This window comes from Pseudomonas sp. GGS8 (assembly GCF_024168645.1).
GTDB lineage: Bacteria > Pseudomonadota > Gammaproteobacteria > Pseudomonadales > Pseudomonadaceae > Aquipseudomonas.
The window spans coordinates 1944360-2001869 of record NZ_JALJWF010000001.1; the positions used below are offsets into that span (position 1 = coordinate 1944360).

At 58.9% G+C, this 57510-nt stretch carries 50 protein-coding genes (2 of these 50 running past the window's edge); 24 read left to right on the top strand and 26 right to left on the bottom strand.

Features of this window, described 5'->3' with window-relative positions; genetic code table 11:
- From J3D54_RS30325 to J3D54_RS08525, 4 genes are all read right to left on the bottom strand, one after another.
- A protein-coding gene (locus J3D54_RS30325; RefSeq protein WP_301293332.1) for a hypothetical protein crosses the window boundary here: on the bottom strand, positions 1–35 show its start. Its footprint begins 91 nt before the window's first position; the window shows 35 of its 126 coding nt (coding positions 1–35); the start codon lies at positions 33–35; the stop codon falls past the left edge of the window.
- Positions 36–403: 368 nt separating this feature from the next.
- Positions 404–847: a hypothetical protein gene (locus J3D54_RS08515; RefSeq protein WP_253417507.1), complete on the bottom strand. Its 444-nt coding sequence runs from the start codon at positions 845–847 to the stop codon at positions 404–406.
- On the bottom strand, positions 844–3666 hold the full coding sequence (locus J3D54_RS08520) for an RHS repeat domain-containing protein (RefSeq protein ID WP_253417508.1): 2823 nt from the start codon (positions 3664–3666) through the stop codon (positions 844–846). Before J3D54_RS08520 ends, J3D54_RS08515 begins: the two co-directional genes overlap by 4 nt.
- A 17-nt stretch (positions 3667–3683) precedes the next feature.
- Positions 3684–5204 carry a DUF6531 domain-containing protein gene (locus tag J3D54_RS08525; RefSeq protein WP_253417509.1) on the bottom strand — a complete coding sequence of 507 codons (1521 nt, stop codon included), beginning with the start codon at positions 5202–5204 and terminating at the stop codon, positions 3684–3686.
- Positions 5205–5580: 376 nt separating this feature from the next.
- Here J3D54_RS08525 and hexR point away from each other — a divergent pair, with 376 nt between their 5' ends.
- Together hexR and J3D54_RS08535 are read left to right on the top strand one after the other, a co-directional pair.
- On the top strand, positions 5581–6447 hold the full coding sequence (gene hexR / locus J3D54_RS08530) for a transcriptional regulator HexR (protein ID WP_017850032.1): 867 nt from the start codon (positions 5581–5583) through the stop codon (positions 6445–6447).
- A 240-nt stretch (positions 6448–6687) separates the two neighbouring features.
- Positions 6688–6900, top strand: coding sequence for a PA3496 family putative envelope integrity protein (locus J3D54_RS08535; RefSeq protein ID WP_026346042.1), 213 nt, complete (start codon positions 6688–6690; stop codon positions 6898–6900).
- Here J3D54_RS08535 and J3D54_RS08540 read toward each other — a convergent pair.
- The gene (locus J3D54_RS08540) at positions 6842–7804 is read right to left on the bottom strand and encodes a LysR family transcriptional regulator (protein WP_253417510.1); all 963 of its coding nucleotides are present in this window, start codon (positions 7802–7804) and stop codon (positions 6842–6844) included. The two genes, J3D54_RS08535 and J3D54_RS08540, sit on opposite strands and share 59 nt — an antisense overlap.
- Positions 7805–7994: 190 nt before the next feature.
- Here J3D54_RS08540 and J3D54_RS08545 point away from each other — a divergent pair, with 190 nt between their 5' ends.
- Complete coding sequence (locus J3D54_RS08545) at positions 7995–9410, top strand: acetyl-CoA carboxylase biotin carboxylase subunit (protein ID WP_007896523.1); 1416 nt, start codon at positions 7995–7997, stop codon at positions 9408–9410.
- Between the two features lie 11 nt (positions 9411–9421).
- Entirely contained in the window at positions 9422–11230 is a 1809-nt protein-coding gene (gene oadA / locus J3D54_RS08550; RefSeq protein WP_253417511.1) for a sodium-extruding oxaloacetate decarboxylase subunit alpha, read from the top strand.
- 78 nt (positions 11231–11308) lie between these two features.
- Here the strand turns inward: oadA and J3D54_RS08555 are convergent, their stop codons facing one another.
- The 3 genes from J3D54_RS08555 to J3D54_RS08565 form a co-directional block, all read right to left on the bottom strand.
- Positions 11309–13393 carry an autotransporter domain-containing protein gene (locus J3D54_RS08555; RefSeq protein ID WP_253426541.1) on the bottom strand — a complete coding sequence of 695 codons (2085 nt, stop codon included), beginning with the start codon at positions 13391–13393 and terminating at the stop codon, positions 11309–11311.
- A gap of 249 nt (positions 13394–13642) precedes the next feature.
- On the bottom strand, positions 13643–14476 hold the full coding sequence (locus J3D54_RS08560) for an amino acid ABC transporter permease (protein WP_253417512.1): 834 nt from the start codon (positions 14474–14476) through the stop codon (positions 13643–13645).
- Positions 14473–15294, bottom strand: a complete 822-nt coding sequence (locus J3D54_RS08565) for an ABC transporter substrate-binding protein (protein WP_253417513.1) — start codon at positions 15292–15294, stop codon at positions 14473–14475. The genes J3D54_RS08560 and J3D54_RS08565 overlap by 4 nt, the downstream gene beginning before the upstream one ends.
- Positions 15295–15406: 112 nt before the next feature.
- Between J3D54_RS08565 and J3D54_RS08570 the strand changes: the two genes are divergently transcribed.
- Positions 15407–16306: a homocysteine S-methyltransferase family protein gene (locus tag J3D54_RS08570; protein WP_253417514.1), complete on the top strand. Its 900-nt coding sequence runs from the start codon at positions 15407–15409 to the stop codon at positions 16304–16306.
- Positions 16307–16423: 117 nt separating this feature from the next.
- Here J3D54_RS08570 and J3D54_RS08575 read toward each other — a convergent pair whose 3' ends face one another.
- Both J3D54_RS08575 and J3D54_RS08580 read right to left on the bottom strand, forming a co-directional pair.
- Positions 16424–17095, bottom strand: a complete 672-nt coding sequence (locus J3D54_RS08575) for a GNAT family N-acetyltransferase (protein ID WP_253417515.1) — start codon at positions 17093–17095, stop codon at positions 16424–16426.
- Between the two features lie 21 nt (positions 17096–17116).
- Positions 17117–17563 carry a GNAT family N-acetyltransferase gene (locus tag J3D54_RS08580; protein ID WP_253417516.1) on the bottom strand — a complete coding sequence of 149 codons (447 nt, stop codon included), beginning with the start codon at positions 17561–17563 and terminating at the stop codon, positions 17117–17119.
- Between the two features lie 124 nt (positions 17564–17687).
- Here J3D54_RS08580 and J3D54_RS08585 point away from each other — a divergent pair, with 124 nt between their 5' ends.
- Entirely contained in the window at positions 17688–19238 is a 1551-nt protein-coding gene (locus J3D54_RS08585; protein ID WP_253417517.1) for a PLP-dependent aminotransferase family protein, read from the top strand.
- Between the two features lie 18 nt (positions 19239–19256).
- Here J3D54_RS08585 and J3D54_RS08590 read toward each other — a convergent pair whose 3' ends face one another.
- The 5 genes from J3D54_RS08590 to J3D54_RS08610 all read right to left on the bottom strand — a co-directional run bounded on the left by J3D54_RS08590 (position 19257) and on the right by J3D54_RS08610 (position 25441).
- Positions 19257–20357 carry a polyamine ABC transporter substrate-binding protein gene (locus J3D54_RS08590; protein ID WP_253417518.1) on the bottom strand — a complete coding sequence of 367 codons (1101 nt, stop codon included), beginning with the start codon at positions 20355–20357 and terminating at the stop codon, positions 19257–19259.
- 12 nt (positions 20358–20369) lie between these two features.
- Positions 20370–21401: a histone deacetylase family protein gene (locus J3D54_RS08595; RefSeq protein WP_253417519.1), complete on the bottom strand. Its 1032-nt coding sequence runs from the start codon at positions 21399–21401 to the stop codon at positions 20370–20372.
- A 278-nt stretch (positions 21402–21679) separates the two neighbouring features.
- On the bottom strand, positions 21680–22672 hold the full coding sequence (locus J3D54_RS08600; RefSeq protein ID WP_253417520.1) for an AraC family transcriptional regulator: 993 nt from the start codon (positions 22670–22672) through the stop codon (positions 21680–21682).
- Positions 22673–22836: 164 nt separating this feature from the next.
- Positions 22837–23841, bottom strand: a complete 1005-nt coding sequence (locus tag J3D54_RS08605) for an asparaginase (RefSeq protein WP_253417521.1) — start codon at positions 23839–23841, stop codon at positions 22837–22839.
- 148 nt (positions 23842–23989) lie between these two features.
- Positions 23990–25441 carry a sodium:alanine symporter family protein gene (locus J3D54_RS08610; RefSeq protein WP_253417522.1) on the bottom strand — a complete coding sequence of 484 codons (1452 nt, stop codon included), beginning with the start codon at positions 25439–25441 and terminating at the stop codon, positions 23990–23992.
- Positions 25442–25647: 206 nt separating this feature from the next.
- Here J3D54_RS08610 and J3D54_RS08615 point away from each other — a divergent pair, with 206 nt between their 5' ends.
- The gene (locus J3D54_RS08615; RefSeq protein WP_253417523.1) at positions 25648–25872 is read left to right on the top strand and encodes a hypothetical protein; all 225 of its coding nucleotides are present in this window, start codon (positions 25648–25650) and stop codon (positions 25870–25872) included.
- A 56-nt stretch (positions 25873–25928) separates the two neighbouring features.
- Here the strand turns inward: J3D54_RS08615 and aspA are convergent, their stop codons facing one another.
- Positions 25929–27353, bottom strand: coding sequence for an aspartate ammonia-lyase (aspA, locus tag J3D54_RS08620; protein ID WP_253417524.1), 1425 nt, complete (start codon positions 27351–27353; stop codon positions 25929–25931).
- A gap of 180 nt (positions 27354–27533) precedes the next feature.
- Between aspA and J3D54_RS08625 the strand changes: the two genes are divergently transcribed.
- The 5 genes from J3D54_RS08625 to J3D54_RS08645 all read left to right on the top strand — a co-directional run bounded on the left by J3D54_RS08625 (position 27534) and on the right by J3D54_RS08645 (position 31343).
- On the top strand, positions 27534–28451 hold the full coding sequence (locus J3D54_RS08625) for a LysR substrate-binding domain-containing protein (protein WP_253417525.1): 918 nt from the start codon (positions 27534–27536) through the stop codon (positions 28449–28451).
- A 329-nt stretch (positions 28452–28780) separates the two neighbouring features.
- Positions 28781–29272: a 5-(carboxyamino)imidazole ribonucleotide mutase gene (gene purE / locus J3D54_RS08630; RefSeq protein WP_003196369.1), complete on the top strand. Its 492-nt coding sequence runs from the start codon at positions 28781–28783 to the stop codon at positions 29270–29272.
- 11 nt (positions 29273–29283) lie between these two features.
- Positions 29284–30366 carry a 5-(carboxyamino)imidazole ribonucleotide synthase gene (locus J3D54_RS08635; protein ID WP_253417526.1) on the top strand — a complete coding sequence of 361 codons (1083 nt, stop codon included), beginning with the start codon at positions 29284–29286 and terminating at the stop codon, positions 30364–30366.
- A gap of 106 nt (positions 30367–30472) precedes the next feature.
- Positions 30473–30718, top strand: coding sequence for a GlsB/YeaQ/YmgE family stress response membrane protein (locus J3D54_RS08640; RefSeq protein WP_253417527.1), 246 nt, complete (start codon positions 30473–30475; stop codon positions 30716–30718).
- 88 nt (positions 30719–30806) lie between these two features.
- Entirely contained in the window at positions 30807–31343 is a 537-nt protein-coding gene (locus J3D54_RS08645) for a DUF3299 domain-containing protein (protein WP_253417528.1), read from the top strand.
- Positions 31344–31460: 117 nt separating this feature from the next.
- On the opposite strand, the gene J3D54_RS08650 is transcribed toward J3D54_RS08645, so the two are convergent.
- Positions 31461–32360 carry a D-hexose-6-phosphate mutarotase gene (locus J3D54_RS08650; RefSeq protein ID WP_253417529.1) on the bottom strand — a complete coding sequence of 300 codons (900 nt, stop codon included), beginning with the start codon at positions 32358–32360 and terminating at the stop codon, positions 31461–31463.
- Positions 32361–32416: 56 nt separating this feature from the next.
- The gene (locus tag J3D54_RS08655) at positions 32417–32821 is read right to left on the bottom strand and encodes an acyl-CoA thioesterase (RefSeq protein WP_007896491.1); all 405 of its coding nucleotides are present in this window, start codon (positions 32819–32821) and stop codon (positions 32417–32419) included.
- 365 nt (positions 32822–33186) lie between these two features.
- On the opposite strand from J3D54_RS08655, the gene J3D54_RS08660 reads away from it, so the two are divergent.
- From J3D54_RS08660 to J3D54_RS08695, 8 genes are all read left to right on the top strand, one after another.
- Positions 33187–34485 carry an MFS transporter gene (locus tag J3D54_RS08660; RefSeq protein ID WP_253417530.1) on the top strand — a complete coding sequence of 433 codons (1299 nt, stop codon included), beginning with the start codon at positions 33187–33189 and terminating at the stop codon, positions 34483–34485.
- A 240-nt stretch (positions 34486–34725) separates the two neighbouring features.
- Positions 34726–35727 (top strand): phosphate ABC transporter substrate-binding protein PstS, encoded by a 1002-nt coding sequence (locus J3D54_RS08665; RefSeq protein WP_253417531.1) that lies wholly within the window; start codon positions 34726–34728, stop codon positions 35725–35727.
- Between the two features lie 489 nt (positions 35728–36216).
- Positions 36217–38250, top strand: coding sequence for an ABC transporter permease subunit (locus J3D54_RS08670; RefSeq protein WP_253426544.1), 2034 nt, complete (start codon positions 36217–36219; stop codon positions 38248–38250).
- 15 nt (positions 38251–38265) lie between these two features.
- Positions 38266–39936: a phosphate ABC transporter permease PstA gene (gene pstA, locus J3D54_RS08675; RefSeq protein ID WP_253417532.1), complete on the top strand. Its 1671-nt coding sequence runs from the start codon at positions 38266–38268 to the stop codon at positions 39934–39936.
- A gap of 221 nt (positions 39937–40157) precedes the next feature.
- Positions 40158–40991 carry a phosphate ABC transporter ATP-binding protein PstB gene (pstB, locus tag J3D54_RS08680; RefSeq protein WP_007934504.1) on the top strand — a complete coding sequence of 278 codons (834 nt, stop codon included), beginning with the start codon at positions 40158–40160 and terminating at the stop codon, positions 40989–40991.
- A gap of 71 nt (positions 40992–41062) precedes the next feature.
- Positions 41063–41824: a phosphate signaling complex protein PhoU gene (phoU, locus tag J3D54_RS08685; RefSeq protein ID WP_007934507.1), complete on the top strand. Its 762-nt coding sequence runs from the start codon at positions 41063–41065 to the stop codon at positions 41822–41824.
- 181 nt (positions 41825–42005) lie between these two features.
- Entirely contained in the window at positions 42006–42956 is a 951-nt protein-coding gene (locus J3D54_RS08690) for a response regulator (protein WP_253417533.1), read from the top strand.
- Between the two features lie 129 nt (positions 42957–43085).
- Positions 43086–43982: a peptidoglycan DD-metalloendopeptidase family protein gene (locus J3D54_RS08695; protein ID WP_253417534.1), complete on the top strand. Its 897-nt coding sequence runs from the start codon at positions 43086–43088 to the stop codon at positions 43980–43982.
- A gap of 176 nt (positions 43983–44158) precedes the next feature.
- Here J3D54_RS08695 and J3D54_RS08700 read toward each other — a convergent pair whose 3' ends face one another.
- The 3 genes from J3D54_RS08700 to phoB form a co-directional block, all read right to left on the bottom strand.
- Complete coding sequence (locus J3D54_RS08700; RefSeq protein WP_253417535.1) at positions 44159–45499, bottom strand: hemolysin family protein; 1341 nt, start codon at positions 45497–45499, stop codon at positions 44159–44161.
- A 123-nt stretch (positions 45500–45622) separates the two neighbouring features.
- Positions 45623–46909, bottom strand: a complete 1287-nt coding sequence (phoR, locus tag J3D54_RS08705; RefSeq protein ID WP_253426547.1) for a phosphate regulon sensor histidine kinase PhoR — start codon at positions 46907–46909, stop codon at positions 45623–45625.
- Between the two features lie 75 nt (positions 46910–46984).
- Positions 46985–47674, bottom strand: a complete 690-nt coding sequence (gene phoB, locus J3D54_RS08710; RefSeq protein WP_007896474.1) for a phosphate regulon transcriptional regulator PhoB — start codon at positions 47672–47674, stop codon at positions 46985–46987.
- A 152-nt stretch (positions 47675–47826) separates the two neighbouring features.
- Between phoB and J3D54_RS08715 the strand changes: the two genes are divergently transcribed.
- Positions 47827–48204, top strand: coding sequence for a hypothetical protein (locus tag J3D54_RS08715; protein WP_253417536.1), 378 nt, complete (start codon positions 47827–47829; stop codon positions 48202–48204).
- A gap of 58 nt (positions 48205–48262) precedes the next feature.
- Here the strand turns inward: J3D54_RS08715 and ubiA are convergent, their stop codons facing one another.
- Together ubiA and J3D54_RS08725 are read right to left on the bottom strand one after the other, a co-directional pair.
- A complete protein-coding gene (gene ubiA / locus J3D54_RS08720; protein ID WP_253417537.1) occupies positions 48263–49153 on the bottom strand; it encodes a 4-hydroxybenzoate octaprenyltransferase in 891 nt (296 codons plus the stop codon).
- Positions 49153–49716, bottom strand: a complete 564-nt coding sequence (locus J3D54_RS08725; RefSeq protein WP_253417538.1) for a chorismate lyase — start codon at positions 49714–49716, stop codon at positions 49153–49155. The genes ubiA and J3D54_RS08725 overlap by 1 nt, the downstream gene beginning before the upstream one ends.
- A 200-nt stretch (positions 49717–49916) precedes the next feature.
- On the opposite strand from J3D54_RS08725, the gene J3D54_RS08730 reads away from it, so the two are divergent.
- The 3 genes from J3D54_RS08730 to J3D54_RS08740 all read left to right on the top strand — a co-directional run bounded on the left by J3D54_RS08730 (position 49917) and on the right by J3D54_RS08740 (position 51719).
- Positions 49917–50084, top strand: a complete 168-nt coding sequence (locus J3D54_RS08730) for a rubredoxin (RefSeq protein ID WP_237885215.1) — start codon at positions 49917–49919, stop codon at positions 50082–50084.
- Positions 50085–50102: 18 nt separating this feature from the next.
- The gene (locus J3D54_RS08735; RefSeq protein ID WP_253417539.1) at positions 50103–51251 is read left to right on the top strand and encodes an NAD(P)/FAD-dependent oxidoreductase; all 1149 of its coding nucleotides are present in this window, start codon (positions 50103–50105) and stop codon (positions 51249–51251) included.
- A gap of 192 nt (positions 51252–51443) precedes the next feature.
- On the top strand, positions 51444–51719 hold the full coding sequence (locus J3D54_RS08740; RefSeq protein ID WP_003213368.1) for an HU family DNA-binding protein: 276 nt from the start codon (positions 51444–51446) through the stop codon (positions 51717–51719).
- A gap of 203 nt (positions 51720–51922) precedes the next feature.
- Here J3D54_RS08740 and J3D54_RS08745 read toward each other — a convergent pair whose 3' ends face one another.
- The 3 genes from J3D54_RS08745 to J3D54_RS08755 all read right to left on the bottom strand — a co-directional run.
- Positions 51923–52456, bottom strand: coding sequence for an SMI1/KNR4 family protein (locus J3D54_RS08745; RefSeq protein ID WP_253417540.1), 534 nt, complete (start codon positions 52454–52456; stop codon positions 51923–51925).
- An 84-nt stretch (positions 52457–52540) separates the two neighbouring features.
- Complete coding sequence (locus J3D54_RS08750) at positions 52541–53152, bottom strand: DUF1629 domain-containing protein (protein WP_253417541.1); 612 nt, start codon at positions 53150–53152, stop codon at positions 52541–52543.
- A 12-nt stretch (positions 53153–53164) separates the two neighbouring features.
- Positions 53165–57510, bottom strand: partial view of an RHS repeat-associated core domain-containing protein gene (locus J3D54_RS08755; protein WP_253417542.1) — the 3' portion only. The gene runs 73 nt beyond the window's last position; 4346 of the gene's 4419 nt are visible here — the last part of the coding sequence; the start codon falls outside the window, past its right edge; it ends in the stop codon at positions 53165–53167.

Genomic DNA, 57510 nt, shown 5'->3' on the forward strand with positions numbered 1-57510 from the left:
GTTCCATGAATTCCTTGAGCTTGCGACTTTCGCACGGGGCGACTCCATATTTTGCTAAATATTTGATTGAGCTCGACTTCATTCTCTCTTAAATGAATTTCGTCAATAAAAGCAATGTCAGTATCGCTAGGAAATAATGTCCTGAACTCTTTTCGGTAGTAGAAAATATGTCGTAGACGCAATTTGTCGCGCTATCTATCACTTGAATGTTTTTCATTGCCATTACCTTTCACTGTCTACGAGGTCGAACATTTCTATTTTCACCTGTCTGCGTGCCATTGTTGGGACTTAATGGCATACGCCAATCGGATTGAAAAGCAGAAGCGGAAAATACCAAGATCCGGTCGATCCCCGAGGTGTTAGAGGGAAATTTCACCTTGCCTGAATTAACATTGATTAAAATTCAAGATTCACACTCGGTTGTGACGCGCAGCCGCCAAATAATTGAGAAAGTATAAAATTGCATGCTGGGGTTAAACTCAATTTCTGCCCTAAGCGCGCCTTTGCAATATTCATCTATAAGGCTGTTGCTGCTTTTTGTGTGGCGCCATCCAGCCTGCGCGAGATTTGACCTGTAGTGTTCGAAGACCTGCCCCGAACTTAGAGATGTCTTATATCTGCTAGAGACCAGCGCTGCACTAGTCTTATGGTTGTCTGCTTTTTCGATGAGGGCGGCATTGGGGGGCGGAGGGATTTTTTCCGCTTCCTGAATAATAGTTGGCATGCTGACGTAGTTTTTTGTCGGCGAAGACAACCCAGTCACCCAATAAATTGCAGCAGATAGAACTGCCAAGGCGACAAGCGCCTTGGCCCCTATGATTGCTTTGCTGGTCGTCTCTTTATTCATTGTCTATTTACTTGATTGTTGACTGAACCCGGTGTTGCGGCTCCTCCACCGACACCGATCCCAACGTTTATAGCTGCGCCAGCAGTATTCCCTGCAACACCGCCTCCGATTCCAGAGTAGTAGCCAGCGGATGCGCCATAACCGTCGAGATAGTTATTCAGCTGGGATCTTGATGGCATAAGAGGAGACACAACAAATCCTGCAGATGCATTGACGCCAAAACCGCTTGAAGGATAACCACGTGTGAAACCGCACCCGCAAAAGGTGTCGCCATACTTAGTGTAAGTCACACTACATGACATAACGTATGCGCTCGCTTCGGCAGAGAAATAATCTGGTGCATGAGGATTCTGCCACGTTGCGCCTGCTCTTGCCTGAGCAGCTTGCGTTTGCGGTGAGTTTATTGCGGACTGGGCTTGCCCATAGCTAGCGAGTTGGCCTGCACTCATACCGCCAGCGCCAGGGAACGCAGAAGCCAGTCCCCAGAAGTCGACTCTAGATGTGGGGTTACCTTCTACATATCCATACGTATTCAGTCCACCGTTGAGCCCAATTGGGTCACTCTCGACATAGCGCCCGGTCTGCGGGTCGTAATCGCGGAAGTAGTTGTAGTGCAACCCAGTTTCAGCATCGTAGTACTGACCTGGGAAACGGAGGTTTAGAGTCAAGGAACCGTTGGCTTCCCCTACACCAAAGGCGTCGGGTTTCCATTCCCACACCTTGTCCTGTAAGGCGTTCGTTGCGATACGAGGTGTGTTGAGATGGTCGCTATGGAGATAGAACAGCGCGCTGTTGGCAAGTGCGCCTGTCGTATCGTAATTCACGCTCACACCGCCCAACGGCATACCTTCAAGCCAGACATAAAACTGACTCGTAAGCTTCATACCGTGGCTGTCGAACAGGGTTTCGCCCAGCAATTCTCCACCAAGCCCATAGAGAAATGTGGTAACGCCTTGTGGAGTAATTTTCTGGGTGCGTTGACCTAGAGCGTTGTAGCGAAACTGAGCCCGGATCACTCCGTCAATTTTCACGCTGCTCAGGCGATTCTGTTCGTCGTATGAGAGTTGGCGATTGTCGCGGTCTTTGATCAGATTGCCTGTCGCATCGGAACTCACCAAATGGTCGTCTATTTGGATCAAACGATTGTTACTGGCGCCATACTGGTAGGTCGTGACTGCACTGTCTTGCACTTTGCCTTCGACCAGAGGCGTGAGAGTTTTGTTGGTGCGATTACCCACAGCGTCATAGGTAAAGGTTTGCTGTCGGGTGGCATTTGCTTCTTCTGTCAGGCGATCGAGCGCGTCATAGCGGTAATTCAGATCGCCGATCGAGCTGCTTTGTACTTTGGTGATGTTTCCGATGGCATCGTAGGCATAGGTATTGCTCCAGCCTGCGACGGTTTGTGCAGTTAGCCGATAGTCCAGATCGTAGGTGCGTTGAAGCGTAGTGCCATTATTCCAGGTCAGGTTTTTGAGTGGACCGAAAGGTAGATACGCAATGTCGCTCACGAAGGTGGTCGGTTCATCTGCGCCACGCCGCACTTGCACTTGACTGACCTGCCCGGCGGAGTTGCGTAGGTAGTGGATGCTGAACCCGGTCGGATAGTCGATCCGACTCAGTCGATTTGCCCCATCGTATCCAAAACCCAGTTTTTCCAGTTGGGTTGCTTCATTCGTTCGCGGTGTATGCAGTTGGGCTGTGAGGTTGCCTTGCGCGTCGTAGGTGTAACTCAGGACGCCATTTATGTCTTCCACTGCTGTCAGTCGGCCGATACCCTTGTTGCCGTTGGCAATCGAGTCGTAGTGGAAGCGAATATCCAGCCCTGAGTTTGCGGGATAACGGCGTGTGGTCAATCGATTGAGGGCATCGTAGGTGAAAGTTGTGACTACGCCGCGCGCATCGGTTTTTTGTGTGATGTTGCCAGCGGCGTCATATTTGTAGCTACTGATACCAGTGTCGGGGCTGTCCAGTTGTGTCAGGTTTCCTAGGCCATCGTATTGATATCGAGTGATCATACCGCGTGAGTCGCTGACTTGTGTGAGGTTGTCTTGAGCGTCGTATTCGAAATTAGTCGTGCCGTTTAGTGGGTCAGTGTTCTTTATTAAGCGGTCGAGTGAGTCATAGGCTCCAGTGTGGTTGTAATTACGAGGATTGGTAATAGTGGTCGGATTGTTGTTCAGGTCATATTGCGTGCGACTGATCTGGCCACTAGCTCCCACTGAGTGAAGTAAGCGTCCGAGCTCGTCATATACCCATCGATGCTGTTTTGTCAGATCACCTGTACTATTTTTGAGTCGTAATGTGGTGCGATTACCCATCGGGTCGAGATTAAATTCGATCTTTTCCTCAAGGCTATTAGTGATACGAATGAGCCGCCTGGCGTCATCCCAGGTGTATGTTAACCAGCTACCATCGGTACGAATCAGCTTGGTAATGTCACCGACAGCATTGTGTTCGAGGCGCGTAGTGTTATTGGCGTTACTTACTGACGTTAACCAGCCTTGCGGCGCGTAGGTCAGGTTTGTGATGACTCCATTGGGATCGACAATAGTTTGTGGGTTACCCATAGCGTCGAAATTCGAAAGCTCAGTAATGTGTCCGAGCGCGTTGATGACGCGTGTCAAATGACCTTTCGTATTGTATTCGTAGCGGGTGATGTCGTTTACATCGTCCCGGGGGCCATTCGATAACTCAAGCAGGCCTTCAGTGTTGTAGGTGAATGACCTGCTGCGCTCCGCTGTTTGCCCAAACTGGGATGTAATGGTGGCTCCGCCTAGTGCAAGCGCAAAAAGACCTGCGGTCAATATCAGTGTGTTCATGATCAGATCCTTCTGAGTCAGCGTGCGGTAACGGTTTGAGTGAGTTGTCGTCCTTCAGTGTCGTAGGTGTATTGAATTAACCGGTTCGGTTGGGTGATGCGTACGGGAAGGAGTAGAGTTGGGTGCCATTCGGTGATGATGGTTCTGGAGTCGGTTGTTCCGCTGGCTTCGGTGCGGGAGGTTTCTAAACCACGATCATTGTGGATATACGTTGTGATGTTTCCATTGTTGTCAGTCTTCGACTTAAGCAGGCCGCGTTCGTCATAAATAAAGGTAGAGTTGCTATTTGGGCAATTAGCAGTGGGTTCGCCATCAACCGAAGTGATGCGTTTGACGCCTTGAAAGAAGCCGAATTTGTAGTTTGTATGTTTGCCGAGAGCATTCGTAACCGTAGCTGAATCGTCGAGGTTGTATTTGATCTTTGTTTTTTCTGCTCCGTTAGCGTGCTCGCTAGAGATGGCGCGGCCATGATCGTCATAACTCCACGATGCATAGGTGACGCCACGCTCGTCAGTTATCGACGTCAGTAGCCTACCGTCCCGAGGATCCTGGTAGAAGTACCTCTTTTGATCTGATTTGGTAGTAAATACTCTCGATACGGCCTTGAGTTGTCGATAATCATCATAGCTGTATTCGATCTGCATATCTTCGGATGAGAAGCTTAGGGGCTGTTTATTAGTGTCTTCTGTAAATTTTATCGTGGTGCCGTAGTTGTCAGTGACAGTAATATGGTTTTCTTCATATTTGATACTTTGCACTGTGCCCAATTTGCGGATTTCAGTAAGCCTGCCGTTCTCGTTAAAGATGTAATAATAATTTTCTGGTGAATGGTACGTCCATTGGAGTTTCCCTTTTGTCAAGGATTCTGCGGTTGGATTTTTTGGTTGATAGGTATCTCCTATTTTATTAAATGTCGATGTTTTACCATTGGCATGAGCAATAGATACGGAGTTCGTATCGAAGAGCATGCGAGACGCATAATTGTGTATCCATGTACCACTTTTGCTGCTGTAATTTCGTGAAAATTCAATTTCGTTGGGTTTGCGTATTTTTCTTGGTGCAGGGAAGTCTGTCTCTAGTTCGATTTTGTGGCCCGTCAAAAAATTAATCGGGTTCCCGACAATATTGGATGGGCAGCTATTATCTATGCTCTCAACTTCACATATTCCCGTCAGTTTGTTAAGTGATTTATTCTTTTCGCAGGAGTCTCCGGTGAGGAGTATTTCCGCTGTGAAAGTGCCGGGATCAGGCCCGCCGTCTTCCTCGTCTATTTCGATAGGTTCATAGTCTATCTTGCATAGCCATTTCCAATCGTAAGTTTCATGTGGTATGGCGGGGTTGTAACCCAATATATAATCGTCGTGCTCAATTTTTAATTTTTTATGGAGCGCTTGGCACGCAATTTCTGGAGAGTTATGCTGCGTGGGTTGATTGAGAAGCCCCCCCGCTTTCCAGTTGTATATTTCAGCTGTTGAGTATTGATGGAATGTTGATGTTAGAAGCAAGATGGGGATGCCGAAACTTTGTTTGATGTTCATTTGATCTTCCATGATCATTCTTAATATTTTGTTGGTTAATTTCAGTGAGTGCCCCTCCAGTTTATTAGCCGCAGTTGACTGCTTTGCGGTACATATATATTGCATTTGTAAAATTGTGCGGCGCGTTGCTTGGCCAGCGTTGGGTCTAGGCTCTAGGCTCTAGGGTCTAGGGAGGGGCTGGGGTGAGAGGTGCTGGCTCGTCAGCAGCTTCTACGACACGGGTCGCGCAAACCTTGGCCGTAGGGCTACATGCAGCGCGTGTGCCTGAAATGGCGGGATCTTGTTACGCATTGAGCAGGCAAAAAGCCGATTCATGTAGTATAACTACAAGCGTGCTACATCCCCGGCACCTGCCAATTACAAAGAGTCCAGCCCCTTGAATCTGCTGCAACACATCGCCCAGTCACGTCACCTGTTACGCAAGTCGGAGCTCAAGGTCGCCGACCACGTGCTGCTTGATCCTGCGGCGGTGATGCACAGTTCCATGGCCGACCTGGCCCACAGCGTGGGCATCAGCGAGCCGACTATCGTGCGGTTTTGCCGCGCCATCGGTTGCTCTGGGTTCCAGGATTTGAAGCTGAAACTGGCGCAGAGCCTGGCGGCCGGCGCGAGCTTCGGGCAATTCGCGATTCATGAAGACGATTCGGTTGCCGATTACAGCCTGAAAATCTTCGACACCACCCTGCACACCCTGATGGAAGTTCGCGAGAAACTCGATCCGGTGGCGTTGCAAAAAGCCGTGACCGCGATGTCCCAGGCCCAGCGTGTCGAGTTCTACGGCTTCGGCGCGTCCGGTGCGGTGGCGGCGGATGCCCAACACAAGTTCTTCCGTTTGCTGCTGACCGCGGCGGCGTATTCCGACCCGCACATGCAGGCGATGTCGGCGGTGACATTGAAGCCGACCGACGTGGCGATCTGCATTTCCCAGTCAGGTCGCTCAAAGGACCTGTTGATCACCGCCAACCTGGTGCGTGAAAGCGGCGCCACGCTGATCACCCTGTGCCCGAGCCAGACGCCGTTGGCCGAGCTGTCGACGGTCAACCTGGCGATCGACGTGCACGAAGACACTGAAATCTACACGCCGCTGACTTCGCGTATTGCGCACTTGGTGGTGATTGATGTGCTGGCAATGGGCGTGGCCATGGCCCGTGGGCCGAGCCTGGTCAATCACCTGAAAAGCGTCAAGCGCAGCCTTCGCAGCTTGCGGCTGTCGCCCAAGTCGGTGAAAGCCCTCGACGATTGATTCTGATCTCAGATGGCTGGAAGGTCGTTCCGACCTTCATTCGCGGGCAAGCCCGCTCCCACAGGATTCCCTGTTGTTCACGCATTTTGTGCAACATAGTCGATCTCTGTGGGAGCGGGCTTGCCCGCGAAGGCGTCCTCAAAAGCGCCGAAGATTCACATCCCTGTAACCCCTCCGCCGCCAAACCGTCATCCCCGGCGCCTATCTTGAAACTCCCGTACTCGCCTTGGGAGACCCGAAATGGCCCAGCCCTACGAAGAACGCAACAGCGCCGTCAAAACCCGTCGCCAGCAAGAAGACCAGCGCCGCATGGAGTTTCGCCGCGCCATCGAAGATCGCTGCGAACGCCGCCAGCTTCTGGCCGAAATCGGCGAATTTCCCGACGACCTCGAACTCAACTATTGGCAGGCAGCACCGGTAACTTCCCGTCGAAACGCTCAACCAGCGCGCTGATCTGCGCTCGTTCGCTGCGGATAAACGCAAGGAATGCGTGGGCCACCGGCGATAGTCGTTTGGCCTTGGCCTGCACCAGGCACCAACTACGCAGCAGCGGCAGCTCTTCGACCGGCAGTTCAATCAGGGCGCCGGTCGCCAACTCAAGGTTCAGGGCATGGCGCGTCAACAGCGCCAGGCCCAGACCCGCCAGCACGCATTCACGCTGAGCTTCGGCCGAGGCGACCTCCTGGGTCTGGGTGAAGTGCACGCGTTTCTCTTTGAAATACTCCTCGCAGGCCAGTCGCGTGCCGGAACCGGGTTCGCGCAACAGCAGTGTGTAGGGCTCCAGATCCTGCAAGCGCAACGGACCCATATGGCACAGCGGATGATCCGGCGGTGCCACGGCTACAATCGGGTTGTTGAGGAACGGCAGAAACTCCAGCCCCATGTCCTGTGGAACCATCGACATGATCACCAGATCATCACGGTTATCCGACAGGCGCCGGATAACCTGGCCGCGGTTGACCACCGTCAGGTGCAGGTTCACTTCCGGGTGCTGGCGCTTGAACGCGGCAAACAGGTGCGGCACGAAATACTTGGCGCTGGATTCCACCGCCAGTTTCAGCTGACCCTGCAATGAACCTTGCATGTCCGACAGCTGCATATCGAGGTTTTCCAGGCGGCCGAAAATATCCCGGCTGGCGCGCTGCAGCGCTTCGGCCGCCTCGGTCATGTAGAGTTTTTTGCCGACGTAATCGAACAAGGGCTGACCGATCAGCTCTTCGAGTTGACGAATCTGTAGGCTCACGGCAGGTTGTGTGAGAGACATTTCGTCGGCAGCGCGGCTGTAGGACCTTAAATCGCACACCTCATTGAAGATCTGCAATTGACGCAATGTCATACGCATCAATGACTTACGCATTTTCTATAAATCCTGAGCGAAGGCCGATGACTCAACTATAAGTCTTTTCTTATGCCTGACCCAATTATTATTCATTTTTGTTAATCCCTTGCGAGAGCTAGTGTGGAGCTGCGACTGAATTGAAACATTTGGTCACGCGTCGACCTGTCTAATCGGGTCGTGGGTGCCACCGGCTCAAGGGAACCTCCAAGTGATAAAAAAGATCCTGATTGCCAACCGTGGTGAGATTGCCGTACGAATCGTGCGCGCCTGCGCCGAAATGGGCATTCGCTCGGTCGCGATCTATTCCGACGCCGACCGTCATGCCTTGCATGTGAAGCGTGCGGACGAGGCCCACAGCATCGGTGCCGAGCCACTGGCCGGTTACCTGAACCCGCGCAAGCTGGTGAACCTGGCGGTGGAAACCGGTTGCGATGCGTTGCACCCCGGCTACGGCTTCCTTTCGGAAAATGCCGAGCTGGCAGACATCTGCGCTGAACGCGGGATCAAATTCATTGGTCCATCGGCTGAAGTGATTCGCCGCATGGGCGACAAGACCGAAGCGCGCCGCAGCATGATCAAGGCCGGCGTGCCGGTCACGCCAGGCACCGAAGGCAACGTGTCGGGCATTGAAGAAGCCCTGACCGAAGGTGACCGTATCGGTTACCCGGTGATGCTCAAGGCCACCTCCGGTGGTGGCGGCCGTGGCATTCGTCGTTGCAACAGTCGCGAAGAACTTGAACAAGCCTTTCCGCGAGTGATTTCCGAAGCCACCAAGGCATTCGGTTCGGCGGAAGTGTTCCTGGAAAAATGCATCGTAAACCCGAAACACATCGAAGCGCAGATCCTCGGCGACAGCTTCGGCAACGTGGTGCACCTGTTCGAGCGTGACTGCTCGATCCAGCGCCGCAACCAGAAGCTGATCGAGATCGCTCCGAGCCCGCAACTGACCCCGGAACAGCGCGCCTACATCGGCGACCTGTCGGTGCGTGCAGCCAAGGCCGTGGGTTACGAGAACGCCGGCACCGTGGAGTTCCTGCTCGCCGAGGGCGAGGTGTACTTCATGGAGATGAACACCCGAGTGCAGGTGGAGCACACCATCACCGAAGAAATCACCGGCATCGACATCGTTCGCGAGCAGATCCGTATCGCGTCCGGTTTGCCGCTCTCGGTGAAACAGGAAGACATCCAGCATCGCGGTTTCGCGCTGCAGTTCCGGATCAACGCCGAAGACCCGAAAAACAACTTCCTGCCGAGCTTCGGCAAGATCACCCGTTACTACGCGCCCGGCGGTCCCGGCGTGCGCACCGACACAGCGATCTATACCGGCTACACCATTCCGCCGTTCTACGATTCGATGTGCCTGAAACTGGTGGTCTGGGCGCTGACCTGGGAAGAGGCGATGGACCGTGGCTTGCGTGCCCTCGACGACATGCGTCTGCAAGGGGTCAAGACCACCGCCGCGTACTACCAGGAAATCCTGCGTAACCCGGAATTCCGTAGCGGCCAGTTCAACACCAGCTTCGTTGAAAGCCACCCTGAACTGACCAACTACTCGATCAAGCGCAAACCCGAAGAGCTGGCCCTGGCCATCGCCGCCGCCATCGCCGCCCACGCAGGCCTGTGAGGAATATTCCAATGACAAAGAAAATCCACGTTACCGACACAATCCTGCGCGACGCCCACCAATCGCTGCTCGCCACCCGCATGCGCACCGAAGACATGCTGCCGATCTGCGACAAGCTCGACAAAGTCGGCTACTGGTCGCTGGAAGTCTGGGGCGGCGCGACCTTCGATGCCTGCGTACGCTTCCTGAAAGAAGACCCGTGGGAGCGTCTGCGCCAACTGCGCGCCGCGTTGCCCAACACCCGTCTGCAAATGCTCCTGCGTGGTCAGAACCTGCTGGGCTACCGCCATTACAGCGACGATGTGGTCAAAGCCTTCGTCGCCAAGGCCGCGGTCAACGGCATCGATGTGTTCCGCATCTTCGACGCCATGAACGACGTGCGTAACCTGCGAGTCGCCATCGAAGCGGTGAAAGCGGCCGGCAAACACGCCCAGGGCACCATCGCCTACACCACCAGCCCGGTGCACACCATCGAGGCTTTTGTGGCGCAAGCCAAGCAAATGGAAGCCATGGGTTGTGACTCGGTGGCGATCAAGGACATGGCGGGTCTGCTGACCCCGTACGCCACTGGTGAGCTGGTCAAGGCACTGAAAGCCGAGCAATCGCTGCCGGTGTTCATCCACTCCCACGACACCGCCGGCCTGGCTGCGATGTGCCAACTGAAGGCCATCGAAAACGGCGCCGACCATATCGACACCGCGATCTCCAGCTTCGCCTGGGGCACCAGCCACCCGGGCACCGAATCGATGGTCGCCGCCCTTAAAGGCAGCGAGTTCGATACCGGCCTGAACCTGGAGCTGCTGCAAGAGATCGGCCTGTACTTCTACGCCGTGCGCAAGAAGTACCACCAGTTCGAAAGCGAATTCACTGCCGTCGACACTCGCGTGCAAGTCAACCAGGTTCCGGGCGGGATGATTTCCAACCTGGCTAACCAGTTGAAAGAGCAGGGCGCACTGAACCGCATGAGCGAAGTGCTGGCGGAAATCCCGCGCGTTCGCGAAGACCTCGGCTTCCCGCCGCTGGTGACCCCGACCTCGCAAATCGTCGGCACCCAGGCGTTCTTCAACGTGCTGGCCGGCGAGCGCTACAAGACCATCACCAACGAAGTGAAGCTCTATCTGCAGGGCGGCTACGGCAAGGCGCCGGGCACCGTGAACGAGAAACTGCGTCGCCAGGCCATTGGCAGCGAAGAGGTGATCGACGTGCGTCCGGCCGATCTGCTCAAGCCGGAGATGACCAAGCTGCGTGCTGAAATCGGCGCCGTGGCCAAGTCTGAAGAAGACGTGCTGACCTACGCGATGTTCCCGGACATCGGCCGCAAGTTCCTCGAAGAACGTGCAGCCGGCACCCTGACCCCGGAAGTGCTGCTGCCGATTCCTGAGGCGGGCGGTGTGGCCTCGGCTGGTGGTGAAGGCGTGCCGACCGAGTTCGTCATCGACGTTCACGGCGAAACCTACCGCGTCGACATTACCGGTGTCGGCGTCAAGGCTGAAGGCAAGCGCCACTTCTACCTGTCCATCGATGGCATGCCGGAAGAAGTGGTGTTCGAACCGCTCAACGAGTTTGTCAGCGGTGGCAGCAGCAAGCGCAAGCAGGCCACTGCACCGGGCCACGTCAGCACCACCATGCCGGGCAACATCGTCGATGTGCTGGTCAAGGAAGGCGACATCGTGAAAGCCGGCCAGGCCGTGCTGATCACCGAGGCGATGAAGATGGAAACCGAAGTCCAGTCGGCCATCGCCGGTAAAGTCACCGCCATCCACGTAGCCAAGGGCGACCGGGTGAACCCGGGCGAGATTCTGATCGAGATCGAAGGCTGAGTTAACAGCCTCGATATACCGCTTTAACCTCGGGGGGGGCATGTGCTCCCCTTTTTTTTCGCACTGGGTTTGTGGCTGTTAGAAACTCATTCGCCACTGACCTGTCACGCCGTGGTTACGGCTGTCGGTGCCGATCTCGCCAGTGAGTCCGATGCCCAGGGTGTGTTTTGCTGACAATCCAAGGTCCAGCCCTGTATCGACCAGCAGGCTGTCACGATCCAGCGGCGCACCGGAAACGGTGAAGTTTTTTCCGCCCGTTACCAATCGTTGGCGGGTATCGCTGTAGACGTCCCCGTAAGTGTGTTTCCAGCCGGCACTGAACCGTGGCGTCAGTTGCATGCCGTTATCCAGAGTGTTGAGCTTCGCCAGCCGCAGGCCGAATGTGCTGTTCAAATTGTTCTGCGTTTGACCGTGTACCTTCAGAGCCGCAGCGCCACCTTTTTCCGTGTAAGTGTCGCGCTGATAGCGCTGGTAGCCCAGGCTGGCAAACGGTTCGATGCTGACGTTCGTCCGCCCCAGGTTGTAACCCAATTCCGCAAAGGCCTGCTGGGTGTTGGCATCGTAACGGCCTTCGGGGCGGTCGCTGAAACCTTTGAAGGCAACCCGGCGTTTAGTGCTGCCATCGTGACTGCTGTAGGTCGCACCCAGGCGCAGGGACATTGGTCCGTTTTGACGTAGGGCATAAGCTCCCAAATGCCAGCTGTCGAGATCGCCGTCGAGTCCGCGGCTGTCCAGCCGCGTTTCGGATTTGCCGCTCATCACCCCGATGCGCCATTCCTCATCGATGCCCCAATCAGCTCCCAGTACCAGACCGTGGGTTGTGTGTTTCAGAGCGTCGTAGTCGCGATCCAGCGTTCCACCGTGACCCAATGCTTGAAGCCAGACTCGGCCATTGTCTTCGCTGCCGGCGGCTAGGCGTGGCGCATTGCGCCTGGTGGAATTGCTGTAGCTACTAGCGCTGTCCAGCTGGCGCATGGCCGAGAGCATGGTCGTGCTGATTGGGCTGTCACTGTTCAGGGTCGCTTTCGCAAGGTTGGCGTTGTTGCCGCCGTCCAGTTGGTCGATGGCCTGGGAGGCTGTTTCGGTGGTGGAGGCAAGCAGGGCCGTGACAGCGGCGTTCGCGGTATTGGGAGGTGTCTGCGCCGTCGTACTGGCTTTGGGTTCTTCAATACTGCGGGCGAGCTCCCGCCCGTTTTCGTTGGTCGCGAGACTCTCGAACGGCACTTTGTTGCGAGCGTAGGTCAGGCGGACGGCCTTTTTGTCGCCGTAGTCCGGGGTGGCCGTCATGAATGCGAGATTGTTTTCAATATTGCCGAAATGCCCGTCGACCTTGTCGGCCTCGATAATGGTGTACTGGGTGGTTTGCGGATAGTCGCCCGGTGCTGCGACGATTTTCAGGGTGGCATTGCCGAGGCTGGCGGTGCCGTCGACTTTGATCGTTTCGTGACGGCCGTCGGGGTTGACCTCATAGGCCAGGATGGCTGAGTTGGACAGGTTCAAATTGCCTTTGACCCGTGGGGCGCCATGCAATCCATCGACGTTGACGCGGCCGGAGACATCCAGGCCACCGACGGTGCCTGCACCTGCAAAAGTACCGCCGTGCGCGACTGTCACATGACCTTTGTCGCCGTTGTTGAAGAGCTTTCCGACCGTAATCGTCCCACCTTCGATTTCCCCGTCATTGGTCAGGATGCCGTCATCGAGCACCACCACACCCTCGTTGAAATCTCCGGTACTGGTCAGCGTCCAGGATCCCTGTGAAACATACAGGCCGTTGAAGTTGCGGGTATTCCCCAATCGGCCTCCGTCAGTTGCATCAAGCTGTATGACGTTGGTTCCTTTACCGCCATCGACCCGACCTTCGAAGCTTCCACCATTTTTGACGATGATGAGGTCATCTCTATTTTCCGGTCTCAGGGAAGTACCTCGTCGAGCGGGCTGCGGCGAATCAATCACTTTTTGAAAGGTGGTGTCCGCCTCGATAAAGGCTAGAAGCCGGGTAAGCGGGTGCGGTTCAGTATCAGGCTGCCCGGTTGCCTCAGCGATATTCGTCGCCTCAGCTTGCGCGGGTAGTTGTTGGGCGTTTGAAAATTCAGCGCAACCTAGCGCAAGCGCAATGGCCAGCGACAGGTGTTGTGGTCGGTATTTGTGTTGAACGGGCATCGAGTACGGCCTCTTTTGACAGGAGGCCAAACTCTAAAAGGGAGGTTATAGGTACCGATGTCAGCCGCTTCCGGCGGGCTTGCGGGGGTTGTCAGCAGGTTGTGAAGAAAATAGTCAGCCGCTTGAGGGCGGCTGTTTTTACCCATCCGAACTGGACGCTTTTTCTTACAGCGAATCGGGACAAGGGGGCTAGCGCATCAGCAAAAATGCATCTGCCGCAGATCAAAAGACCCCAGCCTTCAGCAGCTCTTACCGGCCCACATACGCCTTCCCGTAATGCCGCTCCATCCTTGCCTGAATCAGCTCCAACCCAATCGACATCAGCCAATAAATCACCGCCGCCGTCGTCAGCATTTCGATATAGCGATAGCTCGAACGTCCATACGATTGCGCCAGGAACATCACCTCCCAAACCCCCATCACCGAGATCAGTGATGAGTCCTTGAGCATGGAGATGAACTGGTTGGTGGTGGGCGGGATGATGGTGCGCATGGCCTGGGGCAGGGTGACGCGCCAGAAGATCACGGTTTCGCGCATGCCCAGGGCCAGCGATGCTTCGCGTTGGCCATGGGGGACACCAAGGATGCCGGCGCGGAAGATTTCGCTCAGGTAGGCGCCATAGTTCAGCGACAGGGCAATGATGCCGGCGGCGATGGCGCCCGGCACGATGCCCAATTGCGGCAAGCCGAGGTAGATGAGCAATATCTGGATCAGCAGCGGCGTGCCGCGAAAGAATGAGGCATAGAAACTCGCGATGCCGAACGCCACGGCGCTTTTCGACAGTCGAGCCAGGGCGGTGATGAAGCCCAGCAGCGACGAAGCCACAATCGAGCACAGGCACAAAAACAGCGTCAGCGCCGCGCCTTGCAGAAAGCCGTTGGGCGCCAGGTGCAGGCCGATCAGGTTCGGCAGTTTGTCGAGGATGATCGAGAACTTCAGGTCGAAGCTCAGGAAGAAACTCGCAAACAACCCGAACATCGCCGCCCAAGTCAGGTACAGCCGGGTACGGAAGCCGAAGACCCGTTGCAGTAAAGACTCAACCACCGGTTGCGGTGGCTGAGGAGGTTTGGGGAAAGAAGTCATTTGCTGATGTCGGCGCCGATCCATTTTTGCGACAGCTTGCTCAAGGTGCCGTCCTGTTTCAACTGAGCGAACACCTCACGCACTTTGGCGTCCCACTGCGCGTCGCCTTTTTCGATGGCCACCGAGTTCGGCTCCGAGTACAACGGCTGGCCAGCGAGTTTGAAGCGTTTGTCTTCGTTCAGGCGCGGTTGCGCGGTGACGAGGTTGGTGAGGATCGCGTCCAGACGCACGCCAGCGCCCAGGCCCAGATCCTGGAATGCCACATTGTCAGTGTCATATGGAGCGATCTGCACGTTCTCGAACGGGTACTGCAATTGGGTGTCCTCAGCCCCTTCGATCACCAGGTTTTTGTTCAGGTAACTTTCATAGCTGGAGGCGCTGGTGAGGCCGACTTTCTTGCCGCTCAGGTCCTTGGCGCTGTGGATGCTATCGTCCTTGGCATTGACCACGATCACGGCGGGAGAGGCGTAGTACTCGACCGGGAAATCGAAGACTTCGGCGCGGGCCTTGCTCGGGGTCATGGAACAGATGCAGATGTCGTAACGCCCGCTCCAGCGGCCGGCGGCGATCACATCCCAGGACGGCGTTTCCAGGCGCAGCTTGACGCCCAGCTTGTCTGCCACGGCCTTGGCCACCTCAACGTCGAAACCGTCGAGCTGGTTTTGATCGTTGAGGAACGAGAAGGGTGGATAGCTTTCCATCAACACGCCGACCAGTTCTTTCTTTTGTTCGATGCGATCCAGGGTGGCGCCCGCAAAGACTTGGGTGGAGGCAGCTAGAATCGTCAGGCCCAGGGCCAGCAGCGGTTGAAATTTCACAGTTGATCCCTGAAAAAAAAGAGGTTGTTATTAACCGTATGGTGCGCATTAAATAGTTATAAGAACGACTCTGATAGTGAGTTATTTTCATAAGCTTATGAGTGAAAAGCATATGGGCGCAAACAGCACGGTAATTCTGGATGGCGGCATGGGTCGCGAGCTGCAACGTCGGGGGGCGCCGTTCCGGCAACCCGAGTGGTCGGCGCTGGCCTTGAGCGAGGCGCCGCGAGCCGTGGAGGCAGTGCACGCGGCTTATATCGAAAGCGGTGCCAACGTGATCACCAGCAACAGTTACGCGGTGGTGCCGTTCCACATTGGCGAAGAGCGTTTCGCGGCTGAAGGCCAGGCCCTTGCGGCATTGGCCGGTGAGCTGGCTCGGCGTGCTGTCGATGCGTCGGGCCAACCGGTGCGTGTGGCCGGTTCATTGCCGCCGTTGTTTGGCTCTTACCGCCCGGATTTGTTCGACGCTGCTCGAGTGACTGAACTGCTGAGCCCTCTGGTCAATGGCCTGGCGCCTCATGTTGACCTGTGGTTGGCCGAAACCCAGAGCTCGATCGTCGAGGCACGGGCGATCCATGCCGGTCTGCCGAAGGACGGCAAACCGTTCTGGCTGTCGTTTACCTTGAAGGATGAAGACACCGACGAAGTGCCGCGTTTGCGCTCCGGTGAACCCGTGGCTGAGGCCGCTGTGGTGGCGGCTGAGTTGGGGGTCGAGACTTTGCTGTTCAATTGCAGCCAGCCGGAGGTGATCGGCGCGGCGATTGATGCGGCGCGGGAAACCTTCGAGCGCTTGGGAGTGAAGATTCACATTGGCGCGTACGCCAATGCCTTCCCGCCGCAGCCGAAAGAGGCCACGGCCAACGACGGTCTGGACCCGCTGCGTGACGATCTCGACCCACCGGGTTACCTGCAGTGGGCGGCCGATTGGCAGAAGCGCGGGGCCAGCCATTTGGGCGGGTGCTGCGGGATCGGGCCGGAGCATATTGCGGTGCTCGCCCAGAAACTGGCGTAACGCCATTCGCGAGCAAGCCCGCTCCCACATGGATTGGAAGCTGATCACAGTTTTGTGGCCAGTCCAAAACCCTGTGGGAGCGGGCTTGCTCGCGAAGACGTCCAACCAGACGACAATTTATTTGCGGCACTCCGCCAACGTTTTCACCTGCCCCGATTCCGTCTGGTTCTCATCGCTCAACCACCGCTCGAACCCCGCCTGAATCACCGGCCATTCCGAATCCAGAATCGAATACCACGCCGTGTCGCGGTTCTGACCCTTGACCACCATGTGTTGGCGAAACACCCCCTCAAAACTGAACCCCAAGCGCTCCGCCGCGTATTTGGAGCGGGCATTGCCGTTGTTGCACTTCCACTCCAGACGCCGGTAACCCAGGGCAAAGGATTCCCTGGCCAGCAGGTAAACCGCCTCGGTGCTTTTCGGCGAACGCTGCATCGGTGCGCCGAAGGTCACATGGCCGATCTCGATGCGACCCTGAGCAGGAACAATCGACATCAGGCTGAGCAGGCCCTGCACGTCGCCGCTGACACGGTCGATCACGCTGAAGAAATACGGATCGCTGTTGGCTGCATGGTTGTTCAGCCAGTCGTTGAACGCGCTGCGCTCCGGGAAAGGACCATAAGGCAAATAATCCCAGAGTTTAGGGTCCGAGCCCGGGCCTTCCAGGGCTTTCCACAAACCGTCGGCGTGACGCGCCGGGTCAAGTTTTTCCAGGCGGATGAAACGTCCTTCGATCAGATGAACCGAGGGCGGCGGAACGCCTTTCCAGTCCGCGAGTGAAGTCGACATGCTGCTCTCCTTAAACCTTACTTAAAGGGCTTTGCGAAACTGGATGAAACCGGGACGTTCGGCGATGCGCTCATAGAGCTGGATCGCGGTGGCGTTGGTTTCGTGGGTCAGCCAATGGACCTTGCAGCACCCGTCCGCCTTGGCCGTGCTGTAGACGAATTCGATCAGTTGCCGACCGACGCCGGTGCCACGGGTTTCAGGCGTCACCAGTAAGTCTTGCAGGTAACAGGAGTTTTCGATGCTCCAGTTCGAGCGGTGATAGATGAAATGCACCATGCCCACCGCTTTGCCATCGGCCCAGGCGAGCGCCCCGTGGGTCGGTTCGTTCGGGTCGAGCAGGCGCTGCCAGGTGCTTTGAGTGACCGCCTCGGGTAGTTCGGTGTTGTAAAAGCGCAAGTAGGCTTGCCACAACGGCAGCCAGGCAGCGTGATCGTCGGCGGTGACCTGGCGGATGTCGATCTGACTCATGTTCATTCCTTAACGCGTCAAAGTGGCAGGTACGTGGAAAATTCCTTGGCGAATGCCTTTATCCTAGGCAGGCTAATGGTCTGTTGTAAGAGCCATTAATGACCAATTTCATAGGTCCATTGTCATGTCGAATACGCCGCTCCCCTCGTCGTTCAACCCGGCGGGCATCGAACTCGACCGCCGCCAGGGTCTGAGCCGTCAGCTCTATCAAGCGCTGCGGGTACGCGTGCTCGACGGACGATTGGCCAGCGGCACGCGACTGCCGGCCAGTCGCGATCTGGCGGCGGCCTTATCGATTTCCCGCAACAGCGTGGTCCGTGCCTACGATCAGCTTTACGCTGAGGGCTTCATCGAAGGGCGTGTGGGCGACGGGACTTACATTGCGCAATTGCCTCAGGCGGCGTTGCCGGTGAAAAAATTATCCACAAAATTACCCACAGGGTTTTCAACAGAGTTGTCCACAGCTTTATCCACAGATTGGCTGGATTTACCTGTTGTTTCATCCAGTAAAGTTATCCACGGCGGCGCTTTGGGGCGCGTTGAAAAGAATCATTTGCCCGTGCCGCCCAGTGGTCCGCCGCGCGCATTCAGGGTCGGTGTGCCGGCGTTCGATCTGTTCCCTTTCGAGGTCTGGGCCAAGCTGAATGCGGCTTTCTGGCGTAAGCGGGATTTACAGCAACTGTGTTATGGCGATCCGGCAGGCGATGAGCGCTTGCGCGGCTTGATTGCTGCCTACTTGCGCAGCTCGAGAGGCATGCAGTGCACCGCTGAGCAAATTGTGATCACCAGTGGCGCACAGCAAGGGATCAGCCTTTGTGCACAGTTGCTGGTGGAGCCTGGCGATGGGGTGGGGATTGAAAATCCGGGTTATTGCGCCGCCGGTCATGCCTTTGCGGTAGCCGGTGCACGGTTGCACGGTGTGCCGGTGGATGAAGAAGGGATCGACTGCAGCGCGCTGGCGCAGTTGAGCGATTGTCGGCTGGCTTACGTCACGCCTTCCCATCAATACCCGACCGGTGTGGTCATGAGCCTGGCCCGGCGCCTGGAACTGCTCGCCTGGGCCGAGCGCAACCAGGGCTGGATCATCGAGGACGACTACGATGGCGAGTACCGTTACAGCGGCGCGCCACTGGCGCCGTTGGCGGCACTCGATCGCCATGGGCGGGTGCTGTATGTCGGCACCTTCGGCAAGGTCGCCTTTCCGGCGTTGCGTCTGGGGTATCTGGTGTTGCCCCCGGGTCTGGTGGAGGCGTTCGCGCAACGTCGGGCGGTGGATATGCGCCATTCCGAGGTGAGCACTCAGGCGGTGATGGCCGAGTTCATGGCGGCCGGGCATTTTCAGCGGCACATTCGCCGGATGCGGCGTGCCGCCCTGAGTCGGCGCAATTGTCTGTTGGCCCATTGGCCTGAGTACATCGAAGGCGTTGGCGCTATCGCCAGTGTGGCGGCTGGCCTGCATGTGACGGTATCGGTGAACAGCATCGCCCGCGAGCGCGAGTTGGTTGCCAAAGCACAAAGCGTGGGCGTCGAGATCAATGGCTTGAGCAATTACTGGTTGCCCGACTCGCAGACGCCGCTGGATCAGCGAGCCGGGTTGGTTTTGGGTTTTGCTGCGGTGCCAGAGCCGGCCATTGAATCGGCGCTGGCCCGGTTGCGGCAGGTCTGGCGGGGGTGAGCCCGCCAGTCGTTGTGTTCAAGTACCCGATTTGATCTTGGTCCAGGCCCGGGTCCGCGCCCGTTCGGCATCGCGAGGCAAGGGTTGCAGGGTGTAAAGCGTGCTCATCGTCGTTTCGGTCGGGTACAGGTTCGGGTTGTTGCGAATCGCCGGGTCGACCATTTCCGTGGCGTCCTTGTTCGGGTTCGGGTAGCCAACGAAGTCGCTGACGGGGGCGATGACCTGAGGTTGCAGCAGGTAGTTGATGAAGGAGTAGGCGTCTTCCGGGTTTTTCGCGCCTTTGGGGATCGCGAGCATGTCGAACCAGATCGGCGCGCCTTCCTTGGGCAGGCGCATGTCGACGATCACACCGTTCTTGGCTTCCTTGGCGCGGTTGGCGGCCTGGGAGAAGCTGCCGGAGTAACCGACCGCGACGCAGATGTCACCGTTGGCGATGTCGGCCATGTACTTGGACGAATGGAAGTAGGTGATGTACGGCCGGATCTTCATCAGTAGGGCTTCAGCCTTGGCGTAGTCCGCCGGCTTCTTGCTGTTGGGGTCCAGGCCGAGGTGTTGCAGGGCCAGCGGCAGGATCTCCGACGGTGAGTCGAGCAGGGCCACGCCGCACTGCTTGAGCTTGCTGATGTTCTCTTCCTTGAAGATCAGGTCCCAGCTGTTCACGGGGGCGTTGTCGCCCAGCGCGGCCTTGATCTTGGCCGGGTTGAAGCCGATCAGGATGGTGCCGTACATGTAGGGCACAGCAAATTTGTTACCCGGGTCGTTGGCTTCGATCAGCTTCATCAGCTTGGGATCGAGGTGGTTCCAGTTCGGCAGTTTGCTGCGGTCCACTGGCTGGAAGACGCCGGCTTCGATCTGCTTGGCGAGAAACACGTTGGACGGCACCACCACGTCGTAGCCGGAGTTGCCGGTCAGCAACTTGGCTTCGAGTGCTTCGTTGGTGTCGAAGATGTCGTAGACCAGTTTGGTCTGGGTGTTCTGAGCCTTGAAATCTTCCAGTGCTTTGGGGGTGATGTAGTCGAACCAGTTGTACACCCGCAACGTACGTTCTTCTGCGTGAACGGCGCCACTGAGTAGCGTGGCGCATAGAGCTGGAGCGATAAGACGCTTGAGTCGGGTCATTGTGCTAATTCCTCATTGGGCGCTTTCAAAACCTTCGAGTACGTTCACGGCATTGATGCCGATTTCTTCTACCGCGTAACCGCCTTCCATCACGAACAGCGTCGGCTTGCCGAGGCCCGCGATGCGCGCGCCCATCGCCAGGTAATCCGGGCTGTCGAGTTTGAATTGGGAGATGGGATCGTCCTTGAACGTATCGACGCCCAGGGATACGACAATGATGTCGGCGCCGTACGTTTCGATCTCTTTGCAGGCTTGCTCCAGTGCGGCGCTCCAACGGTCCCAAGCGCTGCCGGCGGGCAATGGGTAGTTGAAGTTGAACCCTTCGCCTGCGCCTTCACCGCGTTCGTCTTCGTAGCCGAGAAAGAACGGAAACTCGGCTTCTGGATGACCGTGGATCGAGGTGAACAGCACGTCGCTGCGTTCGTAGAAGATCGACTGAGTGCCATTGCCGTGGTGGTAATCGACATCGAGGATCGCGACCTTTTTGTGGCCTTGATCGAGGAAGGCCTGGGCGGCGATGGCCGCGTTGTTGAGGTAGCAATAACCGCCCATCAAATCGCTGGCGGCATGGTGTCCCGGTGGACGACACAGGGCGAAGGCACTGCGGGCGCCGTGCTGGATCGCTGCTTGGGCCGTGAGGGCTACTTGCGCTGCGCTGTACGCTGCTTGCCAGGTGCCGGCGGTAATCGGTGCACCACCGTCGAAGCTGTAATAGCCGAGTTGGCCGTGCAGGCTGCTGGGCATGATTCGGCGCAGGGTGCGGGCCGGCCAGGTATAGGGCAGCAAGTCGCCGTCGGTATTGAACTCGGTCCAGCGCGCCCAGGCACCTTTGAAAAAGTCGAGATAGTCGCGGCTGTGGATGCGTTCGATCGGCCCGAGACCGAAATCCTGCGGTGCCTCCACCGGGCCCAGACGGCGGGACTGTACGCGTGCCAGCACATGGTCGGCCCGTGAAGGCATTTCGAAGCAGGGCATCAATTGCCCGTCCATCAATTCACAACGGCCATGATGCAGGTGGTGGTCGTCTGAGTAGATCGTCAGCATTGTTGTTCTCCGCAGGCTGATTCGGTTTGCACACAGTCTTGCGGCAGGCGATGTTTGGGAGAACGGCAGGAAAGGCCAAAAGGGGATCGATATGGCCAAAACATTTGACCGAAATTCGCCCCTTTGTGGCGAGGGAGCTTGTCGGATCGCCGCACCGTCCCGCTCGGCTGCGCAGCAGTCGTTACCCGGCAACTGCTATCTGAAGGGAGGAATGCGGTTTTCGGTTTGGGTCTGCTGCGCAGACCAACGGGAGCAAGCTCCCTCGCCACAGGGGCGGCTCAAGGGCGAAACTGGCTGGGCGCCACGCCACTCCAGCGCACAAACGCATGCCGGAAGCTTGCGGTCTCGCTGAACCCCAATGCTTCGGCGATCTGATAGATCGGCAGTTGATCCTCGCAGAGCATTCGTTTGGCCTGTTCGAATCGCAGTTCATCGAGCAGTTCCTGATAGCTGCATCCCAGGTCCTTCAGATGTCGGCGCAGGGTGCGCGCCGAGCAGTTCAACTGCTCGGCCAGCCCGTCCAGGCCAGGCGCCGCGCTCAATTGCGCGGCGAGCAATTGGCGGATGCGCCCGAGCCACGCCTGACGCCCAGTGAACTCGGTGTTCTGCTTGCGACAGCGCTCGGCCATGGCCTGATGGGTGATCGCGTCGGCCAGCGGCAGGGGGTGTTCGAGCCAGCGTTTGTCGAAGGCAAATCCGTTGGACGCTGCATCAAACTGCAACGGACAGTCGAAACGCTCGGTGTAGCGCGCCTGATAGTCCGGTGCCGGGTAATCGAAGCGAGCGTCGAGCAGAGGCAGAGGGTGGCCGAGCAGGTCTTCGCAGGTGACTTTCATCGAGACCAGACAAAACTCGACATTGAACGGTGCCAGCGCGGGGTTTTCCCGATAGTCGCCAGCGGTGAGCCAGATGCGCTCGCCATCCTCCTCCAGGCTCAACTCGAACAGTGTTCCCAATAGCGCCGGATAGTGCAGCGCCAACTGCAAGGCGTCACCTAAAGTGGCGCTGGTGAGTAAGGCGTACCCGAGCATGCCGTAGGAAGAAACGTGCATCCGCCGGCCCAACTCCAGACCGATATCGCGGCGTAATGCGACGGCGTTGGCGCACACCAGCATCTCTTGATTGGTGGTGATGCGCGTGTCCGCCCGGCTTAGATCTGCCGCGCTGATACCGCTGCCGGCCAATAACGCCTCGCTGGGCAGGCCTTCGGCCTTGAAGGTATTGAGCACCAGGGAGACAGCGTTGAGGGTGGTGAGGTGGGAGTGGAGCATAGGTAGTTCCAGCCGTTAGTAGCTGGAGGCGAGCAAGTTATATGCCCAACGACGATCCTGTGGGAGCGGGCTTGCCCGCGAAGAGGCCAGTACATTCGACGCATCTCCAGTGACTGGACCACCGCTTTCGCGGGCAAGCCCGCTCCCACAGGTATTTTGTTGTGTCAGATAAGTTCGCCGCACAGGTCGAGTTCGACCAGCCGCCGAATTTCAGCGGTTTCAAGGCCTGCACCCAACAGTGCATGCAACTTGCCGAATGCCGCCTCGCGGGTCATGCCACCACCGGACAATAGACCGGCGTCACGCAAGCGACTACCCGCCTCATACACGTCGAGCTTCACGCCACCGTCATGGCATTGCGTGACCGCGACCACCACCACACCTTTGTCCCGCGCACGGCCCAGGCTGGCGAGAAATTCAGGGTTGTCGCTCGGCCCGGTTCCACTGCCATAACATTCCAGCACCAAACCCCGAATGCCGCTATCGAGCAGACCGTCCAGTATCTCGGCACCGATGCCGGGGAACAGCGGCAGCACCGCGACCTTCGCCAGCTGTTTAGGCTGGTTGTAGTTCAGCCGCTCAGGCATCGAGGATACTTTCACGCCGCCACCCTGACGCTCCAGCCGCTTGAACGGATGCCGACCGAAGCTGCGTACTTTCGCGCAACGGGTCGGGTCGAGCAGTTCGCCATGGAAGTACAGATGAACGCCGGGCGCCAGACCTTGGCCCAGAGCAACCAACGCACCGCCGAGGTTTTCCCAGGCATCACTGTCGGTCACGCCGGCCGGCAGCATGGAGCCGGTGAAACATACGCGGGCGTTCAGGCCGAGCAACTGAAAGCTCATGGCCGCGGCGCTGTAGGCCAGGGTGTCGGTGCCATGCAGGATCAACACGCTGTCGCAGCCCTGGACATCAACGGCGTCGACCACCGCTTCACGCAGTTGCTGCCAGTACGCGGGTGTCATGTTGGCGCTGTCGATCAGCGGCGACATCTCGCGAAAACGCCACTGCGGCACCACCAGCTCAGGCTGGCTGTGCAGGTAGTCGCGCATCCGCATTTCGAAGCCGGACGCCGGGGCCAGGCCGTGGGCGCTGGCTTGCATGCCGATGGTGCCACCGGTGTAGAGCACCATGACGGTTTGGGCGGCAGGGTAGGTCGAGGAATTCATGGAGGTCTCCGAAAACGATGACTTGTGGGAACGAGCCTGCTCGCGATTGGACGTCAGGCCCGACACCAAAACAACGTACGACCGAGCATGACGCCGGTCATACGTTGTGTCACGCCGGGCGCAGGGGATGCGCCCGGTTTTTTACCGATCAGCGTTGCGCTGCGGTAGCGCCTGCAGGCTGTGCCTGTGCCTGAGGCGCGGTGGCTGGCGGGTTGGCCGGCCAGGCTTGCAGGTCCAGGTCCAGATCCGGGAACTTGCTCGAATCGAACACTGGGGTCTTGATGCCGGCGGCACGCTGGTCATCGTAGTCACGCAGGATGCGCATGCCGACCTTGAACAGCAGGAACAGCGCGATCAGGTTGACGAACGCCAGCAGGGTCATGGTGATGTCGGCGAACGCGAACACCGTGCTCAGGTTCTCGATGGCACCCCAGAAGATCAACGCCAGTACCAGCGCGCGGTAGCCCATCAGCGCCTTACGGTTTTCACCGACCAGGAAGCGCAGGCTGTTCTCGCCCAGGTAGTAGTTGTAGAGGATCGAGGTGAACACGAACAACGCCAGCGCCACGGAAATAAACATCCGGCCCCAGTCACCGACCACTGCAGCCAGGGAGTTCTGGGTCAGGGCAATGCCGTCGCCTTCGAAGCCTGGGGTGTAGAAGCCCGACAGCAGGATCAGCAGCGCGGTGCAGGTGCAGATCACGAAAGTGTCGAGGAACACGCTGAACGCCTGAACCACACCTTGCGCTACCGGGTGCTCGACCGCGGCCACGGCGGCCACGTTCGGCGCACTGCCCAGGCCCGCTTCGTTGGCGAACACGCCACGCTTCACGCCCATGACGATAGCGCTGCCGATCAGGCCGCCGAACGCCTGGTCCAGACCGAAGGCGCTTTTGACGATGGTCATCAGCATGCCCGGAACATGGTCGAACTGCAGCACGATCACGTAGATGGTCACGCCGATGTACACCAGGGTTTTCACCGGTACCAGCAGGTCAGCGACCTTGGCGATCCGCTTGATACCGCCGATGAACACCAGACCCAGCAATACCGCCAGGGCCAGCCCGGTGTACGTGGTGTCGAGGCCGAAAGCGTTGTTCAGCGAGTGGGTCACGGCGTGGGATTGCAGGCCGTTGAAGGCGAAGCCGAAGGTCACCAGCAGCAGCACGGCCATGACCATGCCCAACCAGCGTTTCTGCAGGCCGTGCTGGATGTAGTAGGACGGGCCGCCACGGAACTGGCCTTCGGAGTCGCAGCGCTTGTAGAGCTGGCCGAGGGAGCATTCGAAGAAGCTGCTGGACATGCCGACCAGCGCAGTCACCCACATCCAGAATACCGCACCGGGGCCACCGAGGGTCACGGCGATACCGACACCGGCGATGTTGCCCGCACCAACGCGGCCCGCGAGGCTGAGCATCAGGGCCTGGAACGAACTGAGTTGACCGGCGCTGCTGCGCAGGCTGTCGCGGAACACCGCGAACATGTGGAAGAAGTGGCGCAATTGGACGAAACGCGAGCGGATCGTGAAGTAGCTACCGAGCCCGACAATGAGCGCGATCAGTACTTTCCCTGAGAGGAAGTCGTTGATGACTTCGAGCATGGATTATTCCTCGCTATTTTTTGTGTGTGCGAATACTGGGGTGGTCGACACATCGCGTTACACCGGATCGTGCGTGGCACAACAGGTGGGTCGAAGGTTCGTCCCTGTTCCATTTCGCGGGTTGTTATTAGTTCGGGTTCGCATGGGTTTGGGCCTCGTTATCGACGACTACTCACACGAAGAGGGCCGGCACTATACATAGGAGCGTGCCGTCCGTCTGCACGGTTGTGGTGCAAGCGACGAAACGAACGCTGCAAAATCAAAAAATCGCAGCCTTCGGCAGCCTTTACGGGGATCTGTCAAACCCGGTAGAAGCTGCCGAAGGCTGCGATCTTTGCGGCACTGAAAACATTCAACATGTTCGTAAAATCCGCAAAAGTGTTGAAAAAAAAGGGCTTGAGGGAGTAGATCCCCAAGCCCTCAAAAGGTGAGAGGTGTCTAGTCCCTCGACCTGGTGAGCGTGCTCTTCAAAAGAGCCTGCGTTCGGTTAAGCCTTCAAAGGCACCAGACGCGGAGCAATCATGTTTTCCGGGCGCAGGATGTCGGCGAGCATTTCTTCGTCGAGCAAACGTTCTTCGCGCACCAGTTCCAGCACGCCGCGGCCGCTTTCAAGAGCGACACGGGCAATGCGGGTGGCGTTTTCATAGCCGATGTACGGGTTCAGCGCGGTGACCAGGCCGATCGAGTGTTCGACCAGTTCACGGCAGCGTTCTTCGTTGGCGGTGATGCCGACGATGCAGTGCTCGCGCAGCATGTCCATGGCGCGTTGCAGCAGGCGGATCGAGTCGAAGATCTTGAACGCGATCAGCGGCTCCATCACGTTCAGTTGCAGTTGGCCGCCTTCGGCCGCGATGGTCAGGGCCAGGTCGTTGCCGATGATCTGGAACGCTACCTGGTTAACCGCTTCCGGGATTACCGGGTTGACCTTGCCTGGCATGATCGAGCTGCCTGGCTGACGCGCCGGCAGGTTGATTTCGTTGATGCCGGTGCGTGGACCGCTGGACAGCAGACGCAGGTCGTTGCAGATCTTCGACAGCTTGACCGCGGTGCGCTTGAGCATGCCGGAGAACAGCACGAAGGCGCCCATGTCGGAGGTGGCTTCGATCAGGTCGGCGGCTGGCACCAGCGGTTGACCGCTGATAGTTGCCAGACGCTGAACGGCCAGGGCCTGGTAACGCGGGTCGGCGTTGATGCCGGTACCGATCGCGGTGCCGCCCAGGTTCACTTCGGTCAGCAGCTCAGGTGCCAGGGTTTTCAGGCGCGCCAGGTCTTCGCTCAGGGTGGTGGCGAAGGCGCGGAATTCCTGGCCCAGGGTCATCGGCACGGCGTCTTGCAGCTGGGTACGACCCATCTTCAGAACGTGGCTGAATTCTTCACCTTTGGCGGCGAACGACTGGATCAGGCTGTCGAGGCTGGCCAGCAGCGCGTCGTGACCCAACAGCAGACCCAGGCGGATGGCCGTTGGGTAGGCGTCGTTGGTCGACTGCGCCATGTTCACGTCGTTGTTCGGGTGCAGGTATTGGTATTCGCCCTTGCTGTGGCCCATGGCCTCCAGCGCGATGTTGGCGATGACTTCGTTGGCATTCATGTTGGTTGAAGTGCCAGCGCCGCCTTGAATCATGTCCACCACGAACTCTTCGTGGAAATCGCCGCGGATCAATCGGGCACAGGCTTCGCTGATGGCAGCGTGCTTGGCTTCGCTCAGGTGACCCAGCTCGCGGTTGGCGTCAGCGGCGGCCTGTTTGACCATCGCCAGACCAACAACCAGTTTCGGGTAATGCGAAATCGGAACGCCGGAGAGACGGAAGTTGTTCACCGCTCGCAGGGTCTGGATGCCGTAATACGCTTGAGCAGGTACTTCGAGTACGCCAAGCAGGTCTTTTTCTGTGCGGAAAGATGCAGCGGAGGACATGATAGAAATCATCTCGATATGGACCCGGTCTGTGCCGGAACAGCGCAAATGCTAGGCTTGTGAAAAATTTTGGGCCAATGCTGTTAAACACTAGCCTATGCATATTCGGCATAATGCCCGTGTGACGCCGCGTACGCGGCGAACGTGCGACCTAAATTGGTGCATGGCCGGGAGGGCGTGATGAATCTGGAAAGCAAATGGCTGGAGGACTTTAGTGCTCTGGCTGCCACCCGCAGCTTCTCTCAGGCGGCCGAAAGACGCTTCGTGACCCAGCCTGCCTTCAGCCGGCGGATCCGCAGCCTCGAAGCCGCGCTGGGGCTGACCCTGGTCAATCGCTCTCGCACCCCGGTCGAGCTGACAGCGGCGGGGCAGCTGTTTCTTGTCACCGCGCGAACCGTGGTCGAACAATTGGGTGAAGTGTTGCGTCATCTTCATCACCTGGAAGGCGGGCAGGGCGAGGTGATACAAATCGCCGCCGCCCACTCCCTGGCGCTGGGTTTCTTTCCGCGCTGGATCGCACAATTGCGCAACGAAGGGCTGAACATCGCCACCCGACTGGTGGCCACCAACGTGGGTGACGCGGTGCATGCACTGCGTGAAGGCGGTTGTGACCTGATGCTGGCGTTCTATGATCCGGACTCTGCGATGCAAATGGACCCGGAAATTTTTCCGTCGCTGCATCTGGGCGACACTGAAATGCTCCCGGTGTGCGCGGCCGATGCCGATGGCAAACCATTATTCGACCTGGAAGGCGAGACCAGCGTGCCTTTGCTGGCCTACAGCGCCGGGGCGTTTCTCGGGCGTTCGGTGAACGGCTTGCTGCGTCAGCGCGCCTTGCGCTTCACCACGATCTACGAAACCGCCATGGCTGACAGCCTGAAGAGCATGGCTCTGGAAGGTCTGGGCATCGCCTGGGTGCCGCAATTGAGCGTGCGTGCGGAACTTGCCCGGGGCGAACTGGTGATCTGCGGCGGCCCGCAGTGGCATGTGCCGCTGGAGATTCGTCTGTATCGCTGCGCGCTGGTGCGCAAGGCGAATGTGCGGTTGCTGTGGCGCAAACTGGAAGGCGCGGCGGCACAAGGCACGACCGGATCCTGAGCACAATGAATAACCCTGTGGGAGCGGGCTTGCCCGCGAAGGGGCCGGTATATTCAACATCAATGCTTGATGCTCTAACGCCATTGCAGGCAAGCCAGCTCCCATAGGGATTTGTGGTGGATTTGATTGACCTTGAGGTCAATAAAACCGCTGCTTTGCGCGGTATGACAGATGGTCGTATAGGGGGCTGTTTATCTGCTTCATTGAGGTATACTGCGCGGCCTTCGGCCGGTTTGACTGGCCATAATTCGTACAATCAAGCCACGCATTTTGCGTGGCTTGTTGTTTTTTGACGCGCCTGCGGGCGCCCAGAGAGAAGAGGCACGACGATGAGCGCACTGGTTGGCGTGATCATGGGCTCCAAGTCCGATTGGTCCACCCTTAGCCACACCGCCGATATGCTGGAAAAGCTCGGCATCCCTTACGAGGTGAAAGTGGTCTCTGCCCACCGCACCCCGGACCTGCTGTTCCAGTATGCCGAAGAGGCTGAGGCCCGTGGCATCGAGGTGATCATCGCCGGTGCCGGTGGCGCGGCCCACCTGCCAGGCATGTGTGCGGCCAAGACCCACCTGCCGGTGCTGGGCGTGCCGGTGCAGTCGTCGATGCTCTCGGGCGTCGATTCGCTGCTTTCTATCGTGCAGATGCCAGCCGGCATTCCGGTCGCCACCCTGGCCATCGGCAAGGCCGGTGCGATCAACGCAGCCCTGCTCTCGGCGAGTATCCTGGGCGCCAAGCATCCGCAGTTTCATACCGTGTTGAAAAAATTCCGCGCTGAGCAGACAGACAGCGTCCTGGACAATCCAGACCCACGCATCGCCTGAGGTTGTTGACGATGAAGATCGGTGTAATTGGTGGCGGCCAGTTGGGTCGCATGTTGGCGCTGGCGGGCACTCCGCTGGGCATGAACTTCGCTTTCCTCGACCCGGCGCCGGATGCTTGCGCAGCCGCATTGGGCGAACACCTGCGGGCCGATTACGGCGATCAGGATCACCTGCGTCAGTTGGCCGATGAAGTCGATCTGGTGACCTTCGAGTTCGAAAGCGTCCCGGCCGAAACCGTGGCCTTCCTGTCGCAATTCGTTCCGGTGTACCCGAGCGCCGAAGCGCTGCGCATCGCCCGCGATCGCTGGTTCGAGAAGAGCATGTTCAAGGACCTGGGAATTCCGACCCCTGCGTTCGCCGACATCCAGTCCCAAGCCGATCTGGACGCCGCCGTGGCCTCCATCGGCCTGCCTGCCGTGCTGAAAACCCGCACTCTGGGTTATGACGGCAAGGGCCAGAAAGTCCTGCGCAAGCCTGAAGATGTGGTCGGCACCTTCGCCGAGCTGGGCAGCGTCGCCTGCCTTCTTGAAGGCTTTGTGCCGTTCACTGGCGAAGTCTCGCTGATCGCCGTGCGCGCTCGTGATGGCGAAACCAAGTTCTACCCGCTGGTGCACAACACCCACGACAGCGGCATCCTCAAGCTGTCCGTGGCCAGCACCGATCACCCGTTGCAAGCGTTGGCTGAAGGCTACTCCAGCCGGGTACTCAAGCAGTTGGACTACGTCGGCGTGATGGCCTTCGAGTTCTTCGAAGTTGACGGTGGCCTCAAGGCCAACGAGATCGCCCCGCGTGTGCACAACTCCGGGCACTGGACCACCGAAGGTGCCGAGTGCAGTCAGTTCGAAAACCACCTGCGAGCCGTTGCCGGTCTGCCGCTGGGTTCGACGGCCAAGGTCGGTGAGAGCGCGATGCTCAACTTCATTGGTGTCGTGCCACCGGTAGAGAAAGTGATCGCGATTGCCGACTGCCATCTGCACCACTACGGCAAGGCCTTCAAGGTCGGCCGCAAGGTCGGCCACGCCAATCTGCGCTGTGCAGACCGTGAGACGTTGGCGGCACAGATCCTCAAGGTCGAAGCGCTGATCGCCGAATAGTTTCATGTGGCGGCGGCGGAACCTTCCGAGGCCGCCGTTCTCTGATGGCAGGATGCCAAAGTCTGGCTAGGCTTTCGCTTGGCCAATTCAATCAGAGGGAAATGCCATGGGAATTATCGGAACCATCTTTATTGGCTTGATCGTTGGCCTGCTGGCGCGGTTTCTGAAACCGGGCGATGACAGCATGGGCTGGATCATGACCATCCTGCTCGGTATTGGCGGTTCACTGGCGGCCACTTACGGCGGCCAGGCCCTGGGCATCTACCATGCGGGTCAGGGCGCAGGTTTCATCGGTGCACTGGTAGGCGCGGTGATATTGCTGGTGATCTACGGCCTGCTCAAAAAGAACTGATCCAAGCGACAAAGCCCTCTCTGCGCCAACACCGGGGAGGGCTAGAATGCTTGGCGTTACACCATCCTTTCCTTTGCCGAGCACCTTCATGCGCCGTCTTCTGTTGACTCTTCTCTTCCTGGGCAGTGGCTTGGCCCATGCCGGCGAACTGCCGGAAACCGACTGGCTCGAACTGATGCCCAAGTCGGATCAGAAGGCCCTCGAGGCCATGCCCGAAATCGATCACAACTCACCGGAATCCAATGGCACCTTTACCCAAAAGGGTGGCATGAAGCAGAGCAAGGGCTTGCCGGCGGTGATGTATTCGACCAAGACCGTGCCGTCGATGAACGACAAGCACATCCGCATCGGTGGTTATCCGGTGCCGCTGGAATCTGACGCCAAGGGGCGCAGCACGTTGTTCTTCCTCGTGCCGTACCCGGGCGCTTGCATCCACGTGCCACCACCGCCGCCTAACCAATTGGTGCTGGTGCGTTATCCCAAAGGCCTGAAGCTGAATGACATCTACACGCCGCTGTGGGTGACCGGCACGCTGAAGATCGAGAAGGTCAACAACGACCTGGCGGATGCGGCGTATGCGCTGGATGCGGCGCAGGTGCGGGTGGTCAAGGAGTCGGATTTGTAGGTATTCAAATGTGGGGGCGAGCCTGCTCGCGATGAGGTCATAACATCCAACATTAATATTGGTTGTTACACCGTCATCGCGAGCAGGCTCGCTCTCACATTGGGTTTGTGGTGTTGCTTATAGAGGGTTGCTGGCGATGCTCACGCCCAGGGTATGGCTAGCACCCGGCGCCAGCGTCACCACATCATCCATCACATTCGCCGTTTCAATGCACAACATGCGCTGCCAGCCATCGTCAGCCATGTCGCTGAACGCCGCCGCACGGTCGATCCATGGGTTCCAGATCACCGCCGAGCGTGAACCGCTGCTGGTCAGTTCGATGCGTCGTTCCCAGTGCGGGTCAACGATGCTCAGCGTCGGCGGGGTATTGAGATAGATGCGGTCGGTCTCACCGGTAAAACGCAGATCACCGGTCTGAGTGACGGTTTTCCAATCGTCCAGCGTCTCGATGTAACTCAAGCCATCCAGCCCTTCAACGTGCACATTGCGCACATCGCTGACCGCGAAATAGCTGTGCAGCGCCTGGCTGATCGTGACGGGTTCGGCGCCCTTGTTTTCACTCGTCAGGCTGATGTGCAACTGTTCATCCAGACGAATGCTCAGCTTCAGGTCCACCTGATGCGGCCATCCCGGCAAGCCGCCTTCAGGGTAGGGCAGGATGAATTCCGCTTTCAGGCTTTCGCCTTCGGATTCGATGCCGACCAACTCCCAATCCATCGCCCGCACCAGGCCGTGAGCGGTCGGCGGTTCCTGGCTGACGCGCATGGCCTGGACACTCTGCGGGTTGCGCGACAGATTGCCGAACCACGGCCAGCACACCGGCACGCCGGCACGAATCGCTTTGCCGGACTTGAACACCGCCTCGTCGTTGAGCCAGATCAGCGGCGGTTGGCCAGTCAGTTGATAACTGAGGATGTGCGCGCCTTGCTGGGCCACCAGCAATTCGGCCTGACCGTGGCGGATGCGCCAGCAGTTCAGTTCATCCAGTTTCACGGCTTCGACGGTGGGCGTGCTCATGGGGCGACTCTCAATCAGGAACAGGACGGCAGTGGACCGCAAAATGGTCGCAGGGTTTAACGAGCTCTAGGTGGAACCGAACGAGTGCGGCCGCTGCCGTCGATGGCGACGAACACAAATACGGCTTCGGTCACTTTTCGCCATTCGCTGGACAGTGGATCGTCGCTCCAGACCTCGACCATCATCTGAATCGAGCTGCGGCCGATTTCCAGGGCCTGGGTATAGAAGGAGAGCTGAGCGCCCACCGCCACCGGCACCAGAAACGCCATGCGATCGATCGCAACGGTGGCCACGCGACCACCGGCAACCTTGCTGGCCATGGCGGTGCCGGCCAAATCCATCTGCGCCACCAGCCAGCCGCCGAAAATATCGCCAAAGCCGTTGGTTTCGCGCGGAAGCGCGGTAATTTGCAGGGCCAGGTCGCCTTGCGGGATTGGATCTTCTTGTTCGAGCTCTATCATGCCGGGGGTGCCTCTGACCCGTGACTCTTCATTGGTACTTCAAGGTGAATAGCCGTCTTGGAAAAACGATTCAGCCCCGAACATACTACGTTCGTCACGTTTTTCGTAAGGCGCCTAAAGGGAAACTCTGCGAAATCGGCTGACAGGTGCCAACGACGGTTTCGCACAGCAACCCCTTACAAACCGTTGCAACGTTGTGAGTATATCGGTCGATAGACTCCGAGACGACCGTCCGGTTCTCATTTCGACTGTCAAATACGCCCCTCTATGTGCTTTTTCGAACAATTTGCTATCGTGCCGAACCTGCCCAAGCCTCTGCCAGCGTTGTTGGGGGTGCAGATCCGACTATAAGAGAAGCCCTTGCCATGACCACAGCGCCCTCGAGCATCGCGCAACCAGCCCAACCCGCACGTCCACTGACCCGCAACGATTACAAGACCTTGTCGCTGTCTGCCCTGGGCGGCGCGCTGGAGTTCTACGACTTCATCATCTTTGTGTTCTTCGCCACGGTGGTCGGCAAACTGTTCTTCCCCGCCGACATGCCTGAGTGGCTGCGCCTGATGCAGACGTTCGGCATCTTCGCCGCCGGTTACCTGGCCCGGCCGCTGGGCGGCATCGTCATGGCGCACTTCGGTGACCTGCTGGGACGCAAGAAGATGTTCACCCTGAGCATTTTCATGATGGCGGTACCGACCCTGATCATGGGCTTGCTGCCGACTTATTCGCAGATCGGCATGTGGGCACCGATCCTGTTGCTGCTGATGCGGGTGATCCAGGGCGCAGCGATTGGCGGTGAAGTGCCGGGAGCGTGGGTATTCGTTTCCGAACACGTACCGCAGCGGCACATTGGCTATGCCTGCGGCACGCTGACCAGCGGTCTGACCGCCGGCATTCTTTTGGGCTCGTTGGTCGCCACCGCGATCAACAGCCTCTATACGGTGGCGGAAGTTGCGGATTACGCCTGGCGAATCCCGTTCCTGTTGGGCGGCGTGTTTGGCCTGTTCTCGGTCTACCTGCGCCGCTGGTTGCACGAAACCCCGGTGTTTGCCGAACTGCAATTGCGTAAAGCCCTGGCCGAAGAAGTACCGCTGCGCGCCGTGCTGCGTGACCATCGCGGTGCGATTCTGATTTCCATGCTGCTGACCTGGCTGCTGTCCGCCGGAATCATCGTGGTCATCCTCATGACTCCGACTGTATTGCAGACCGTTTACCACTTCTCGCCGACTACCGCGTTACAGGCCAATAGCCTGGCCATCGTGTTCCTGAGCCTGGGCTGTGTGGCCTCCGGTGCATTGGCTGACCGCTTTGGCGCCGGTCGGGTGTTCGTGTTCGGTAGCGCGTTGCTGCTGCTGACCTCGTGGACCTTCTATCACAGCCTGTTCAATCACCCTGACTGGCTGTTCCCGATGTACGCCCTGACCGGTTTGCTGGTCGGCACCATTGGTGCGGTGCCGTACGTGATGGTCAAAGCCTTCCCGGCGGTGGTGCGCTTCAGTGGGTTGTCGTTCTCCTACAACCTGGCCTACGCGATTTTCGGCGGCTTGACGCCGATGGTCGTCACTCTGCTGCTCAAGGAAAGCCCGATGGGGCCGGCCTATTATGTAGCGATCATTTGTGGGGTCGGGATTCTGGTGGGCGGGTATCTCTGGAAGAAGGGACGCTAAGCCGCCTCTTTCATCGACTGCACCGACCCTATCGCGAGCAGGCTCGCTCCCACATTGGTTCTGTGTTCGCCGCAGACCCCCTGTGGGAACGAGCCTGCTCGTGATGAAGGCGACGCGAATTATCTTGTAAAAACCAAATACTGGCCTTTCATCCAATTGTCATATTTCAGCCATAGAGTGTTCACACGGCCTGCTGATACTTGGCCCCGACTTAACACACCTATCTGCTAGGAGTAAGGCATGAAACTGAAGCGTTTGATGGCGGCAATGACTTTTGTCGCTGCTGGCGTTGCGACTGCCAACGCGTTCGCCGCTGTTGACCCGTCGATCCCGAGCTACACCAAGACCACTGGTGTGTCGGGCAACCTGTCCAGCGTCGGCTCCGATACCCTGGCCAACCTCATGACCCTGTGGGCTGAGAACTACAAAAAAGAATACCCGAACGTAAACATCCAGATTCAGGCCGCTGGCTCCGCCACCGCGCCACCTGCGTTGACTGAAGGCACCTCCAACCTGGGCCCGATGAGCCGCAAGATGAAGGACACCGAACTGGCGGCCTTCGAGCAGAAGTACGGCTACAAGCCAACCGCCATCCCGGTGGCCGTGGACGCCCTGGCCGTCTTCGTACACAAAGACAACCCGATCCAGCACCTGACCATGGAACAAGTCGACGCGATCTTCTCTTCGACTCGTCTGTGCGGCGCCAAAGCTGACGTGAAAACCTGGGGCGACCTGGGTGTGACCGGCGACCTGGCCAACAAGCCGGTGCAACTGTTCGGTCGTAACTCGGTATCCGGCACTTATGGCTACTTCAAAGAAGAAGCCCTGTGCAAAGGCGACTACAAGCCAAACGTCAACGAACAACCAGGTTCGGCTTCGGTCGTGCAGTCGATCAGCTCTTCGCTGAACGGCATCGGTTACTCGGGCATCGGCTACAAGACCGCCAGCGTGAAGACCGTGGCCCTGGCCAAGAAAGGCAGCACTGACTTCATCGAAGACAGCGAAGAAAACGCCCTGAACGGTAAATACCCGCTGTCGCGTTTCCTCTACGTTTACGTCAACAAGGCCCCGAACAAGCCTCTGGCCCCGCTGGAAGCCGAGTTCGTGAAACTGGTTCTGTCCAAACAGGGCCAGGAAGTTGTAGTGAAAGACGGCTACATCCCACTGCCAGCCAAGGTTGCTGCAAAAGCACTGGCTGACCTGGGTCTGGCGGAAGGCGGCGCTGAAGTCGCAAAAAAGTAAAACCCTAGGTCCGGGGTAAACCTGGACCTGTGTAGGAGCGAGGCTTGCCCGCGTAAGCGGTGGGTCAGTCAACATTGATGGTGAATGTAACGACCCCTTCGCGGGCAAGCCTCGCTCCTACAAATGCCGGTAAATACCGGCCCCCAAATTTCCGATCCACTGCCAGTTTCCACCGGCGGCGGATTTGTTGCGTCACTGCATTGTCATCTTTCTGTCATACAGGATCGCTAGGGTGTGCGCATGAATGATCTGGCCAATTCCACCATGACTACAAATCCCCCCAAGCGAATTGACTTCAATACGCCTGAGCTGCACCGCAAGCGCCGTATCCGTGCGCTGAAAGATCGCCTGACCCGCTGGTACGTCCTCGTCGGCGGCCTCGCCGTGCTGGGCGCGATCACCCTGATCTTCTTCTTCCTCGGTTATGTCGTCGCGCCGCTGTTCCAGGGAGCCGACTTGACCGCCAAAGACGCCATCACGCCCGCCTGGATGCAAGACGCCGGCAAGCCACTGATGATCTCCCTCGAAGAACAGAACCAGGTGGCCATGCGGGTTTCCGACAAGGGCCAGGCGCTATTCTTTGATATTGATAGCGGCGCCGAGCTGCGCCGCGTCGACCTGCCGATCCCGGCCGGTACCAGCGTGACCTCCATCGGTGAAGATCAACCCGGCCATCCATTGGTCGCAGTGGGGTTGTCCAACGGTCAGGTGCTGGTATTCCGTCACACCTATAAAGTCAGCTACCCGGATGGCAAGAAAACCATCTCGCCGGCCATTGAATACCCCTATGGTGAAACGCCAATTGCGCTGAACGAAGCCGGTGGCGCTCTGGAGCACATCAGCCTCAATGCGACCGATTCGACCTTGCTGCTGGCCGGCTCCACCGGTGCGCAACTGCATGTCATGTCGCTGACCAGCGAAGAAAACATGATGACCGGCGAAGTCACCAACGAGCAGAAGCGCATTGACCTGCCGCAAATGACCGAGCCAGTGAAGAATATCTTCGTCGACCCGCGTCAGCAGTGGCTGTACGTGGTCAATGGTCGTGCTCAGGCCGACGTTTTCAGCCTGCGCGACAAGAGTCTCAACGGTCGCTACAAACTGCTCGAAAACGGCGAGGCCGAGATTACCGCCAGCACCCAGCTGGTGGGCGGTATCTCGCTGATCCTCGGCGACTCCAAGGGCGGCCTGGCCCAGTGGTTCATGGCCCGCGACCCGGATGGCGAGCTGCGTCTGAAGCAGATCCGTACCTTCCAGATGGGCACTGCGCCGATTGTTGAAATCACCGCCGAAGAACGTCGCAAAGGCTTCATTGCCCTCGACGCGTCGGGCAAGCTCGGCGTGTTCCACAGCACCGCGCACCGTACCTTGCTGGTGGACCAGGTGGTCGACGGCCAGGGCCTGTTCGGCCTGTCGCCACGGGCCAACCGCGTGATCGTGGAGCAGGGCGGCAAGCTGCAACCGCTGTTGCTCGACAACCCGCACCCGGAAGTTTCCTGGAGCGCGTTGTGGAGCAAGGTCTGGTACGAGAACTACGACGAGCCTAAATACGTCTGGCAATCGACTGCCGCCAACACCGACTTCGAACCCAAGCTGAGTCTCTCGCCGCTGACCTTCGGTACCCTGAAAGCTGCGTTCTACGCCATGCTGTTGGCCGCACCGCTGGCCGTCGCTGCGGCGATCTACACCGCGTACTTCATGGCGCCGGGCATGCGTCGCAAGGTCAAGCCGGTGATCGAGTTGATGGAAGCGATGCCGACGGTGATCCTCGGCTTTTTCGCCGGCCTGTTCCTCGCGCCGTATGTAGAGGGGCATTTGCCGGGCATTTTCAGCCTGCTGATGCTCGTGCCGATCGGCATTCTGGTGGCGGGCTTCGTCTTCAGTCGCCTGCCTGAGTCCATCCGCCTGAAAGTGCCGGACGGCTGGGAAAGCGCGATCCTGATCCCGGTAATTCTGTTCGTGGGCTGGCTGTCGCTGTACATGAGTCCGTACATGGAAGCCTGGTTCTTCGGCGGCGACATGCGCATGTGGATCTCCCACGACCTGGGGATCACCTACGACCAGCGCAACGCTCTGGTGGTCGGCTTGGCCATGGGTTTCGCGGTCATCCCGAACATCTACTCCATCGCCGAAGACGCCGTGTTCAGCGTGCCTCGCGGCCTGACTCTGGGCTCCCTGGCCCTCGGTGCCACGCCGTGGCAGACCATGACTCGCGTGGTGATCCTCACCGCCAGCCCGGGCATCTTCTCGGCGCTGATGATCGGCATGGGCCGTGCGGTCGGTGAAACCATGATCGTGCTGATGGCCACCGGTAACACCCCGGTCATGGAAATGAACCTGTTCGAAGGCCTGCGCACACTGGCAGCCAACGTCGCGGTGGAAATGCCCGAATCGGAAGTCGGCGGCAGCCACTACCGCGTGCTGTTCCTCTCGGCGCTGGTGCTGCTGTTGTTCACCTTCATCATGAACACCCTCGCGGAACTGATTCGTCAGCGTCTGCGCAAGAAATACTCGTCGCTTTAACAAAGGTAGAAGTCTGTGAAACAGAACTCCCTGAATGGATGGTTCAAGAGCGGCGCCCCCGGCGTCTGGATCAGCGGCGGCGCGGTGTCCATTGCGGTCATCATGACCATTGGCCTGCTGGCGGTCATTGCCGTGCGCGGTCTGGGGCACTTCTGGCCGGCGGACCTGATCCACGCCAATTACGACGTGCCGGGCCAGGCCAATCACCTGGTGATTGGCGAAGTGGTGCAGAAGGAAGAAGTGCCACGCGAGCGCCTGAAAACCGCTGGCCTGCCGGTGCCCGATCAAGGCCCTGAGTTCATGACCCGCGAGCTGATCAAGGTCGGCAACCGTGATCTGAACGGCACTGACTTCACCTGGATTGTCGGCGAGTGGCTGACCAACCAGAAGACCCCGCCAGAGCTGATGACCATCGAGCGTCGCGAGTGGGGCAACTTCTACGGCTACCTGGTCAACGTCAAAGAGGACGGCAAGGTCATCGCTGAAGGCGAAGCCGCATGGCCTGAGTTGCAGGCCCGTGTCGATCGCGTCAACCAGTTGGCCGGGCAGCTCAAGAGCCTGGAAAAAACCGACATCGGCGCGATCAACGCCGGTCTCGAACGTGTGCGTCTGCACGGTCGCAAGCTGGAACTGGCCGGCCGTCTCGACGCTACCGCACAGGCGGACCTGGAGTCTGAGCGCGCCGAGCTGAATGCCCGTTATCAGGAAGTCGAAGCGCGTCTGAACGACCTGCACAAGCAGTTCAACCGTGACAGCCTGACTGCTCGTGACGCGAACGGTAAAGAGGTCGAGATCGGCATCGGCAAAGTGGTTCACGCCTATCAGCCGAACGCCATGAGCACCTTTACCAAGGTTGGCTTCTACTTCAGCAAGGTCTGGGAATTCCTCAGTGATGACCCGCGCGAAGCCAACACCGAAGGCGGGATCTTCCCGGCGATTTTCGGCACCGTGATGATGACCCTGATCATGGCGATGATCGTCACTCCGTTCGGTGTGCTGGCGGCGGTCTACCTGCGTGAATACGCCAAGCAGAACACCCTGACTCGAGTGATCCGTATTGCGGTGAACAACCTGGCGGGCGTACCGGCGATCGTTTACGGCGTGTTCGGCCTGGGCTTCTTCGTTTATGTGCTGGGCGGCTCGATCGACCGGTTGTTCTTCCCCGAAGCCTTGCCGGCGCCGACCTTCGGTACGCCGGGTCTGCTGTGGGCTTCGTTGACCTTGGCCCTGCTAGCTGTGCCGGTGGTGATCGTGGCCACCGAAGAAGGCCTGGCGCGGATTCCTCGTACCGTGCGTGAAGGCTCGTTGGCCCTCGGCGCGACCAAGGCCGAGACCTTGTGGAAGATCGTGCTGCCGATGGCCAGCCCGGCAATGATGACCGGCATGATCCTCGCCGTGGCCCGCGCCGCCGGTGAAGTGGCACCGTTGATGCTGGTAGGTGTGGTGAAACTGGCACCGTCGCTGCCGCTGGATGGCAACTACCCCTACCTGCACCTGGACCAGAAGATCATGCACCTGGGCTTCCACATTTATGATGTCGGCTTCCAGAGCCCGAACGTCGAAGCCGCGCGGCCACTGGTGTACGCCACGGCGCTGCTGCTGGTGCTGGTGATCGCGACATTGAACCTGTCGGCCGTTTATATCCGTAACCATCTGCGGGAAAAATACAAAGCGCTGGATAGCTAAGTTAATGGGGCGCCGCTGTCCCTTGTGGGAGCTGGCTTGTCGGATCGCCGCACCGCTGCGATGCAGACGACGCGGTCTATCAGTAACACCGCAGTGATGCCATCGCAGGCAAGCCAGCTCCCACAGGGACCGGCGTCAGACATAGATTTTGGGTAACCCGCCGGTTCGATCACGAGGCCAGCGGTTCAACGAACCGAATTTGTTAGCACAGGGAGCCTCCCATGCAGCACGAAGCACACACTCACGGCATCAACATGTCGGCCCTGGGCCGCGACAAACAGAGCCTGAGTCTCGAGCAGGAAACCGTGGCCATCGAAGTGCCGGGGCTGAGCCTGTTCTACGGCGAAAAACAAGCGCTGTATGACGTCAGCATGAATATCCCGAAACAGCGCGTGACCGCCTTCATCGGCCCGTCCGGCTGCGGCAAGTCCACGCTGCTGCGCACTTTCAACCGCATGAACGACCTGGTGGACGGCTGCCGCGTCGAAGGCGCGATCAACCTCTACGGCAACAACATCTACCGCAAGGGCGAGGACGTGGCCGAGCTGCGTCGCCGGGTTGGCATGGTGTTCCAGAAGCCCAACCCGTTCCCGAAAACCATCTATGAAAACGTGGTTTACGGCCTGCGCATCCAGGGCATCAACAAGAAACGCATCCTCGACGAAGCCGTTGAGTGGGCGTTGAAAGGCGCGGCGCTGTGGGATGAGGTCAAGGATCGTCTGCACGAGTCGGCACTTGGTCTGTCCGGCGGTCAGCAGCAACGTCTGGTGATTGCCCGCACCATCGCCGTGGAGCCGGAAGTGCTGCTGCTCGACGAGCCGTGCTCGGCACTCGACCCGATCTCCACGTTGAAGGTCGAAGAGCTGATCTACGAACTGAAATCCAAGTTCACCATTGTTATCGTGACCCACAACATGCAACAGGCCGCGCGGGTTTCCGACTACACGGCATTCATGTATATGGGCAAACTGGTGGAGTTCGGCGACACCGACACCCTGTTCACCAATCCGGCGAAGAAGCAGACCGAAGACTACATCACCGGTCGTTACGGCTAGGAAGCTGTTGTTGCTCACTGAACTGACGCTGCGGTCCACCGCACCTTACCGGACGCTCCAAGGACGCCAACATGATTAGTAAAGAAGGCCTTACCCATCACATCTCCCAGCAGTTCAACGCTGAGCTCGAGGAAGTGCGCAGCCACCTCCTGGCTATGGGCGGGCTGGTCGAGAAGCAGGTCAACGACGCGGTCACCGCGCTGATCGAGGCCGACTCCGGCCTGGCCCAGCAAGTGCGCGAGGTCGACGACCAGATCAACCAGATGGAACGCAACATCGACGAAGAATGCCTGCGCATTCTGGCCCGTCGTCAGCCGGCGGCGTCGGACTTGCGTCTGATCATCAGCATCTCCAAATCGGTGATCGACCTCGAGCGTATCGGCGACGAAGCCACCAAGATCGCCCGTCGCGCCATTCAGTTGTGCGAAGAAGGCGAAGCGCCGCGCGGTTACGTCGAGGTTCGTCACATCGGCGACCAGGTGCGCAACATGGTTCGCGATGCGCTGGACGCGTTTGCCCGCTTCGACGCCGACCTGGCGCTGTCGGTGGCGCAGTACGACAAGATCATCGACCGCGAATACAAGACCGCGTTGCGCGAACTGGCCACCTACATGATGGAAGACCCGCGCTCTATCTCGCGCGTCTTGAGCATTATCTGGGTGCTGCGTTCCCTGGAGCGGATCGGCGATCACGCGCGCAATATCTCGGAACTGGTGATTTATCTGGTGCGCGGCACTGACGTGCGTCACCTGGGCCTTAAGCGCATGAAGGAAGAAGTGGAAGGCACAAGTGCCGAAACCGCTAATGTTCCGGACAAAGCTGACGATAAGTAAGGTTGCCCAAGAAAAAGCGCCCGGCCTCTTGGCCGGGCGTTTTTGTTTGCGTGGCTTTCGAATTGAAACGCCGAATTGAAAAGCAGCACCCGCGAACGAAAAGTCCCGGCGTGACTGAAGAGTTTTGGCAAAGTGCCATCAGCCAGCGTTATGCTTGCCGGGATTTTTAAAGGGGTGTTGGATGAGCAAGATCAGTGTGTTGGTCGTGGACGATGCGTCGTTCATTCGTGACCTGGTAAAAAAGTGTCTGCGCAACTACTTCCCGGGCATCCGGACCGAAGATGCAGTCAACGGTAAAAAGGCCCAGGCCATGCTGGCCAAGGAAGCGTTCGACCTGGTTCTGTGCGACTGGGAAATGCCGGAAATGTCCGGTCTGGAGCTGCTGACCTGGTGCCGCGAGCAGGACAACCTCAAGACCATGCCGTTCGTGATGGTGACCAGCCGTGGCGATAAAGAGAACGTCGTCCAGGCGATCCAGGCCGGGGTTTCCGGCTACGTCAGCAAGCCATTCACCAACGAGCAGCTGTTGACCAAGGTCAAGCAGGCCCTGAACAAGGTCGGCAAGCTCGATACCTTGATGAACAGCGCGCCGACCAAAATGAACTCGGCGTTCGGCAACGATTCCCTGAGCGCATTGACCGGCGGTAAAGCGGCGGTGGTTGCACCCTCGGCAGCAGTGGTCAACCCGTTCGCTAAACCTGCCGGCGCTGCGCCTGCCCAGGCTGCCGCGCCGTCTCGCGGCCTGCTCAACAACCCGCCGGTCAAGGCGCCTGCCGCTGCCTCCGCATCAGCTGGCGGTCGTGGCCAAGGCCAACTGCGCCTGTCGAGCGGTACTCAGCAATGCGTGATCAAGGCCTTGAGCATCAAGGAAGCGCTGCTGGTGGTGAAACGTACCGACACCTTGCCGCAAGTCCTCGACAACGCCGTGCTCGATCTGGAGCAGGGCGACAACGCCGAAACTGCCCGTCTCAACGGCTACCTGCACGCCATCGTCGCCCACGAGCCGAAGCCGGACAGCGAGTGGCTGCAACTGACGTTCCGCTTTGTCGACCAGGATGCGCAGAAGCTCGACTACATCTCGCGTCTGATCGCCCGTGGCACGGCGCAGAAGCATTTCGTACCGGGCGCGTAATCTTCGCCACCTGACAGCTGATCATTCCCACGCTCTGCGTGGGAATGATCATTTGAAACATCTGTCGACTACGCGGGTCCATTTCTGCTGCTAGGCTCCTTTCCAGGCCTACTCAACAGAATTTTGCCCATGCTCGCGCGCCTGCTGTTTTTCTGTGGTCTTTTCATGGCCTCCACCTCGGCTGTGGCCATGACGATCTACAGGTCCACTGATGCCAGTGGTGTGGTCTCTTACAGCGACCGCCCCACCAAAGGCGCGAAGGTGTTCGTTTTTCGCGACCGAATGGTCGAACACCTTGAGCGGCAGGTGTACCTCGACATCAAGAGGCTGAATGGCATGGACAGCGTGTTCGTGCGCAACGACCTGTATGCGCCGGTCGAGATCGAGCTGAGTTTCGACGGGCTGCAGAACGTCAGCGGAGCGCCGAGCCGACCGATCCGGCGGGTGATGCCGGCGCGCAGTAACCTTCGTCTGGCCCTGCTCACGCCGACGAAGGCCGGAAGGCCGATCGTGTATAACCCAAGGTTCGCATATTCCCTGGGCGACCCCTCAGGGGCTGCCATGGCCTATCGATATCCGTTGCCCTGGCGTGGCGGTCCGTTTCGGCTGACCCAGGGCCCCAATGGCCAATACAGCCACTACGGACCGAAGAACCGTTACGCGATGGACATCGCCATGCCCGAAGGCACGCCGATCATCGCGGCGCGCGGCGGGGTGGTGGTGAAAACCGAGAATGGCCAGACCGGGCGCGGCAACGATCCGTCGGGCAATTTCGTGCGGGTGTTGCACGATGACGGGACCATGGGCGTGTACCTGCACCTCAAGAAAGGTTCAGTCTGCGTACGGGAAGGTCAGCGGGTAGTGGTGGGCAGTGCGCTGGCGCTGTCGGGCAATACCGGCAATAGCAGCGGCCCGCACCTGCACTTCGTGGTGCAGCGCAATACCGGATTGGGGCTGGTGTCGATTCCGTACCAGTTCAATCAACCGGTGGGGGCGTTACCCAACTTTGCGTTAGGCAAGAAGTGAAGGCGATGGCGATCTACTGTGGCGAGGGAGCTTGCTCCCGCTCGGCTGCGCAGCAGTCGCCATTCAGCCAACGCGGTCTGCCTGAGTAAACGCGGCAGCCGGTTTTGGGGCCGCTCCGCAGCCCAGCGGGAGCAAGCTCCCTCGCCACAAGAGCCCGCTCACCACCGCAAGCACGCTTAATCGAGCAGCAACACCTTCGCCAATATGATCTTCGGTCCTTTCATCTTCTTGATGATGATCCGCAAACCTTCTACCTCTAGCACTTCTTCCTCTTCCGGCACCCGTTTCAGGGTTTCGTAGACCAGCCCGGCAAGGGTTTCGGCTTCGATGTGGTCCAGGTCGATACCCAGCAGGCGTTCCACCTTGAACAGCGGTGTATCGCCCCGCACCAGCAGTTTACCCGGCTGATAGGCGAGGATCCCGCGCTCAGCCTTGCGGTGTTCGTCCTGAATGTCGCCCACCAGCACTTCCAGCACGTCTTCCATGGTCAGGTAGCCGATGATGTTGCCATCGGCTTCCTCGACCACGGCGAAATGCGAGCCGCCCTTGCGAAACTGCTCCAGCAGTTGCGACAGCGGCATGTGCCGCGACACGCGCTCCAGCGGCCGGGTCAGTTCGGCGAGGTTGAACGACTCGGGAATGTGATCCAGGGCAGCCAGTTCCAGCAGCAGATCCTTGATGTGCAGCAGGCCGACGAACTCCTGGCGCTCGCTGTCGTACACCGGGTAGCGGCTGAATTTGTGGCGACGGAACAACGCCAGGATTTCCTTGAGCGGTGCGTTGTACTCAAGGGTGATCAGGTCTTCCCGGGAGTTGGCCCAGTCGACCACTTCCAGCTCGCCCATTTCCACCGCCGAGGCCAGTACACGCATGCCTTGGTCGCTCGGGTCCTGGCCACGGCTGGAGTGCAGGATCAGTTTCAGTTCTTCACGGCTGTAATGGTGCTCGTGGTGTGGGCCGGGCTCACCTTGGCCTGCGATGCGCAGGATCTGGTTGGCGCTGGCGTTGAGCAAGTAGATGGCCGGGTACATGGCCCAGTAGAACAAGTACAGCGGCACCGCGGTCCACAGCGACAGCAACTCGGGTTTGCGGATGGCCCAGGATTTCGGTGCCAGTTCACCGACCACGATGTGCAGGTACGAAATGATGAAGAACGCCGTGAAGAACGAAACCGCCTTGACCACTTCAGCGGAATCTACGCCCACGGCACTCAGCACAGGCTCCAGCAGGTGCGCGAACGCCGGTTCGCCGACCCAGCCCAGGCCCAGAGAGGCGAGGGTGATACCCAACTGGCACGCTGACAGGTAAGCATCGAGCTGACTGTGCACGGTGCGCAGGATATGCCCGCGCCAGCCGTTTTGTTCAGCGATGGCTTCGACCCGGGTCGAGCGCAATTTGACCATGGCAAATTCTGCCGCAACGAAAAAGCCGTTGAGCAAAACCAGGATCAGAGCAAAAAGAATCATGCCGAAATCGGCGAAGAGTGTCGCGAGGGTCAAGCCAGGGGAAGGGTCCATGATGGAGTTTTGCGGGTTCCGTGTGTTCAAAAGGAAAGAAAAAAGTGCGCCTGAAGGGCAGGCACAAGTCAGCCAATGTAGCCGCTGACTGGGCAGTTGCCTAGTGGCGAGTGCTAGTCGGTATCAGTCGGTGGCGCTGATCACGCGGGATTTGGTGACCTGGGCCGGCGCAAAATGGCAGGTAAACGTGCTGCCATGCCCCGGCACACTGCTGATTTCCATGCGTGCCCGGTGGCGTAGCAATACGTGCTTGACGATGGCCAGCCCCAGCCCGGTGCCGCCGGTGTTGGAGTTGCGGCTGGAATCGACGCGGTAGAAGCGCTCAGTCAGGCGCGGCAGGTGCTTGCTGTCGATGCCGATCCCTGAATCCTGCACGCTCAGGTGTGCACCTTGCTCGTCGCCCCACCAGCGAATGCGGATATTGCCCTCGGCTGGGGTGTATTTCACCGCGTTGAACACCAGATTGGAAAACGCACTGCGCAGTTCGGCTTCACTGCCCTTGAGCAGAATCGTCGGGTCGGCTTCCAGGGTGATGCGCTGGTTTTTCTGACCGGAAAGTTGCTGAGCATCGCTCTTGATCGATTGCAGCAGGCTGTCGATGGACACCGGCTGGTTGTCCGACGGGTAATCGGTGGCTTCCAGTTTGGCCAGCAACAGCAAATCGTTAAGCAAAGTCTGCATGCGCCCGCCCTGTTGCTGCATTTGCTGCAGGGCACGGGTCCAGCGTGGATTCACGTCCTCGACGTTATCGAGCAGGGTTTCCAGGTAGCCGCAAATCACCGTCAGGGGCGTGCGCAGCTCATGGGACACGTTGGCGATGAAGTCTTTGCGCATCTGCTCCAGCTGATGGATACGCGTTACGTCGCGCACCAGCATCAAGTGTTCGTTGTTGCCGTAGCGGGTGATGTACAGCTGAATGCGCAGGCGATCGTTGATTGGCGAGGGGATTTCCAATGGCTCGGCGTAGTTGTCCTGCTCGAAGTATTCCTTGAAGCGCGGATGGCGCACCAGGTTGGTCACCGGCTGGCCGCTGTCTTGAGGAGTCTTGAGACCCAGCAGGGTTTCAGCCGCACGGTTCCACCATTCAAGGTTGCCGTCGCTGTCGAGCATGATCACTGCGTCTTTCAGCGCGGCAGTGGACTCCTGGACCCGGTCGATCACCGCTTGCAGGCGCCCGCGGACCCGTTGGTCGCGGCGTTGCAGGTGATAGATGCTGTCGAACACTTCGCCCCACAGGCCGTAGCCGTCGGGCGGTGCTTCATCGGGTTGGTGCAGGCGCAGCCATTCGTGCAGGCGCAGCAGCTGTTTGAGGGTCCAGGCCAGGTAAACACCCAGGCCCACGGCGAGGCTCCAGCCGTAGTAGCCGGAAATCAGGCCGATCACCAGGCAGGTGGTGACCAGCAACAGCATGTGGCGAATCAGGGTGCCATGCCAGTTTTGGTTCACGGAAAATATGCGTCCTTGTCAGCGAGTCTGGCGGTCTGCTCAGGCCTTGGTGGAAAACCGGTAGCCGGTGCCGCGCACGGTTTGTACCAGATTTTCGTAGGCATCGCCGAGGGCTTTGCGCAGGCGACGGATGTGCACGTCGACAGTGCGCTCTTCGACGTAGACATTGCCGCCCCAGACCTGATCCAGCAACTGGCCGCGGGTGTAGGCGCGTTCCTGGTGGGTCATGAAGAATTGCAGCAAACGGTACTCGGTCGGGCCCATCTCGGCAGGTTTGCCGTCGATGGTCACGCGGTGGCTGATCGGATCCAGCAGCAGGCCGCCGACTTCGATCGGCGCTTCGCCATCGGTCGGGCCTGCGCGACGCAGCACGGCTTTGAGGCGTGCAACCAGCTCACGGGGGGAAAATGGTTTGGTGATGTAGTCGTCGGCACCGACTTCCAGGCCCTGGATCTTGTTGTCCTCTTCACCCTTGGCGGTGAGCATGATGATCGGGATATCTCCGGTCAGCTCGTCGCGCTTGAGGCGGCGGGCCAACTCGATGCCGGAGGTGCCGGGCAGCATCCAGTCGAGCAGAATCAGGTCCGGTTTGCGGTCGACGATAATGGCATGGGCCTGCTGGGAGTTCTCCGCCTCCAGGCAGTCATAACCGGCCATTTCCAACGCAACGGCGATCATTTCGCGAATGGGCGCTTCGTCGTCGACGATCAGAATGCTCCTGCCAACCATGCCTTAATCCTCTTGTCATTTAACTGTCTTGCGCCGCATTAGATAACGGAATTATTGCAGTCGTGTGACAGTATTTTAGCCGCCCTGCGAATGTCGCGATCCTGAACTAAGCTCTAAGTCCGAATCCTGACAACCACAAAAGGAAGGTTTCCATGAATCACATTGCTCAATCCTGGAAGGCTCTGCTGGTCACGGCTGCGCTAACGTTGCCGTCCATGGCTTTTGCCGCCGAACCGGCCATGATGAAAGACGGCGTGATGGTCGACCATAAGGGTATGACCGTTTACACGTTCGATAAGGACACTGGCGGTAAGTCGATGTGTAATGCCGATTGCGCCAAGATGTGGCCGCCGATGATGGCTCCAGCGGGTGCCAAGGCCGAAGGTGAATGGACGACCATCAAGCGTGATGACGGCACGATGCAGTGGGCTTATGACGGCAAGCCGATGTACACCTACAAAATGGATATGAAGCCTGGCGATATGAAGGGCGAAGGTTACAAAGATATGTGGCACATGCCGAAGCACTGAACCGTGGTAATCCGCTCCTCGGACTTGGTCACGGGGAGCGGATATCCCCTTATTGCCTTCAGCGCAACGCGTAATCCAGCACGATCCCCACGAAAATCGCCAACCCCGCCCAGTGGTTGTGCAAAAACGCCTGGAAGCAGCGCATCCGGTCCTTGCTGCGGGTGTACCAGAACTCCCACGCAAAACAGCCCGCAGCCACCAGCAACCCAAGGTGAAACCAGCCGCCGAGATGGAATTTCGAGCCCGCCAGCAGCAGGCAACCCAGCGCCAGGCCCTGCAGGGTCACAATGATCACCCTGTCGCCGTCGCCAAACAGAATCGCCGTGGATTTCACCCCGATTTTCAGGTCATCGTCGCGGTCCGTCATGGCGTAATAGGTGTCGTAGGCCACGGTCCACAGCAAGTTGGCGATCCACAGCAACCAGGCCACCGCCGGCAGCTCACCGGTTTCGGCGGTAAACGCCATCGGCATGCCCCAGGAGAACGCCGCGCCCAGCACCACTTGTGGGTAATAGGTGTAGCGCTTCATGAACGGGTAACTGAAGGCCAGGGCCAAACCGCCCAGCGACAGCCAGACAGTCGCCGCGTTGGTGCACAGCACCAGCAGGAAACTCACGCCCATCAGCACCGCGAAGAACACCAGGGCTTCTTTCGAGCTGATCTTGCCGCTCACCAGCGGCCGTTGCTCGGTGCGTTTCACATGGCCATCGACCTTGCGGTCCGCCCAATCGTTGATCACACAACCGCCGGCACGGGTCAGTACCACGCCGAGCACGAAAATCACGATATTGGCCAGTGATGGCGAACCTTCACCGGCAATCCACAGTGCCCACAGCGTCGGCCACAGCAGCAGGTAAATGCCGATCGGCTTGTCCATGCGGGTCAGCTGAATGAAATCCCAGGCGCGAGGATTCACGCGGTTCAGGGACTTGAGCAGGTTCTGGTACATCAGCAGTTCTCCGGATGCACGCGGGCGGCGCTCCACAGGGTCGGCAGGAAGATCTCGGCCACCAGCACGCTCAAGGCGCCACGGTCGAAACGCGAGCGCCGGCCCCACAGTTCAGGCACCTGAGCCTCCATCGGCAGCCATGCTTGAGGATAGTGACAAACCTCGATGGTCCGGCGTTGAAATGCCCGATCGCAAAACAGCAATTCGCCCAGAGAGCGGCTGCCCAGCTCATCCATGTGCAAGCCATCGCCCTGCAGCGCGCTGCGTGCCGCCACGCTGCGGGCAAACACCCAGGCTTCGCCGTGGCCGCGCAGATACACCTCGCGCACCCAGCCTTCGCTGCCTTCGGCCAGCTCCAGCGCGGCACATTCGTCGGTGCGCAGCGATTGCCAGCCTTCGAACAGCGGCGTGACACTGAAACCGTCATTCGACAAACGGGTCAGGCGTCGGGTCAGCGACCCTTCATCGAACAGCCAATCGAGCGTAGACGTGTCGGGGAGGGGCGTCAGTTGGCTTCGAGGGAGCCAGAGCGGCGTTGGGGAGGGGGCTTTTGAGTGCGGCACAGTGAGTCATTATTGGCAGCAAATGAGGCGGCGAGCTTACCATGTCAGGCGGCGATTTTGATTGACCCGGCCTGCCGTTGCGCCGAACAGGCTTGCATCTGCCGGGCCCGATCAGTACAAAACGCCCTGAGCCGGACGGCAGCGCTTCACCCATCAACCGTTCGCGCCGGCAAAAGCCTGAATTGCGAGGAAGTACCTGAATGAAAAAGTGGCAATGTGTGGTCTGCGGCCTGATCTATAACGAAGCCGACGGCTGGCCCGATGAAGGCATTGCGCCGGGTACGCTGTGGCAGGACGTGCCAGAAGACTGGCTGTGCCCGGACTGCGGCGTGGGCAAAATGGATTTTGAAATGATTGAAATCAACTAAGCATCCAAGGAGTAAGGAATGAACGCACCTGTCGTGATCGTCGGCACTGGGCTGGCTGGCTACAACCTGGCCCGGGAGTTTCGCAAACTCGATGGCGAAACCCCGCTGCTGCTGATTACTGCAGATGATGGTCGCTCCTACTCCAAGCCGATGCTTTCCACCGGTTTCGGCAAGAATAAAGACGCCGATGGCCTGAGCATGGCCGAACCGGGCGCCATGGCCGAGCAATTGAAGGCCGAAGTGCGCACCCACACACGCATCAGCGGCATCGATCCGGGCCACAAGCGCCTGTGGATCGGTGAAGAGTCGGTGATCTACCGCGACCTGATTCTGGCCTGGGGCGCGGAAACCGTGCGCGTGCCGATCGAAGGCGACGCGGCCGACGCCGTTTACCCGATCAACGACCTTGAAGACTACGCACGCTTTCGCGCGGCGGCGGCCGGCAAGCGTAGGGTGTTACTACTGGGCGCCGGTTTGATCGGCTGCGAATTCGCCAACGACCTCATCCTCGGCGGGTACGAGGTGCAACTGGTTGCACCGTGCGAGCAGGTCATGCCGACCTTGCTCCACCCGGCGGCGGCCGCTGCGGTCCAGGCCGGCCTGGAAAGCCTGGGTGCGCGCTTCCATCTCGGGCCGGTGCTCAATCGCTTGCAGCGCGTGGCGGACGGCCTGGAAGCGCATCTGTCCGACGCTCAGGTCATCCCTTGCGACGTAGTGGTATCGGCCATCGGCCTGCGTCCGCGTATCGATCTGGCGGCCGCTGCCGGGGTGCAGGTCAATCGCGGAGTGGTAGTCGACCGCCACCTGAAAACCTCTCACGCCAACATCTACGCCCTGGGCGACTGCGCCGAGGTCGACGGGCTGAATCTGTTGTACGTCATGCCCCTCATGAGCTGTGCGAGAGCGCTGGCCCAAACCCTCGCTGGAAACCCTACGGCGGTGAGTTACGGCCCGATGCCAATCACCGTGAAAACCCCGATCTGCCCCTTGGTGGTTTCGCCGCCGCCACGGGGCGCGGAGGGCGTCTGGACGGTCGAAGGGCAGGACGCGGACATCAAAGTGCTATGCCGCGACAGCGCCGGCAAATTGCTGGGTTACGCCCTGACCGGCGCGGCGGTGATGGAAAAACTCGCCTTGAACAAAGAACTTCCAGCCCTGTTGGCGTAAATGCCGGTCGTTCTGTCGGAATCACCCCGTTTTTGCCCCTACAAAGGTCGCGGGGAGACTGGCGCCGCTCTTGCGCGCGTGCCATCCTCATTCCCGTCTGCCGCAGAGTAGAGCACCTGCGGCGCCTTGGGCGCTGTTCCAACGAGAACGGCACGGACATAACAACAAAAAACCGTCAAAGGGGCTTCACTAATGCGTAAACCAGAACTCGCCGCTGCCATCGCGGAAAAAGCAGACCTCACCAAAGAACAGGCCAACCGCGTTCTCAACGCCGTTCTCGAAGAAATCACCGGCGCTCTGCATCGCAAAGATAGCGTCACGCTGGTGGGCTTCGGCACCTTCCTGCAACGCCATCGCGGTGCCCGCACCGGCAAAAACCCGCAGACCGGTGAGCCAGTCAAAATCAAGGCCAGCAACACTGTTGCGTTCAAGCCAGGCAAGTCGTTGAAGGACAGCGTTAATCCGTAACACGCACCGACTTCCCGCACAGCCGGCGAGCGGGATAAAAAATGGGCACGTCAACGTGGTTGGGTGCCCATTTTTTCTGTCTGGCGGATCAGCCGGCTCGGCTTTGTTTCCTGGCGAGAATCGCTGCTATTTCCGGCTCATTCAGGTGATCCAGCGCGCGCTCTACCAACAAATGCCCCCCGTCGGCCAGGCGGCTGAGCGCCTCATTCCTCGTCCAAATCTTCCTCATCGATCAGGCCTTGAACAAACCGGAGGAAATTCGAGCAGACCAGTTTTTCGGATTGGGCCTGATTCTCTTCAGGGCTTAGGTTGCTATCAAAGCTGTCAGTTGTGAAATAACTAACGGCCTCTGTATCAAGATTCAAGCAAAAGAAGTTGCCACCCCAGTCGTTCGCGAAAGGCAGGAGGTGTGCGGGAAGTATCTGTTTTTTTAGCATCAACTGGTAGGTGGACAGTAGTGTGGGGCCTCCACCGGTAATCGGCTTGAACGCGGCCACTTCCAGTGCCTGGTCAAAATCTTCGCTGACCCAATAGGTCTGCTCCGGTACGCCGCCGTTGTACTTGAGATAATGGTTTTTAAAGGGCGTCGGTAGCTTCTTACCGATGTCGGATTCCAGGTGATCCAGATCCGCTGGCGTAATGGCCGCCTCATTATTCGAAAATGTGTTTTCGAGCATCATTAATCTCAGCGTTAATAGATCCTCACCGTTCTGATCCACTTTTTCATAAGGAATCAATTCAGTCACCCTTGAGTAAATTGATTGGTTTGGTATCAGTTAGCTGGATCTTGAAAAGGGTATCACCTGCATACTGAGTGAAACCTAGGCTCTATCTATTGAGCCGACCTTCTCCGTATCGACCACTTCTGCACCTACCAGATTTAGTTCTTTAAGTGCAGTGGCGGCGTGGGGCGAAAGAAATACGAATCCAAGTAAAGTAATCTCATCGATACTAAAAAAATCTGTGCTGACATTTTCTTTGATTGTCAGGCTGATGATATTTTTGATTTCGCCGTTCGCTCGAAAATTAATCTTCGACTGTGTCTGATCGATCACATCCACAGGCTCCTTGTCTATTCGTTGCTGGCGCATGAAAAAATATTGGTGCTGTGCGACCGAAACACCCTTCGGGTTGACGATCTCCAGTTCTGCGATCTCCCATCGGGAAGTCTTGAGGGTCTGGAAGACTTTCAGGAAGCGCTCACTGACAATATGCCCCTCAAAGGCTGTGCAAAAGTCAAAGTCATAGCGCTTGTCCTTGGTAATCAGCACCAGCTTTTTCGGGAGGGGAGCGAGAGCTTCGTCGGGGCCCGCGTCGTGCCAGTCGGCATCCATCGCATCGTCATAGGCGCCAGGGCTGAACGACTCATGAATGACGCCATCAATGAAGGTGGGGCAGTTTTTGTCTTTCTTGAATGCAAGGGTATAGAACATGAAAGCCTCTTGTCAGCAAAGTCGACCGGTACTGGATTTGGTTCGTATTCTTCCTGAAACAGTCTTCTTGCGAAGGCTGCTTTGGAGTGATGAAACCTGTTGTTGTGCCTGTGCCTTGGTAATAAGTTTTGCGTTATAGCGTGCTTTGATCCTGCCCAGTTTTCTGTCCACCAGGTCCGAATAGTCCTTGTGTGAACCATTGTGGTAAACCGGTCTGCCAATGGCCGCGGCCTTTGCTTGGCTATCTGGCATCAGCAGGCCGTTGGGGGCGGTGTCCCGTGTGCCGCCCAGACCAATGGAGTTCATGAATTTGTCATGCCGCTTCCATACCGCTACTGGAATGACATGTTGGGCTTGCATGTTGTCACCAACGACGCCTCCCAGAGATGTATCGAGGACGGAGCTGGGGCTCCAGCCCCACGGGTCTGTCCAGCCAATGGGGTTGGGTCCATAACCATAGAGGTTCAGGCCACCCGCCAAGCCAATCGGATCCGGCGTCGTAAAACGCCCCACATCCGGATCATAGAACCGAAACGTGTTGTAGTGCAGCCCGGTCTCCCGATCCAAGTACTGACCCTGGAACCGTAGGTTCTGTTCCTCGATGTAATACGGTTCGCGTATCTCCTGAAGGGTGTTGCCCCAGACTCGATACCAGGCCTGCCACACCGTGGCGCCGTCAGCTTCCGTCAGTTGTTCGGGCAGGTCGCTCAGGTCGTTGTGGTAGTAACGGACCTTCTGCAAGCCGCCGCTGCCATCGACCCGCGCCAGCGGTTCATAACCGTTATCGGCATACAGATACAGGCTGGTCTGGCTATTGCGGTGTTCCTGTAACAAGCGCAAGCCATCCCAGGTAAAGCGCGTTTCACCCAGCGGATAGCCGTTGTTGTCGTGCTCGGTCTTGCCGATTCGCCGCCCCAACGGATCGTAGGTCATGCGCACAACCGTTTCCCGCGCACCGTTTTCATTGCGCACTTCAATCAACCGGCTTTCGGCGTCGTAACCGAAGCGTTGCAGGCCCCGTTTAGCGCTGCGTTTTTCGATCATCCGGCCAAACGCGTCGTAGCGGTAGCGTTTGTCCTGATAGGTCAGCAGTTTGTTGTGCACCACCAGCCCGGCGCCGGGTTGCGGGCCGTCCAGCAGGTTGGCGGCGGCGTCGTAGGCGAAGGTTTCGCGCTGGCCGTGCAGGCTGTCCTGGCTGGCGATGATGCGGCCGGTGGCGTCGTAGTGCAGCAGTTGGCGGTGTTGCGCGGCGGGTTGCTGGTCGAGTTTGCCGATCAGGTTGTCGGCGGGGTCGTACTCGAAGTGTTTTTGCACCGCTGCCGGCATCAGTGATGGCTGGCTGGTGTGGCGGCGTTGGCGTGAGCGTAAACGTCCGCTGCGGTCGTATTCGCTGCGGGTGCTGATCTGGCCTTGGGTGCGCAGCACTTCGCGGTGCAGGCGGTCGCGTTCGAAGTCGCTGATGACCTGGCCGTCGAGGTTGATCTGGTGCAGGTGGCCGCTGCCGTAGTACAGGCGATTGAGCCAGCGGCCGTCGGGCAGTTGGGTCTGGATCAGGTTGCCGAGTTCGTCGTAGTGGTAGTGCAGGTTGCCGGCCGCGCTTTGTTCTTCGAGCAACTGGCCGAGGGCGTCGTAGGCGAAGCTCAGGGTTTGTGCGTTACCCTGGTGGTCGGTGAAGGTGACGGCGGTGAGCTGGTCCAGTGAGTCGTAGGAGTAGTCGGTGCGGCCATCGTCGGTGATTTTGGCGATCAGCCGGCCGACGGCGTCGCGTTCCAGTCGGTGAACGATGGGAGCGGGGGGCGACTCGGGGACGACGGCTAGGCCGTTGCCGTAAGGCGCCGGAACAGCCGTGACCGCCGCGACGTTATCCAGCAGGTCATAGGTGTAGCGCTTGGCACTGCCATCCAGATCCTGTTGTTCAATCAGCCGATCCCCCGCATCCCAGGCAAACCGATAACTTTCGCCGTTCTCATTGGTCAGCGCTTGCAGCCGCCCATAGCGGTCATACCCGAACTGCACCTGCCGGCCATGGGCGTCGGTACGCTGACGCACCTGGCCGCGACGGTTATGTTGATAGAGCGTGGTGTGCCCGGCCGGGTCGGTATAACCGGTCAGCTGGCCGCTGACGTCGCGCTGATATTGCTCGGTGCGCCCGTCCGGCAATTGGCTGCTGAGCAGCCGCCCCTGGGCGTCGTAGCTGAACTGGGTGCGTTCGCCGAGGGCATCGGTGATGGTTTGCAGATAGCCCCGGTTGTCGTAGCTGAATCGTGTCGGATAACCCGAGCAATCGATGTGTTCGACCAGTTGGCCGAACGGGTTCCAGCGCAGCCTTTTGCTTTTGCCGGTGGCGTCGATGATCTCGACGACCTGGCCTTGGGTGTCGTAGCGGTATCGCGTGACATGGCCCAGCGGATCGGTCTCGGCGATGCAGTTGCCGCGCTGATCGTAGCGATATTGCCAACTGTTGCCCGCGGCATCGGTTTCCACCAGCGGCAGGGCCCAGTGTTCCAGCCATAGGGTCGAATCGCTGCGGCCCAGGGGGTCGGTTTCGCCGATCAGGTTGCCGGCGTCGTCGTAGCTGTATTCGTAGCGCCCGCCCTGTGGGTCGGTGGCGCTGAGCAATTGGCGTTCGTCGCTCCACTCGAACTGCCAGGTCTGGCCGAGGTTGTCGGTGTACTGGGTGATCTGGTGCTGGGTGTTCCAGCGCCGTGTACTGATGCGCTGTGAGCCGTCGGTGATGCGCGTTGCACCGGCGACGAGGTCGTAGTCGAACTGGTAAGCGTCGCCCTCATCGGTCCAGTGCCGGACCACGCGCCATTCACGGTCTTCGATCAACGCCCATTCATAGAAGCAACGCAGCCCCGTGGGCAACTGATGCTCGACCATCCGCCGCCCGGCGTCGTAGGCGAAGCGCCGTTGCACTTGGCCGGTGGCATCGCGCACCTCGGCCAGATTGCCCATTGTGTCGTAGCCATAACTAACGAGTACTTCGCGGTGTTGGTCGGGGTACAGGCGTTCAACCCGAGCCACGCGACCGCCTTCTTGAATCAGCTCGACCTGCACCAGATCGAAAGTATCCCGCAGGCGCGACAGTTGTCCGGTTTCGTCATAGTCGAGATGGATGCGGTTGTCATTGCGGTCGCCCAATTGATCAAGGCGCAGCAGCGCCGTATTGCCCGGCGTTGGATTGAACAAGCGGTACATGCCGTCATCGCTTTCAATCAACAACTGACCATTAACGTGGCGCCGAACGCTCAGTCCTTCACCCGCGCTGAACACCGCGCCGCCCAAGGGAATAGACCCCATGTCGATGCGCCGGGCCTGCTCATCGGTGTAGACCAGCGTTTCACCGCCCTCCGGGTGAGGCAGGATTTCGACGCATACCTCATAGGACACGCTCCAACCGGCGCCGAACAAGCTGTCGCGGCGTTCGTCACGGCTGTTGTAGAAGCGCTGCCAATCGATCGGCAAGATGCCGGGCAACACGAAGTCCAGCTCTTCATCGCCCCCCAGCACCTTGGCCCCGGTCGCCGCGTGCACCGGGTTCGACGAGCCCAGGGCGGCGTTGGCCATGGCGCTCATCGCGCTGCTGACGGCCATCGACGTCGCGCCGCCGATCAGCATGCACGGCAGTTTGCTGAAGAACTTGCCTTTGCCGCCCTTGAGCATCAGCAGCGCGGTGACCGCCAACCCCACACCCGGCGTCTTGCCACTGCGGATCTCTCGCACCACCACCGAACCGCCGCCAATGGTCACGTTGGATGAGATCAGCCCGGAGCCCACCACCTTGGCATCGCAGGTGCTGCGATCACCGCTGCGCACGGCGGGCTGGCCGTTGATGGTGACCTTGTCCGAGCCCTCGGCCATGAACTGCGGTGGCATCGGCGGATGCTTCATGCAGACGAGCAGGTCCAGCGGCTTGGGCACCGCGCCGGGCGCCGGGGTGGCGACAGTGGGGCGCCACATCTGCGAGAAGAAGCTCTCGGCCATATCCAGATAGCTGGGCTCAGCCTCCGGCTCGGGCGCTTCCAGTTCGGTACCGGCCGGCGCGACATGGGACGGGATCGCCCCGGCGGCGCGGGCAGCAGGGATGTTGTTGGTGAGGGTGTTGGTGGAACCGGTGAGAATGTTCGCCTGCACCGTGGGCGGAAACAGCGCGTTGCTGAAACTCTCGCACAGGTTGCTTAAACCCTTGTCGGCGCCGGTCTTGCTCATGGCAAGGCCGACGATCGTGCCCACCACCGCGCCGAGCAGGAAGCAGCCGAGCCCGCCGGTGACGACGGTGATGCCCGTGGCCGCGACCACGGCAGCCGTCGCCACCGCGGTGATCGCAATATTGGCCGCCACCTCCAGCACGCCGC

Excerpts from the sequence above, each read along its gene's own strand:
- J3D54_RS08555 (WP_253426541.1), bottom strand. The coding sequence starts at position 13,393 with ATGCCCGTTCAACACAAATACCGACCACAACACCTGTCGCTGGCCATT.
- phoB (WP_007896474.1), bottom strand. The coding sequence starts at position 47,674 with ATGGTTGGCAGGAGCATTCTGATCGTCGACGACGAAGCGCCCATTCGC.
- J3D54_RS08660 (WP_253417530.1), top strand. The coding sequence starts at position 33,187 with ATGACCACAGCGCCCTCGAGCATCGCGCAACCAGCCCAACCCGCACGT.
- ubiA (WP_253417537.1), bottom strand. The coding sequence starts at position 49,153 with ATGTACCAGAACCTGCTCAAGTCCCTGAACCGCGTGAATCCTCGCGCC.
- J3D54_RS08650 (WP_253417529.1), bottom strand. The coding sequence starts at position 32,360 with ATGAGCACGCCCACCGTCGAAGCCGTGAAACTGGATGAACTGAACTGC.
- J3D54_RS08715 (WP_253417536.1), top strand. The coding sequence starts at position 47,827 with ATGAATCACATTGCTCAATCCTGGAAGGCTCTGCTGGTCACGGCTGCG.
- J3D54_RS08520 (WP_253417508.1), bottom strand. The coding sequence starts at position 3,666 with ATGAACACACTGATATTGACCGCAGGTCTTTTTGCGCTTGCACTAGGC.
- J3D54_RS08600 (WP_253417520.1), bottom strand. The coding sequence starts at position 22,672 with ATGCTCCACTCCCACCTCACCACCCTCAACGCTGTCTCCCTGGTGCTC.
- J3D54_RS08590 (WP_253417518.1), bottom strand. The coding sequence starts at position 20,357 with ATGACCCGACTCAAGCGTCTTATCGCTCCAGCTCTATGCGCCACGCTA.
- J3D54_RS08700 (WP_253417535.1), bottom strand. The coding sequence starts at position 45,499 with ATGGACCCTTCCCCTGGCTTGACCCTCGCGACACTCTTCGCCGATTTC.
- J3D54_RS08640 (WP_253417527.1), top strand. The coding sequence starts at position 30,473 with ATGGGAATTATCGGAACCATCTTTATTGGCTTGATCGTTGGCCTGCTG.
- J3D54_RS08575 (WP_253417515.1), bottom strand. The coding sequence starts at position 17,095 with ATGTCGACTTCACTCGCGGACTGGAAAGGCGTTCCGCCGCCCTCGGTT.
- J3D54_RS08515 (WP_253417507.1), bottom strand. The coding sequence starts at position 847 with ATGAATAAAGAGACGACCAGCAAAGCAATCATAGGGGCCAAGGCGCTT.
- J3D54_RS08580 (WP_253417516.1), bottom strand. The coding sequence starts at position 17,563 with ATGAGTCAGATCGACATCCGCCAGGTCACCGCCGACGATCACGCTGCC.
- J3D54_RS08540 (WP_253417510.1), bottom strand. The coding sequence starts at position 7,804 with ATGCGTAAGTCATTGATGCGTATGACATTGCGTCAATTGCAGATCTTC.
- J3D54_RS08595 (WP_253417519.1), bottom strand. The coding sequence starts at position 21,401 with ATGCTGACGATCTACTCAGACGACCACCACCTGCATCATGGCCGTTGT.
- J3D54_RS08645 (WP_253417528.1), top strand. The coding sequence starts at position 30,807 with ATGCGCCGTCTTCTGTTGACTCTTCTCTTCCTGGGCAGTGGCTTGGCC.
- J3D54_RS08635 (WP_253417526.1), top strand. The coding sequence starts at position 29,284 with ATGAAGATCGGTGTAATTGGTGGCGGCCAGTTGGGTCGCATGTTGGCG.
- purE (WP_003196369.1), top strand. The coding sequence starts at position 28,781 with ATGAGCGCACTGGTTGGCGTGATCATGGGCTCCAAGTCCGATTGGTCC.
- J3D54_RS08570 (WP_253417514.1), top strand. The coding sequence starts at position 15,407 with ATGGGCGCAAACAGCACGGTAATTCTGGATGGCGGCATGGGTCGCGAG.
- phoU (WP_007934507.1), top strand. The coding sequence starts at position 41,063 with ATGATTAGTAAAGAAGGCCTTACCCATCACATCTCCCAGCAGTTCAAC.
- J3D54_RS08690 (WP_253417533.1), top strand. The coding sequence starts at position 42,006 with ATGAGCAAGATCAGTGTGTTGGTCGTGGACGATGCGTCGTTCATTCGT.
- J3D54_RS08585 (WP_253417517.1), top strand. The coding sequence starts at position 17,688 with ATGTCGAATACGCCGCTCCCCTCGTCGTTCAACCCGGCGGGCATCGAA.
- J3D54_RS08605 (WP_253417521.1), bottom strand. The coding sequence starts at position 23,841 with ATGAATTCCTCGACCTACCCTGCCGCCCAAACCGTCATGGTGCTCTAC.
- J3D54_RS08670 (WP_253426544.1), top strand. The coding sequence starts at position 36,217 with ATGCAAGACGCCGGCAAGCCACTGATGATCTCCCTCGAAGAACAGAAC.
- J3D54_RS08625 (WP_253417525.1), top strand. The coding sequence starts at position 27,534 with ATGAATCTGGAAAGCAAATGGCTGGAGGACTTTAGTGCTCTGGCTGCC.
- phoR (WP_253426547.1), bottom strand. The coding sequence starts at position 46,909 with ATGCTGTTGCTGGTCACCACCTGCCTGGTGATCGGCCTGATTTCCGGC.
- J3D54_RS08735 (WP_253417539.1), top strand. The coding sequence starts at position 50,103 with ATGAACGCACCTGTCGTGATCGTCGGCACTGGGCTGGCTGGCTACAAC.
- J3D54_RS08610 (WP_253417522.1), bottom strand. The coding sequence starts at position 25,441 with ATGCTCGAAGTCATCAACGACTTCCTCTCAGGGAAAGTACTGATCGCG.
- J3D54_RS08740 (WP_003213368.1), top strand. The coding sequence starts at position 51,444 with ATGCGTAAACCAGAACTCGCCGCTGCCATCGCGGAAAAAGCAGACCTC.
- J3D54_RS08665 (WP_253417531.1), top strand. The coding sequence starts at position 34,726 with ATGAAACTGAAGCGTTTGATGGCGGCAATGACTTTTGTCGCTGCTGGC.
- J3D54_RS08695 (WP_253417534.1), top strand. The coding sequence starts at position 43,086 with ATGCTCGCGCGCCTGCTGTTTTTCTGTGGTCTTTTCATGGCCTCCACC.
- J3D54_RS08525 (WP_253417509.1), bottom strand. The coding sequence starts at position 5,204 with ATGAACATCAAACAAAGTTTCGGCATCCCCATCTTGCTTCTAACATCA.
- J3D54_RS08655 (WP_007896491.1), bottom strand. The coding sequence starts at position 32,821 with ATGATAGAGCTCGAACAAGAAGATCCAATCCCGCAAGGCGACCTGGCC.
- oadA (WP_253417511.1), top strand. The coding sequence starts at position 9,422 with ATGACAAAGAAAATCCACGTTACCGACACAATCCTGCGCGACGCCCAC.
- J3D54_RS08535 (WP_026346042.1), top strand. The coding sequence starts at position 6,688 with ATGGCCCAGCCCTACGAAGAACGCAACAGCGCCGTCAAAACCCGTCGC.
- aspA (WP_253417524.1), bottom strand. The coding sequence starts at position 27,353 with ATGTCCTCCGCTGCATCTTTCCGCACAGAAAAAGACCTGCTTGGCGTA.
- J3D54_RS08730 (WP_237885215.1), top strand. The coding sequence starts at position 49,917 with ATGAAAAAGTGGCAATGTGTGGTCTGCGGCCTGATCTATAACGAAGCC.
- J3D54_RS08560 (WP_253417512.1), bottom strand. The coding sequence starts at position 14,476 with ATGACTTCTTTCCCCAAACCTCCTCAGCCACCGCAACCGGTGGTTGAG.
- J3D54_RS08750 (WP_253417541.1), bottom strand. The coding sequence starts at position 53,152 with ATGTTCTATACCCTTGCATTCAAGAAAGACAAAAACTGCCCCACCTTC.
- pstB (WP_007934504.1), top strand. The coding sequence starts at position 40,158 with ATGCAGCACGAAGCACACACTCACGGCATCAACATGTCGGCCCTGGGC.